The organism is Cohnella baijiui, assembly GCF_020731285.1.
Classification (GTDB): Bacteria; Bacillota; Bacilli; order Paenibacillales; family Paenibacillaceae; genus Cohnella.
Genome location: NZ_JAJFOW010000052.1, coordinates 1 through 41257 on the forward strand (window position 1 = coordinate 1; position 41257 = coordinate 41257).

General features: G+C 60.9%; 36 protein-coding genes, 1 pseudogene and 1 riboswitch. Of the genes and pseudogenes, 8 read left to right on the plus strand and 29 right to left on the minus strand.

Features of this window, described 5'->3' with window-relative positions; all coding sequences use genetic code 11:
• Positions 1-245: pseudogene (locus tag LKX83_RS28690) on the plus strand (hypothetical protein); the annotation flags it as partial.
• A gap of 220 nt (positions 246-465) precedes the next feature.
• Positions 466-921 carry a hypothetical protein gene (locus tag LKX83_RS28695; protein ID WP_227886273.1) on the plus strand — a complete coding sequence of 152 codons (456 nt, stop codon included), beginning with the start codon at positions 466-468 and terminating at the stop codon, positions 919-921.
• Between the two features lie 286 nt (positions 922-1207).
• On the opposite strand, the gene glnA is transcribed toward LKX83_RS28695, so the two are convergent.
• The 12 genes from glnA to liaF all read right to left on the minus strand — a co-directional run bounded on the left by glnA (position 1208) and on the right by liaF (position 14348).
• Positions 1208-2632, minus strand: coding sequence for a type I glutamate--ammonia ligase (gene glnA, locus LKX83_RS28700; RefSeq protein ID WP_227886274.1), 1425 nt, complete (start codon positions 2630-2632; stop codon positions 1208-1210).
• A 317-nt stretch (positions 2633-2949) separates the two neighbouring features.
• Positions 2950-3960 carry an LLM class flavin-dependent oxidoreductase gene (locus LKX83_RS28705; protein ID WP_227886275.1) on the minus strand — a complete coding sequence of 337 codons (1011 nt, stop codon included), beginning with the start codon at positions 3958-3960 and terminating at the stop codon, positions 2950-2952.
• Positions 3961-4204: 244 nt separating this feature from the next.
• Entirely contained in the window at positions 4205-5266 is a 1062-nt protein-coding gene (aroF, locus tag LKX83_RS28710) for a 3-deoxy-7-phosphoheptulonate synthase (protein WP_227886276.1), read from the minus strand.
• Positions 5267-5435: 169 nt separating this feature from the next.
• Positions 5436-5936: a DUF2062 domain-containing protein gene (locus LKX83_RS28715; RefSeq protein WP_227886277.1), complete on the minus strand. Its 501-nt coding sequence runs from the start codon at positions 5934-5936 to the stop codon at positions 5436-5438.
• Positions 5937-5984: 48 nt separating this feature from the next.
• Positions 5985-6932 carry a 4-hydroxy-3-methylbut-2-enyl diphosphate reductase gene (locus LKX83_RS28720; protein ID WP_227886278.1) on the minus strand — a complete coding sequence of 316 codons (948 nt, stop codon included), beginning with the start codon at positions 6930-6932 and terminating at the stop codon, positions 5985-5987.
• A gap of 33 nt (positions 6933-6965) precedes the next feature.
• On the minus strand, positions 6966-8531 hold the full coding sequence (locus tag LKX83_RS28725) for a sensor histidine kinase (RefSeq protein ID WP_227886279.1): 1566 nt from the start codon (positions 8529-8531) through the stop codon (positions 6966-6968).
• Between the two features lie 3 nt (positions 8532-8534).
• Positions 8535-9221, minus strand: coding sequence for a response regulator transcription factor (locus LKX83_RS28730; RefSeq protein ID WP_227886280.1), 687 nt, complete (start codon positions 9219-9221; stop codon positions 8535-8537).
• 86 nt (positions 9222-9307) lie between these two features.
• Positions 9308-10927, minus strand: a complete 1620-nt coding sequence (locus LKX83_RS28735) for a S1C family serine protease (protein WP_227886281.1) — start codon at positions 10925-10927, stop codon at positions 9308-9310.
• Between the two features lie 169 nt (positions 10928-11096).
• Entirely contained in the window at positions 11097-11510 is a 414-nt protein-coding gene (locus LKX83_RS28740; protein WP_227886282.1) for a YugN family protein, read from the minus strand.
• A 45-nt stretch (positions 11511-11555) separates the two neighbouring features.
• Positions 11556-12233 carry a response regulator gene (locus LKX83_RS28745; protein WP_227886283.1) on the minus strand — a complete coding sequence of 226 codons (678 nt, stop codon included), beginning with the start codon at positions 12231-12233 and terminating at the stop codon, positions 11556-11558.
• A complete protein-coding gene (locus LKX83_RS28750; RefSeq protein WP_370639146.1) occupies positions 12234-13316 on the minus strand; it encodes a sensor histidine kinase in 1083 nt (360 codons plus the stop codon).
• A gap of 6 nt (positions 13317-13322) precedes the next feature.
• On the minus strand, positions 13323-14348 hold the full coding sequence (liaF, locus tag LKX83_RS28755; RefSeq protein WP_227886284.1) for a cell wall-active antibiotics response protein LiaF: 1026 nt from the start codon (positions 14346-14348) through the stop codon (positions 13323-13325).
• A gap of 256 nt (positions 14349-14604) precedes the next feature.
• Between liaF and LKX83_RS28760 the strand changes: the two genes are divergently transcribed.
• Positions 14605-15882 carry an ammonium transporter gene (locus tag LKX83_RS28760; protein ID WP_227886285.1) on the plus strand — a complete coding sequence of 426 codons (1278 nt, stop codon included), beginning with the start codon at positions 14605-14607 and terminating at the stop codon, positions 15880-15882.
• An 826-nt stretch (positions 15883-16708) separates the two neighbouring features.
• On the opposite strand, the gene LKX83_RS28765 is transcribed toward LKX83_RS28760, so the two are convergent.
• From LKX83_RS28765 to LKX83_RS28790, 6 genes are all read right to left on the minus strand, one after another.
• Positions 16709-17062 carry a hypothetical protein gene (locus LKX83_RS28765; protein ID WP_227886286.1) on the minus strand — a complete coding sequence of 118 codons (354 nt, stop codon included), beginning with the start codon at positions 17060-17062 and terminating at the stop codon, positions 16709-16711.
• An 88-nt stretch (positions 17063-17150) separates the two neighbouring features.
• Positions 17151-18518: a methyl-accepting chemotaxis protein gene (locus LKX83_RS28770; protein WP_227886287.1), complete on the minus strand. Its 1368-nt coding sequence runs from the start codon at positions 18516-18518 to the stop codon at positions 17151-17153.
• Between the two features lie 363 nt (positions 18519-18881).
• The gene (locus LKX83_RS28775) at positions 18882-19406 is read right to left on the minus strand and encodes an RNA polymerase sigma factor (RefSeq protein WP_227886288.1); all 525 of its coding nucleotides are present in this window, start codon (positions 19404-19406) and stop codon (positions 18882-18884) included.
• Between the two features lie 129 nt (positions 19407-19535).
• Complete coding sequence (locus LKX83_RS28780; RefSeq protein ID WP_304518357.1) at positions 19536-20060, minus strand: 3D domain-containing protein; 525 nt, start codon at positions 20058-20060, stop codon at positions 19536-19538.
• A 48-nt stretch (positions 20061-20108) separates the two neighbouring features.
• Complete coding sequence (thrS, locus tag LKX83_RS28785) at positions 20109-22049, minus strand: threonine--tRNA ligase (RefSeq protein ID WP_227886289.1); 1941 nt, start codon at positions 22047-22049, stop codon at positions 20109-20111.
• 436 nt (positions 22050-22485) lie between these two features.
• Positions 22486-23373: a putative sporulation protein YtxC gene (locus LKX83_RS28790; RefSeq protein WP_227886290.1), complete on the minus strand. Its 888-nt coding sequence runs from the start codon at positions 23371-23373 to the stop codon at positions 22486-22488.
• Between the two features lie 160 nt (positions 23374-23533).
• Here LKX83_RS28790 and LKX83_RS28795 point away from each other — a divergent pair, with 160 nt between their 5' ends.
• Entirely contained in the window at positions 23534-24646 is a 1113-nt protein-coding gene (locus tag LKX83_RS28795) for a GGDEF domain-containing protein (protein ID WP_227886291.1), read from the plus strand.
• Between the two features lie 25 nt (positions 24647-24671).
• Here the strand turns inward: LKX83_RS28795 and mqnC are convergent, their stop codons facing one another.
• From mqnC to metA, 5 genes are all read right to left on the minus strand, one after another.
• Complete coding sequence (gene mqnC / locus LKX83_RS28800; protein ID WP_227886292.1) at positions 24672-25808, minus strand: cyclic dehypoxanthinyl futalosine synthase; 1137 nt, start codon at positions 25806-25808, stop codon at positions 24672-24674.
• A gap of 130 nt (positions 25809-25938) precedes the next feature.
• Positions 25939-27315 carry an EAL domain-containing protein gene (locus LKX83_RS28805; RefSeq protein ID WP_227886293.1) on the minus strand — a complete coding sequence of 459 codons (1377 nt, stop codon included), beginning with the start codon at positions 27313-27315 and terminating at the stop codon, positions 25939-25941.
• A 90-nt stretch (positions 27316-27405) separates the two neighbouring features.
• Positions 27406-28578 (minus strand): aminotransferase class I/II-fold pyridoxal phosphate-dependent enzyme, encoded by a 1173-nt coding sequence (locus LKX83_RS28810; RefSeq protein WP_227886294.1) that lies wholly within the window; start codon positions 28576-28578, stop codon positions 27406-27408.
• 3 nt (positions 28579-28581) lie between these two features.
• Positions 28582-29745, minus strand: a complete 1164-nt coding sequence (locus tag LKX83_RS28815) for an aminotransferase class I/II-fold pyridoxal phosphate-dependent enzyme (RefSeq protein WP_227886295.1) — start codon at positions 29743-29745, stop codon at positions 28582-28584.
• Positions 29746-29802: 57 nt separating this feature from the next.
• Entirely contained in the window at positions 29803-30720 is a 918-nt protein-coding gene (metA, locus tag LKX83_RS28820; protein ID WP_227886296.1) for a homoserine O-acetyltransferase MetA, read from the minus strand.
• 89 nt (positions 30721-30809) lie between these two features.
• Positions 30810-30927: riboswitch (SAM riboswitch) on the minus strand.
• Between the two features lie 418 nt (positions 30928-31345).
• On the opposite strand from metA, the gene corA reads away from it, so the two are divergent.
• Entirely contained in the window at positions 31346-32281 is a 936-nt protein-coding gene (corA, locus tag LKX83_RS28825) for a magnesium/cobalt transporter CorA (RefSeq protein ID WP_227886297.1), read from the plus strand.
• Positions 32282-32385: 104 nt separating this feature from the next.
• Here the strand turns inward: corA and LKX83_RS28830 are convergent, their stop codons facing one another.
• The gene (locus tag LKX83_RS28830; RefSeq protein ID WP_227886298.1) at positions 32386-33390 is read right to left on the minus strand and encodes an HRDC domain-containing protein; all 1005 of its coding nucleotides are present in this window, start codon (positions 33388-33390) and stop codon (positions 32386-32388) included.
• A 335-nt stretch (positions 33391-33725) separates the two neighbouring features.
• Here LKX83_RS28830 and LKX83_RS28835 point away from each other — a divergent pair, with 335 nt between their 5' ends.
• From LKX83_RS28835 to LKX83_RS28845, 3 genes are all read left to right on the plus strand, one after another.
• The gene (locus LKX83_RS28835) at positions 33726-34841 is read left to right on the plus strand and encodes a nitric oxide synthase oxygenase (RefSeq protein WP_255654963.1); all 1116 of its coding nucleotides are present in this window, start codon (positions 33726-33728) and stop codon (positions 34839-34841) included.
• Positions 34842-34884: 43 nt separating this feature from the next.
• Positions 34885-35181, plus strand: coding sequence for a DUF3055 domain-containing protein (locus LKX83_RS28840; RefSeq protein WP_227886299.1), 297 nt, complete (start codon positions 34885-34887; stop codon positions 35179-35181).
• Positions 35182-35265: 84 nt separating this feature from the next.
• On the plus strand, positions 35266-35538 hold the full coding sequence (locus tag LKX83_RS28845; protein WP_227886300.1) for a hypothetical protein: 273 nt from the start codon (positions 35266-35268) through the stop codon (positions 35536-35538).
• 78 nt (positions 35539-35616) lie between these two features.
• On the opposite strand, the gene LKX83_RS28850 is transcribed toward LKX83_RS28845, so the two are convergent.
• The 5 genes from LKX83_RS28850 to LKX83_RS28870 all read right to left on the minus strand — a co-directional run bounded on the left by LKX83_RS28850 (position 35617) and on the right by LKX83_RS28870 (position 41058).
• The gene (locus tag LKX83_RS28850; RefSeq protein ID WP_227886301.1) at positions 35617-37074 is read right to left on the minus strand and encodes a phosphodiester glycosidase family protein; all 1458 of its coding nucleotides are present in this window, start codon (positions 37072-37074) and stop codon (positions 35617-35619) included.
• Positions 37075-37232: 158 nt separating this feature from the next.
• Positions 37233-38114, minus strand: coding sequence for a 5'-3' exonuclease (locus tag LKX83_RS28855; RefSeq protein WP_227886302.1), 882 nt, complete (start codon positions 38112-38114; stop codon positions 37233-37235).
• A gap of 30 nt (positions 38115-38144) precedes the next feature.
• On the minus strand, positions 38145-39353 hold the full coding sequence (locus LKX83_RS28860; RefSeq protein ID WP_227886303.1) for an aminotransferase class I/II-fold pyridoxal phosphate-dependent enzyme: 1209 nt from the start codon (positions 39351-39353) through the stop codon (positions 38145-38147).
• 42 nt (positions 39354-39395) lie between these two features.
• On the minus strand, positions 39396-40631 hold the full coding sequence (locus LKX83_RS28865; protein WP_227886304.1) for a site-2 protease family protein: 1236 nt from the start codon (positions 40629-40631) through the stop codon (positions 39396-39398).
• Between the two features lie 58 nt (positions 40632-40689).
• Entirely contained in the window at positions 40690-41058 is a 369-nt protein-coding gene (locus LKX83_RS28870; protein ID WP_227886305.1) for an arsenate reductase family protein, read from the minus strand.
• Positions 41059-41257: the final 199 nt, after the last annotated feature.

The following is a 41257-nucleotide window of genomic DNA, read 5'->3' on the forward strand; positions in this document are numbered from 1 at the left end:
CCGCCGGCGCGGACCCGGCGGCGGTGGCGGCCGCCTGGCGAGCGGCGGACGCCGCGGGAGGCGCGACGAGTGCTGCGGCGGAGGGCGCCGCGGCGGAAGGCGTTAAGCCGGCTGGGAGCGCGGATAGCGCCACGCGTGCTGCGATGGCGTGGACCGCAGATGCGGTCACGCTGTTTCGCTCGCATTTAGGCCGGCGGCCAAGCTATGAGCGCATCGCCGCGTTTCCGCTCGGCGCCCGCTCCTAACCGAGCGCTTCACGACGGCAAGCAGCCGGCGCGGCAGCATGCGCGCCGAGACCGCGCAGCAGCAGTTGTGCGCGGCGGCTGCCGCATTTTGCGGCTAGCTGCCGCTTTCTTATGGTTTGCTAACCCGCCATCCCTCGCATTGGATCTCTGCAACATCCGACCGTTCCTATGCGTCCGATTGCTTAACAGACCATCCAATCCGCCTCGGGAGATGTTAACCATGCCGATTCGGCGTACCGCCATTCTACTTTTGTTCGTCTTTCTAGCTTCTCTTCTATTGCTGGCTGCCTGCAGCAAAGTGACTGAAAACGTCTCGCCCTCTCCGAAGCCGCAGCCCGCCAAGTTCGCCGAGCTATATCCCGGCGACATGACCAGAATCACGAAGATCCACATGATGAACGGCAGCAACGGCGAGCGCCGAGCGATCGAAGATCCGCAGCTCATCCGCGAGTGGACCGCGCGCGTCCGCGATCTCGTCCTGACGCCGGACCCCGACCAAGGCGGCCGGACCGGCTATTTGTATGCGCTGAAGTGTTGGGAACGGGACGAGGAACGTCTCCTCTTCCTCCCGAACGAGATCAACCGGGTGTGGTACCTGCCGAACGACGACATGTTCGATGCGGCAAAATGGCTCTATGCGAAAGGCCGGACGCTCGGCGAAGAAGTGCCTTTTTAATGGGTCTCCCCCTACGTTCCAGCGCATCGGCCACTCCTCACCACCTTGTAACGTTACTTCCCATCATGACTGCACGCCAAGCCGCTCGTATCCTCCCTGCAACGATACTTTCGTTACAGCCAGCCCAACCGCTCCTCCCCGCCGCCCTGTCACGATACTTTCCATCATTACAGCCGGCCCAGACGCTCCCGCGTTCCCCAGCTGCATTTTCATTACGCCCAACCTTCCCGCCTCCCGCACAAAAAAAGAAAAGCTCCCATGGCGGGAGCTTTTCGTAGCATGCGGATTAGCAATCGAAATAGAGGCCGTATTCGTAAGGATGAACGCGGATGGAGACCGCTTTGGCTTCTTGGCGTTTGAAGGTCACGTAGTTGTCGATGAACTCCTTCGTGAAGACGCCGCCTTCGGTCAGGAATTCGAAGTCCGCTTCCAGCGCGTCCAGCGCTTCGTCCAGGGTGCCCGGAACGCTGCGGATTTCTTTCTTCTCTTCGTCGGACAGCTCGTAGATGTTCGTGTCGAACGGTCCGTAGCCGAGCGCGCTCGGGTCGATCTTGCGCTTGATGCCGTCCAGGCCGGCCATCAGCATCGCCGCGAAAGCGAGGTACGGGTTCGCCGTGGAGTCCGGCGTGCGGAACTCGATGCGGCAGCCCTTCGGCGTAACCGCTGCGACCGGGATCCGGACGGCAGCGGAACGGTTGCCCTTGGAATATACCAGGTTAACCGGCGCTTCGTAGCCCGGCACGAGACGCTTGAACGAGTTCGTGGACGGGTTCGTGATCGCGATCAGAGCCGGCGCATGGTGCAGAATCCCGCCGATGTAGTGCAGCGCCATTTGGCTCAGGTTCGCGTAACCGCCTTTCTCGTAGAACAGCGGCTCGCCTTCGTTGAAGATCGATTGGTGAACGTGCATCCCGGAGCCGTTGTCGCCGAAGAGCGGCTTCGGCATGAACGTAGCGACTTTGCCGTATTGGCGAGCGACGTTGTGCACGATGTATTTGTACTTCAGCAGGTTGTCTGCCGTCGTCGTCAGCGTGTCGAAGCGGAAGTTGATTTCCGCTTGGCCGGCCGTCGCGACTTCATGGTGATGACGCTCGACGCGCAGGCCCGCTTCTTGCATCAGGCGAACCATTTCGCTGCGGATGTCTTGTTGGGAGTCCACCGGAGCGACCGGCACGTAGCCACCTTTGACGCCGACTTTGAAGCCGAGGTTGCCGCCTTCTTCTTTGCGGTTCGTGTTCCAAGCCGCTTCTTCCGAGTCGACGAAGAAGGAGGAAGAATTCATCGTGCTTTCGTAACGAACGTCGTCGAAGATGAAGAATTCCGATTCCGGAGCGAAAAAGGCAGCCGTACCCACGCCGGATTTTTGCAGATATTCTTCAGCCTTGTGTGCGATCGAACGCGGGTCGCGCTCGTAACGTTCGCCGTCCGGCGTGTGGATGTTGCTCATCACGATCAGGGTAGCGTGAGCTGTGAACGGATCGACATAGACCGTTTCGGTGTCAGGCATCATGACCATGTCGGATTCTTCGATGCCGCGGAAGCCCGGGATCGAGGAACCGTCGAACGCGACGCCGTTAACGAACGTATCGGCTTCCACTTCGGTTGCCGGCAGGGTGATGTGGTGCGCGCGACCGGACAGGTCGACAAAGCGGAAATCTACGAATTCAATGTTTTTTTCCTTAATCAGATCCAGGACTTGTTGTGCAGACATTTCGAGTTTCCTCCCCTATTTCCGAACATTAGGTCTTAAACTGAGTGCGATCGTTCAACTTTTCACCTTTACTCTGTCGTTATTATAAATTTACGCTCTGGCGAGCGTCAATACTTATGTAAGGTATTTTTTGTGGAAGTGTGAGGTATGTTGACACTTTCATAAATCCTTCACATTTGCCCCCGCACAAAAGAAAAAACGCGCCGCGAGGACGCATTTCCGCCTGTCGGATCGCCCATCCGGACGGAAAACGTCCGGATGATGTTCGGGATCCTCTCCGTTTTGTTGGGGTATTCCGCCAAAAAAGGCGTGAGCCATTACCGCAAGAAAAGCGCCGCGAGGCGCTCGTACGATTGCAATCGGCTGTCCGCGCGCGACATCATCCCGGTGACGATCACCTCGTCGGTGCCGTAGCTGCTCGCGAGCGCCGGCAGCAGCCTCGCCACCTTGGCAGGACCGCCTACGACCATGCGGCTCCGGTTGTCCGCGATGCGCGCACGGTCCCATGCCGAATACGGATAATCGGAAGCCTCCTCAGCCGTCGGCACCGCCCGATGGAACTGGCCTTGCTCCAGGTAGAGAAGACGCAGATCGAGCGACCGGGCCTCCCGTTCGGCCTCCTCGTCGTCCGCCCCGCACAGCACGAAGACGCATACCGCCGTCCCGGGCCGGCTCCCCAGCGGCCCCACCCGGTAATGGCGCAGATAGTCTCGCATGGCGTCCTGTCCGCCATAGCCGTTGATGAAATGGGCGAAGGCGAACTTCGCCCCGAGCTTGGCGGCGACGGTGGCGCTGTAACCGCTCGAGCCCAGCATCCAGACGTCCGGTGCCGTCCGTACGTCGGGCGTGGCGCTAAGGCCGGCAAGGGGGTGCGCGCCTTCCAGCGGATGCCCCGTGCCGACGAACGCGCCGAGCTCCGTCAGGGCGCGCTCGAACGCCTCCTCCCGGTCCGTGCCCGCCAATCGGCCCAGCGCCTGCGACACGATCGGCATCCCGCCCGGAGCGCGGCCGACCCCGAGATCGACGCGTCCCGGATACAAGCCTTCGAGCAGGCGGAAATTTTCCGCGACTTTGTACGGACTGTAGTGCGGCAGCAGCACGCCGCCGGAGCCGATCCGGATCCGCGACGTATGGGCGCCGACAGCCGCCAGCAGCACCTCCGGCGACGAGCCCGCCAGCCCTTTGGCATTGTGGTGCTCCGACACCCAGAACCGCGAGTAGCCGAGCCGATCGGCCAGACGCGCCAGCGCCAGCGTATGGCGCAGCGCCTCCTCGGCCCCCTCGCCCGCGAGCACCGGCGATTGATCCAGCACGCCCAATCTCAGCATCTGCCCACCTCCTCCCTCTATCATACGCGATTCGGCAAGGGCGGAATGCAAGTAAAAACGGCTTCGCCGTCTTCCCGGACGGCGACACGTTTTTATCGGAGGTCATACAGAAATGGATACGGGTAAATCTTATACATTCTGTATGACCAACGAAAAACGGGGCAGGGTCGTTCGTGGCAAAAAACCTGCCGCGGCAAGTCTCTCGCTTGCCGAAACAGGTTTTGAAAAGACGCTCTCGAATCGATTATTTCACCCAAGTCGCGAAAGCTTCAGCGGGTTCCTTGGCGGTGTCGAAACGCTTGCCGAGCAGTGAGGACAGCAGCTCCAGCTCCTTCAGCAGCTTGGCGAACTGGTCCGGGAACAGCGATTGGACGCCGTCGCCCGTCGCCGAATTGTCGGGATCGGTATGCATCTCGATGATGAGGCCGTTCGCGCCGGCGGCGACGGACGCCTTCGTCATCGTCTCGACCAGCTCGCGCCGTCCGGTCGCGTGGCTCGGGTCGGCGATGACCGGCAGGTGGGAGAGCTGCTGGATGACGGGGATGGCCGTCAGGTCGAACGTATTGCGCGTATACGTCTCGAACGTGCGGATGCCGCGCTCGCAGAGCATGACGTTCGGATTGCCGCCCGCCAGAATGTACTCGGCCGCGTTCAGCCATTCGTCATAAGTGGCGCTAAAGCCGCGCTTCAGCAGCACGGGGTTCTGGATCGTCCCCAGCTTGCGCAGCAAGTCGAAGTTCTGCATGTTGCGCGTGCCGACCTGCATGATGTCGGCGTACTCCGCGCAAACGTCGACGAACTCGGGAGCCATGACCTCGGTAATCGTGATAAGGCCGTACTTTTCGCCCGCTTCCTTCATCCACTTCAGTCCCTCGATGCCGATCCCCTGGAAGCTGTACGGACCGGTACGCGGCTTGAACGCTCCGCCTCGCAGCACCTGTCCGCCTGCAGCCTTAACGAGACGAGCAATCTCGTCGATCTGTTCGGGCGTCTCGACGGCGCAGGGGCCGCCCATGACGACCAGGTTGTCGCCGCCGATCTTCACGCCCTTCACTTCGATGATCGTGTCGTCGGGATGAAAGTCGCGGCTGGCGAGCTTGTAGGATTTCGAAATCTTGATGACGTTCTCCACGCCTTGCATGGACCGCAGATGCTCCGCCAGATGGGGATCGGCCTTGCCGATGATGCCGATAACGGTGCGGTCGGTGCCGCGCGAGACGTGCGCCTGCACCCCGCTCTTCTCGATGTGGCCGACGATCTCGGCAATACGCTCATCTGCGATGTGCGGGGATGTGATGACGATCATAATGGCACGCTCCTAATAAGAATGCGTCTGATCGAATCGCGTTCGGAATGCGGGCCGGGACAAACACCCACTCACATCAACGCTTATACGCTTCGACGCTTATACGCTTTTAAGCACTAAAGCAAATATAAAGGAAAAAACGCCGGATGTCAATCGCCTTTCCGGGCGATTATTCCAGCGCGGTCTCCGCTTTGAGCTCCTTGCGAATCCTCCGCTTCTCCCTGCGCTTGCGCTTGAACGTCTCCACGCTGTACCAGATCGGGAAGAAGAACAAAAGTCCGAGCGCCAGCCCGTCGATCATCCCGCCGACGATCATCTTCAAGTTGAATAACAAGAAGTGATTGATATTTTCCGGGAGAAACGGGATCTCGATCGTAAAGTTCTTCGGCAATACCGCACCGCCGACGATCTTGTTGGGGATCGACATCGGAATGTAGATCAGTTTGCCGAAGACGAAGCCGATCAGTGCGGCGGCCAGGCTTCCTCGCAGCAAAAAGATCAAAGGAAAGATCAGAACGAACGACGTGCCGTAGGTCGGCAAATTGAACATTTCGACGAACAAGCCGATGGCGAAGCCCATCGCGATCGAATAGGCGCCGCCTTTGGCGCGCAGTAGCTTCACGTACTGGAATTTGAGGTAACGCGGAAACCTGCGGATGCGTTGTACCATGGCGCGCTCCTTTCATGCAGTCGACGGCGCCATCTAGACTGCTCTGACTTAGACCGATTTCTCCCGAACCGTCGGGAGAAGCTTGTTCATGTTGACCGTCCGGCGAATCTCCCACGTTTCCGGGTCGGCAGGGTCGTACTGCTCCAGATACTGGATGACCTCCTTCGTAATTGGCGTCGGCGTCGACGCTCCCGAAGTGACGGCGACTCGTTCGATGCCTTCGAGCCATTCGCGGCGGAGCTCCGTAACGTCCGCCACGCGGTAGGCCGGCACGCCGGAGATCTCCTCCGACACCTGCGCGAGGCGATTGGAATTGTTGCTCCGGGGATCTCCGACCACGATGCAGAGCTGCGCCGCGCCGGCCTGCTCCGCGACCGCCTCTTGACGCACCTGGGTGGCCAGGCAGATTTCGTTGTGGATTTCCGCGGTTGGAAAGGCTTTGAGCAGCTCAGCCATCAGATGCTTGATGTCCCACTGCGACATCGTCGTCTGATTCGTTATGATGATACGGTCCGTGTCCGGCGACAGTTTCAAAATATCCGCGTCGGTCTCCACCAGATGCACCCGGTCCGGCGCGATGCCGACGGCGCCTTCCGGCTCGGGATGGCCCTTCTTGCCGATATAGATGACCTCGTAGCCCTCCGTCGTCTTTTCCCGGATGAGGTCGTGCGTCTTCGTCACGTCCGGACAGGTAGCGTCCACCATCGTGAGTCCCTTCTCCCGCGCGCGCTTGCGAACCTCGGGCGAAACCCCGTGCGCCGTGAAGATTACGGTGCCGGATTCGATCTGCTCGAGAATTTCCAGGCGGTCCGCGCCGTCGAGGGTAATGATCCCTTCCTTTTTGAACGATTCCGTAACATGGCTGTTGTGGACGATCATGCCCAAAATATAAATAGGACGCGGCAGATCCAGGTTGCGCGCCGTTTGAAGCGCCAGCACCATGGCATCCACCACGCCGTAGCAATACCCGCGAGGGGAAATTTTTACAACTTCCATCTTGTAGCGCCTGCTTTCCCGCCCGAATGTACGTTACGCTGGGTTACGTCCCTGAGTCGTCGGGCGTGCCGACGTCTCTATTATATCGTAATCCCCGCTCGGAGAAAAGTCGACAGGCAGCCATAGCGTAAAGCGGCTTCCGCCTTCGGGCTGCGATTGCACCTCAAGCTGGGCGCGATGCATATCGGCGATCCACTTGGCGATGGAAAGGCCGAGCCCAGTCCCCGACGTCTGGCCGCGGGAAACGTCCGCCCGGTAGAAGCGGTCGAAAATGTGCGGAATCTCTTCTTCGGCGAGCCCGATGCCGGTATCGACCACCGACAGGCCCACCCGGTCGTCCCGCCGGATCGCCTCGAGCCGCACTTCGCCCGCCGGCGTATACTTGAAGCCGTTCTCGATGAGGATGAACAGCAGCTGGAGCAAATAATCGCGGTTGCCGACGACCCACACGCCGCGCAGCGGCTCCAGCGAGCCGACGACCCACGCGGCATGCCGCGGGAGGAAGACGGCGCGCCGCGCCGCTTCTTCCGCGAGCGGAAGCAGCGGGAGCCGCTCCTTGTCCATGACGTACCCGGCGTCCGCCCGCGCGAGCGAGAGCAGATCGTTGACGAGACGGCTCATTCTGCGCGCTTCGTCCGCGATGTCGTGAATGGCCTCCCGGGACATCTCCTCGCGTTCAAGCGGACTTAGCCTGGATCTCGGCAGCGTCGCGTCGCCTTCGATCGTGCCGTCCGTGAGCGCGGCCGGAGGCTCCGCCCAAATTTTCGCGAGCAGGTCCACGTTGCCCCGGATCGTCGTAAGCGGCGTCCGCAGCTCGTGCGAGGCGTCGGAGACGAACCGGCGCTGCGCCGTGTTGGACTCCTCGAGATCGTTGTAAGCCCGCTCGACCCGCCCCAGCATGTGATTGAGGGTGCGCGTCAGCCGTCCGATCTCGTCCTGGCTTTCCCCCGGGATCCGCAGCTTGAGGTCGGAGCCGATCTGGATTTTCTCGGCCGCTTCCGTCACCCGTTCGATGGGGCGCAGCGCCTTGCGGGCAAGGAACAGGCCGAGGGCGAACGCAAGCACGAGGCCCGCGAGGCCCGCCGTCCACAGGATGGTGCGCATCTGCCCGAAATACTCCTGCTCCTTGCCGATATAGGTGGCGACCTGCAGCAGCCCGACCAGCTGCCCCGTCCCTTCGAGCCCTAACGGAGTTTCGTAGACCAGGAAGGTTAGACCCTGGACCTCCTCCGTCTTAAATTTGGTCGCCACTCTGCTCGCTTCCGGATAATGAAAGGTGATTTCCTGGCTGTCCACGTTTCCGCGCAAAATCGGACTTTTATAATAGACGACGCCTTTGACGTTCTGGGAATAGCTCACGACCTGGACGCCAATGATCGCATCCAACGTGTACGACCTCCCCAGATTCAACTCGCCGGAGATGGGGTTGGCCGTCAGCACCTGTGACTTGATGATCTTGTTTGCCTCGAACGACAGACGATCCTTCAACTGGCCCATCGTATTGCGGAAAACGACGGTGTACAGGATGAGGCCGAACGCTACCAGCGTCGCGGCGAGCAGGCCGGAATACCACAGCGTCAGGCGAAGCCGAATCGACATGGCCTAGCTATCTCCTTTCAGGACGTACCCCGCGCCGCGGACGGTCTGGATCAACCGTTTGCCGCCTTGCTCCTCCAGCTTCTGACGCAGCATCGCCACGTACACCTCGAGCACGTTGGACTCCCCGCTGTAGTCGTATCCCCAGATGCGCTCCATGATCTGGTCGCGGGAAAGCACCCGCTTCGGATTCTGCATGAACAAGTGCAGCAGATCGAATTCCTTGGCCGTCAGTTCGATACGCTTGTCCTGGCGGATCGCTTCTCGGCCGTCCACGTCGAGCACGAGATCCTCGAACCGCAGCCGATTCGTCTCCTCCGCCTGTTCCGGCCGTCGCCGCAGCAATGCCCGCACCCGCGCCATCAGCTCTTCGAGCGCGAACGGCTTGACGAGATAGTCGTCGGCTCCGATGTCGAGCCCCTTGACCCGGTCCTGCACGTCGTCCTTGGCCGTCAACATGAGCACCGGCGCGTTGACGCCGGCCGCCCGGAGCCGTCGGCATACCTCCCAGCCGTCGAGCTGCGGCATCATGACGTCCAGAATGACGAGGTCCGCGTGCCGCCCCGCCAGAATGCGCAATCCTTCCATTCCGTTCGGCGCGGTCGTCACTTCGTAGCCTTCGAAAGCCAGGCTGCGCCGCAGCAGCGATGTAATTTTGTCGTCGTCGTCGATTACGATAATATGCGGTCTCATGCCGATCTCCCCTTATTCAGCACAAGGGGGCAGCCATGGCGACTGCCCCCCGTTGATCTGGTGCGGTGCGGAACGCTCTCGTTCCGTTATTGCTGCTGTTGCGATTGCTGCGGCTGCTCGTAATCGTTTTTGTTGCCGATTTTGACGGTCAGCTCGAGCGTTTTGCCGTCCCGGTACACGTCCAGCTTCACTTCGTCCCCGACGTTTTTCTTCTGGATGGCGGCGATCAATTCTTCCTTCGTGTTGTACTTGGTGCCGTCCATGCCGAGGATGACGTCGTATTGGCGAATGTCCGCTTTGTAAGCCGGGGAGCCGTAGAGAATGCTATTGACGAGCGAACCGTTCGTATCCTTCAAGCCGAGCTGCTTGGCGGCGCCGGAGGTCACGTCGGCCAGCGTCGCGCCGATGAACGGAGACGGCTTCGTCGGAATTTTCGTGTTGTTCTTCAGGTTGTCGAGCACTTCCGTGATCGTACTCGTCGGGATGGCGAAACCGATCCCCTGCGCCTGGGAGCTGACGGCCGTGTTGATGCCGATGACTTCGCCGTTCAAGTTAATGAGCGGACCGCCGGAGTTGCCGGGGTTGATCGAAGCGTCCGTCTGCAGCAGATGCTGGTAGTTGCGGGTACCGTCGCTGTCTTGGATGCTGATTTCGCGTTCGTTCGAGCTGAGGACGCCGACCGTGACCGTATGGTCGAAGCCGTACGGGTTGCCGATCGCCACGACCCAGTCGCCCATGTTCGCGCTGGTCGAGTCTCCGAGCTTCAGCGTCGGAAAGTCGCTGCCTTCGATCTTCAACACGGCGAGGTCGAGATCGTAGCTGGAGCCGAGCAGCTTGGCCGTATATTTCTCCTGATGGCCCGTCACCGTCACCTTGATCTCGTCGGCGCCGTTAATGACGTGCTGGTTGGTCAGGATGTAGCCGGTGGAATCGAAGATGAAGCCGGAGCCCATGCCTTCTTCCTGCAGCGCGCCGTCTTGGCCGTTGCCTTGGTTCCCTTGGTTGCCTTGGCCGCCTTGGCCGCCCAAGTCGTCGCCGAAGAACTGCCGGAAGAACGGGTTGTCGTCCCACGGGCTGCTGCCGCGCGAGGACGCCTTCACGTACGTCTCGATCTTGACGACCGCCGGGCTTGCCTGCTCGAAGATCTTCGCGATGTTGTTCGGCCGGACCACGTCCGACGTATTGCTGACCGGCTTCACGCCGCTGTCCTGGGTGGTCGAGGCTGCCGGAACGGCCGAGCCGAGCTTCTCCGAGGTGAACCAGTTGTTCCGGTCCGCCGCGAACATCAGCCCGCCGACCGCGACGACGCCGACCATGAACGCCGCGAACATCGAGCGGAAGGACGTGCGCTTCGGCGGCTTCGGCGCCTCCCAATTGCGGCCGCTGCCGGATACGGTGAAGGGCCGGTACTCCCGCGTCTGCGCGGTGACGACCTCGGTCGGGTTGCCTGTCCCGGGATCCTCGCTATTGAAGTTGTTCGCCGAACGCTCGTTGCGTTGCGGACCGAATGTATAGGGCTCCGTCTCGCTGCGGCTCGTTTCGTACGGATCGTGCCGAGGCGCTTCGTAGCGGGAGTCGCCTTCCTGCGCGGCATACCGGCTGGTATTTGACTCTTCTTCTGAAGCCTCGTATTTCTTCGGCTCGTTGTCTTCCCCATATCGGAAACCGAAGAAATCCTCTTCCGGCCGTTTGTTTTGATCGTCCATCGTCTGTTCCTCCTCGGACCGCCTTGACTGCGGCGGATCATCTTTCTTGCTTCCATCTTCCTCTAGCAACCTTAAAACAATCTTAAACCGAAATGAAGCCGAAGTAAAAGATGGGCAAAAGCAAAGGCGGCGCCCTCCGGCCGATGGGAGGGCGCTGCTGCTGCTAGAGTCAAGCCGGATAGATGCTTTCGATCTCGCTGAGCCGTTTGCGCGCGTCTTCCAGCCAATGGCGCTCGATCTCCGCATCCGGATCGGACGGCGCGGCGAACTGGTCGAACATGCCCCCGAACGTTCGGGGCTGCGCATCTTGATCCAATCCTTCCTCGTATACGTGCTTTAAAACATAGGGTTCGCCGAACTTGATCTTGGCGTCCGTCTCCTCGGCTTCGCCGTCCAGGTTGCCGCCCGTTACAGTGAAGGGCAGGCGCAGCCAAACTTGACGCGCGTCGTCCAGCGCGCAGTCGAACGAACCGCGGTCGTATTCCCAATTGCCCCCGAGCGAAAAGCCGTGATCGGCCAGCCGGAGCCGGGTCTGCGTGAATTGGCCTTCCTGAGAAGTTAGGCTGGAGCTTAGGGAGAGCATGCGAATCCACCTTTTTATTTCTAGGTTACCCAGGCTTCCCCCGCTTTAACCTTGACGGACCCATCCTTTCCGGTGCGCGAAAATGGCCAGCTGCGTCCGGTCGTCCACTTCGCATTTCATCAGCAAATTGCTGACATGGGTTTTGACCGTCTTGATGCTGATGTGAAGCTCGTCGCCGATCTCCTTGTTCGACTTGCCTTCCGCGATCAGGAGCAGCACCTCCCGCTCCCGCTCGGTCAAGCCCTCGTCCTCGCTTTGCGCCGATCGGCGGCGCAAGCCGCGCGTGAGCGCCTGCGAGACGTCGCCGCTCATGACGGGCATACTGCGCAGCGCGCCCTGCATCGCGTAAACCAGCTCGTCTGCCGACACCGTCTTCAGCACGTAGCTGACCGCGCCGGCCTCAATCGCTTCCACGACCTTTTCGTCTTCGAGAAAGCTCGTCAGTATAATGATGCGCAGATCCGGGTAACGCTCCAGCAGCGCGCGCGTCGTCTCGACGCCGTCCATTTCCGGCATCATGAGATCCATGAGCACGAGTTGGGGCATCCGTCCGCCGAGTCCGCCCGCGCCCAGTAGGGCGATCGCCTCGCGGCCGCTCGACGCCTCCCCGATCACTTCAAACCGCGGATCCAATAACAAATAAGTTCGTATGCCGGCACGCACCATTTCGTGGTCGTCCACGATGAGGACCGGGCAGGGGTTTGCCGCTTCGTTTCCGTTCATTCAGCTCGTCGGCTCCTTTGTTGGAAGGTGATCGGTTTCAGGTTCGACTTCGGCCTCTCTGGCGGCGGGCGCGAACTTCGGGAACGTCACCCGCACGCGCGTCCCCGAGCCCGGCTTGGTCAGAAATTCCGCTTCGCCGCCGAGCTTTTGCGCGCGTTCGCGCATGGTGGACAGACCGTAGCTTCCGGCTTTCGTCTGTTCCGCGCGGAAGCCGGTTCCGTCGTCGTCGAGCGCCATCGTTACCTGGCGATCGGTCTCGCCCAGCACGAGGCGGACTTCCTTTGCCTCGGCATGCTTGACGACGTTCGCCATCGCCTCCTGGATAATGAGGAACAGCTGGTGCTCGATCGCCTCGGCGAGCCTTCCCGATACCTGCAGATCAAGCGTGCCCTGGAGCCCGTTTTGACGGCAGTAGTCCGGGAACCAGCGATCCAGCGCTTCGGTCAGCGTGCGTCCTTGAAGCTCCATCGGGCGCAGCTGCGCGATCAATCCCCGCATTTGCTTTTGCGCGGAAGAGGACATGTCGATCAGCTGTTTCATAACTTTGTCCGCTTCGGTCGCATTCCGCTGCAAGAGCAGGGGCAGCGCCGAAGCGGACATATGGATGGCGAACAGCTGCTGGCTGACCGTATCGTGCAGGTCCCGCGCCAGGCGCCGCCGTTCTTCAAGCACCGCCGCCTCTTGGGTCGGCGCTTCTTCGTTGATATCCTTTTCCCCCAACTGCTGGAGGAGCTTCAGACGGCCTTCCAAGCCGTCCATCAATCTGTTGAAATCCCGATAGGCCTGAGCAAAGCCGTCTCCGGACCCTAACTTCGGGAGGCGCATGCTCCAGTTGCCGGCCGCGGCTTGTTTCATCGCCTCTTGAAGCTGGTCGATGCGAAGCTGGACGCGCCTCCCGATGACATAGGCGAGGATGACGTCTCCGACCAGGAAGGCGCCTCCCCACGTATACCACCATTCGGCATCGGGCACCTTGCCCATAACCGAAAACCATCCCGCATAGACCAGGACAAGCAGGATCATCGTCGACAGGGTCGCGAAGATGACCCATTCCCACTTGCTGTTGCGCACGAGCCTCATCATGATCGTTTACCCTACCTTCGTCACGCGTACGTCTCCGATAAACGTATTGACGACCAAGACGACTTGTCTGTCCGAATCCGCGAACGTCGGCGTCTCGACGGCCATCTGGTTAAAGAGCCCCCCGCGCTTCTGCTCGAGTACTTTGACGTCGCCGATCAAGCAGCTCGAGACGACGCGGATGCCGACGGAAAAGTCGTTCGGCACGAATACCTTGACGTCGCCGATAAAGGAAGAGACGTAGATGCGCGTCTCGCCGCCCGGGATCTGGGCGCGGGTCAGGTCGATCGTCGTATCGCCGATGAAATGCGATAGACTCATCGGCTTCAGCTCCCAGTAGTCGTGGCCGATATGGATATCGCCGATGAAGCGGCTGTAGTCCTCCCGATGGCCACCCCATTTATGGCCCGGCACGCGATGGTAGTCCCTCCACATGCGCTCGGCCTCTTGCCTTTCCTTCGGTCGGTAGCCCCGCGGCTCCTTCGGAGGGTATCCCTGCGGCTCCTCCGGCTCGCCTTGGCCGTTCCCCTGCGGGGGCGGAGGCGTTTCATCGAACGCGTTCGGGTGGTCGTACGGCGTGGGCGGCGGAGGCGGCGGGTAGTCCGGCGCTGGCGGAGGGGTGAAAGGCGGCGGCGTCACCGGGTTCCAGCTATTCGACTCTCCGTTTCTGTCCCTGTTCCTGTCCCTGCGCGATTTGGTACGCGCCCCCCGAGTCACGAGGCCGATGCCGAACACGATGAGTATGAAAGGAACGGCGAGACGAATCAGCTCTCCGAGCCCGATATCGAACCATCCCAAATTGCGCCCCAAGAAGTAGACCCCGACCAGCACCACGATCGGATTCCACCAATAGCCGCCCTGGCGCTGCAGAATGAGGCCCTGGATGCCGACGAGAATGAGGATGATGGGCCAAAAGAGACGGAACAGCTCGCCGATATCGATCGTGATCGTCCCGGATTGATTGAGCAAATAGACGACGCCGATACCGATCAGCACGACGCCCCAGAAAATGCGGTGCAAAACAGATTGGTTCATGAAGATTCCCCCGTTGTTTCCGAGTTGTTGCAGCCTCATTATAACGGAAATCCAGCATTCCCCATAGCGGCGCCGGAATGAATTTGCCTCGGTCTCGAGACCGAGCCCAAACATGTCATGTTATGTAACATATTTCGTTGACATAGGTAACTTATCACTATATAATGATTGCGGATTTCGTTTTGTATGTCAGGTTTTCACAAAAAAACCATCCGATTTATGCAGAAATATCGGTTTGTCCCTAGGAGGAAATCATATGACGTTAGCAGATCTGTCAAGCGGGATCGATACGGTCTGGGTCGTACTGACCGCCGCGATGATCCTGCTCATGGAGGGCGGATTCGCCCTGCTGGAGGCAGGGTTCGTCCGGCAGAAAAACGCGGTCAGCATCATTATGAAGGTGTTCGTCGACATTTCGTTCGGCGCTTTGCTTTTTTACCTGGTCGGCTTCGCCTTCATGCACGGCAAAGACGTTGGCGGCCTTATCGGCTGGTCCGGCTTTACGCTAGGCGGGGATTTGTCCCATCTGTCGCTGAACATTTCGCACGATACGTTCTGGCTGTTCCAATGCGCATTCGTCATCGCGGTCATCTCGATCGTGTCCGGGGCGGTCGCCGAGCGGATTCACTTCCGCGCTTATATCGTATACACCGTCCTTATGACCGGCCTGATCTACCCGATCTCCGGGCATTGGATCTGGTCCTCCGAGGGCTGGCTCGCCAAGCTGGGCATGATCGACTTCGCCGGATCCGCCGCCATCCATGCGCTTGGCGGATTCGCCGCCTTGGCTGCCGCACTCTTCCTCGGCCCCCGCCTCGGGCGCTTCGGCGAAGACGGCAAGACGAACATCGTGCCGCCGTCCAACCTGCCGCTCGCTTCCGTTGGCGCCTTTATCCTCTGGTTCGGCTGGTTCGGCTTTAACGCGGGCAGCACGCTCAGCGCGACCAACCCGAGCATCGGCCACATCGCCGTTACAACGCTGCTCGCCTCCGCGGCGGGATGCGCCGCCTGCATCCTGTTCACGATGCTCCGCTATCGCAAAGCCGATCCCCCGATGGTCATCAACGGCGCGCTGGCCGGCCTCGTCGGCATTACCGCCGGCTGCGCCTACGTCTCCGACGCCGCCGCCATCCTCATCGGCGCCGTCTCCGGCATCACGATGGTGTTCGCGAGCGAATGGCTCGAAGGCCGCCGCGTCGACGATCCGGTCGGCGCCTTCGCGGTGCACGGCGTCAGCGGCAGCATCGGAACGCTCGCCGTCGGCCTGTTCGCAATGCCCGGCACCGCCGCCTACAGCGGTTTGCTCTACGGCGGCGGTTGGCGCCTGCTCGGCGTTCAAGCGCTCGGTCTCGTCGTCGTCGCCGTTTGGGGATTTGCGCTAACCTGGCTCGCCTTCCGCCTCATCAACGCCTGGCGCCCCGTCCGCGTCTCCAGGGACGAAGAGCTTGTCGGCCTCGACGTCGGCATCCACGGCGTCCCGGCCTACAGCCAGGAGCACGACTTCCTCGACGTCGAGCAGCTGCGCGGTCGTTGATTCAGGGCGACGGCAGCTCGTGCATCGCGCTCCCCGTCGGGAGCGCTTTTTTCTATTGCCGCGATATCCACTTCGCTCAGGAACATGTCGCTTCGACCGCCTTTACGGCGATATCCACTTCGCTCAGGAACATGCCGCTTTGGCTCCTTTACGACGATATCCCCTTCGTTCAGGAACATGTCGCTTCGGCCGCTTTTACGGCGATATCCCCTTCGCTCAGGAACATGCCGCTTTGGCTCCTTTACGACGATATCCCCTTCCCTCAGGAACATGTCGCTTTGACCGCCTTTGCGGCGTTATCCCCTTCGCTCAGGAGCTTGACTATTTGCGTCCTTTTATCGCAATCTCGCTCGCTTAGGAAATCCCCTTCTATTATGAATGTCCCTCATCAAGGCTCCTCCCCTTCCTTCTGAGCGATAGAGATATCGTCAGAAAAGCCGCTACGACTCTTCCTGAGCGAAAGGGATATCGTATAAACGCCGCTACGACACTTCCTGAGCGAGAGGGATATCGCCAAAACGCCTCTACGACACTTCCTGAGCGAAAGTGATATCGTCAAAACGACGCTTCGACACTTCCTGAGCTAAAGGGATATCGTCTAAACGCCGCTACGACACATCCCGAGCGTAAGGGATATCGTCGATACGCCATTACGACACTCCTTGCGGAAAAGGGATATCGCCAAAACGCCGCTACGACTCTTCCTGAGCGAAAGGGATATCGACGAAAAGGAGGCGGCAACGAAAAAGAGACCTGCTCCGTCGAAAACAAAAGTCTTCTGACGGTAGGTCTCTTGGCAATATGTCCGGCTGGACGCAAGGCGAACTTATATTAGCTCGGGCAGATCGGCGGGGACCGATCCGTCGCACATCGCTTCGTACCGGGCGATCTCCGCTCGCAGTTTGCGCACCTTCTCCATCGGCTTCTTTACGTAATGAATATATTCGACGGCCAGATGATGATCGGGCTTTTTGCCGTTCAACATCCGACGAAACGTCGACATCGAACGGTAAGCCTGCTCTTCCATGCGCGCCCGGCGCTCATACCGTTCCACCAGCTCTTCGATCTCGGCGATTTCTTGTTCCCGCTTGGCGATGAGGGCCGCGAGCAGGGAATGTACTTCCGCGCTGCGCCGGGGAGCGGGAGCGGCGGAAGGATTGGAAGGAATCGGTTCGTTCATGGGATATCACCTATCTATTCTTGTGAACTATTATCACACATGAACATATTGTACCGGAAATCCGATCGTGTGAGAACACTTATGTCAGCTATTTATGTGGAGATATGCCAATATCGATCCCCACCACGCCGATCGGCGCCCCGTCCTCGCCTCGAATCGGCATCGCAACGGTAAGACACGGCTTTTTCGTAATTGCGGACAGATACACTTCGGAAACGAAGTTCTCGCCCGCCATCGCCCGCCGCCACCATTCTCGCCCCCGCGCGTTCAGCAGCCCAGCTTCGGGCTCCGAAAAGAGGAACGAGCCGTCTCCGCGATTGGACCAAACAGCCTCCATGCCCTCCGTCTTGCCGAGCCAGCTCCCAAGCACCTGCCGGTGGGCCGTCTCGTCCAGCGTGCGCAGCGCCGGGTCCGCCGCCAGCGTTGCCAGTTGTTCGATCCAGCGCCCCGTCTCCGCCTGGCCGGCAACGGCCCATATCCGGCCGCCGGCTTGCTGCACCGCCCCGATCAGCTCGTCGGCTGCATCCCGCAGCTCCGCGGACACACGGCCCAACTTGGTCGTCTCCGCGCGCTGCTGCCGGTTCTGCGCGAGCGTCTCGTCGACGCTGCCGAACGTCAGTCCGACTGTCTCGACCACTCCCTTCAGCAGCTCATTGGCCGCCCCGGTCCGGGTCGCCTGCTCGACGGACGCATTCAGCGTAGTAGACACCTGAAGGTCCACCTTTTCGATATGCCCATAGATCGAATCCATACGCTCCCGGCTTCGCCGCATTTCCTCCAGACCGCGAGCAACGGAGAGCTTCTCCCGATCGACTGACGCGACCACCTCGCGGATCCCCGCTTCGATCTCTTGCGCGATCGCGGTGGACCGTTTGACCGCCTCTCCGCTCTGCTCCGCAAGCTTGCGGATTTCCTGCGCCACGACGGAAAACCCGCGTCCGTACTCGCCGGCGTGTGCGGACTCGATGGCGGCGTTGAGCGAAAGCAACGACGTCTGCGAGACAATCTCCTGGATGAGAGCATTCATCTCGGAAATTCGCGACGTTTGGACGATGAGTCCGCGCACGCGCTCCTCCACCGCGCCGTGCTGCTGCGACATTTCGTTCATGACCTCGTCGGTATGCAGCAGCGAGCGATTCACTTCGAGCACGACCTCCTTGGCCTCGCGGCTTTGATCGCTCATCCGCTCCGACGTGCCGCGAATCTCCTCGGAGGCCGCCGCCACCTCCTGCAAAGCGGAGAACGCCTCCTCAAGCTGCGCCACTGCCGTTCGGCTGTGGTGCCGCAGCCGCTCTTCCTGAACGGCGGAGCGGTCCGCGATCGTCTCCAGCTGCCCCATGCTGGCATCCACTTCCGACACCGCCGCCCGCAGCCTGTCGGAGATGACGACCGCTTCCCCGATCATGCGATGCAGCTTGTCCGACCTGTCGACGGCATCCTCTGGCGCGATCGCCACACCGTTTCTTCTCCCGCCTTCCCCGGTCGCAAATACGCCTGCGGTGGACGAACCGGCCTTCTCCCTTTCACCAAGCTTGCTTTTCTCTTTTGTCCAACGCTGCCAAAAGGCCATCCGCAGCCCCCCATTCGTCGACGAAAACAGCTCTTTCTCGACATTATGTAAGAATTTCTCACATTATAACCCCGTCATAGGCAAAAAGAAAGAGGAACCTCTCGGTTCCTCGGTTTGAACTCGTCATGCGTTTCTCCCATCCGGCCTATCTGCTAATAGACGGGAAAGACATCGCTCACGATTGAAGGATCAAGTTGAAGGGCTGCGTAACTCAACCGCGCGGCCTGAAAGGACCTTCTAGATCAAAGCCTATGTACGTGAAGAATCCTCTTGGGATTGAGCTTTGATGCGCGCTTTGCCCCGGTGGATGCGGGCCTTGACCGTACCGACGGGTACGTCGAGCGCCGCCGCAATCTCGTTGTCCTTGAAGCCATAATAGAACTTGTAGAGCAGCAGCGTACGGGTCTGAGGATCCAGCCGGCCCAAGACGTCGGACAGCTCGGCGAAAATCTCCGGCTCGGGCATCGTATACAGCCCGCTCGCATACTCGTCGCAGCTCTCGCATACCGTCTCTGCCCGGCGCGCCCGGTTGGCGTTGGAGGCCAGGTTAGCCGCGATCGTCTTGGCCCAAGGGATGATCTTGTTGCTCTCCCGCAGCGTATCCATCTTCTCCAGTATGCGTACCCACGCTTCCTGAACGATATCGACGGCATCGTTCTTCTGGTGCAGACGGTGGCGCGCGACCCGCAGCATCTGACGGTACATCTCCGTCAACAGTTCCTCTTCGATCGCGGGATAGCCCGGATTTTCAGAGTCTCGAAGGGAGTTCGTCATCCAAACGTTCACTCCTTGAGAGAATGCGTCTCGATACGCATCCATTGTAGCATAGGAAAATAGGAAAAGATACGACCCTGCCAATAATTAGAAATTATTCGCTAATATTATCTATTTTATTTCATTATACTACGAATCAAAAATCTTGGTAGAAAAATCTTGCTGAGCGGCGACAACTTCATTCATCGCATCCAGCATCGCTTCGGTGACTTTGCCTGCGCCCCAACGAACGACCTGAACGCTGACCGTCTTTTTACCCCATTCCCGAAACACCTGCCGCGTGGAAGGGAAATACAGATCGATTTTATTCCCTTTGATGCGAGACCCCGTATCCGCGACGCAGCCGTATCCGTAGCCCGGAATGAACAGCACCGTACCTAGTGGGAAAACGCGGGGATCGGCGGCAATGGTGGACACTTTGCTCCTGCGCACTTTGACGCCGGACTTGGTGATGCCGTACTGCGGGTGGCCGGGGCGTTTGCCCGTCGATTCCACGCCGGCGGTATACCCGGTCGCCACGACACTGACGACTTCGGAACTTCGTTTGCCGTCCGCTTCCGGAGGCTTCGCGTCTGCGCGCCCAAGCGGGAGCGCGCTGAGCAGCAGCACCCCGAAGACGGCCAAACGGATACACACAAAAAAACTTGCTGGCATGGACCCATTCCTCCTACACGTGAGGGTGTCCAATGCCAGCAAGCTTTATTAGTCGATGCGCTTGGATGCGATCTCGCCCGTTACGCGTGCCGCGAAATCCGCGACCGGAACCGCGCCGATATCGCCTTCGCCGCGCCGGCGAACGGATACCGTGCCTCCGGCCGCCTCGTTCTCCCCGACGACGAGCATGTACGGCACTTTCTCCAGCTGCGCTTCGCGGATTTTGTAGCCGAGCTTCTCGTTTCGCAGGTCGGCTTCGACGCGGACGCCGGCTTCCTGCAGCTTGTCGGCCACTTCGCGCGCGTAGGCTTCGTACGCCACGCTCACCGGCAGAACCTTCGCTTGCACCGGCGACAGCCAGACCGGCAGCGCGCCCGCGAAGTTCTCGAGCAAGAACGCCGTCATGCGCTCCATCGTGCTGATGATGCCGCGGTGAATGACGACCGGGCGATGCTTTTTACCGTCGTCGCCTACATATTCGAGTTCAAAGCGCTCAGGCAGCAGCACGTCGATCTGCGCGGTGGAGAGCGTCTCCTCCTTGCCGAGCGCCGTCTTCACCTGAACGTCCAGCTTCGGTCCGTAGAACGCGGCTTCGCCCTCGGCTTCGAAGTACGGGAGACCCAGCTCTTCGACGACCTCGCGGAGCATCCGCTGCGACGTCTCCCACATGTGGTCGTCCGGCCAGTACTTCTCCTTGTCCTGCGGGTCGCGGTAGGACAGGCGGAACCGGTACTCCTTGATCCCGAAGTCTTCGTACACGCGTTGGATTAGCTGCACGACGCGGGTGAATTCATCCTTGATCTGATCCAGACGGCAGAAGATGTGCGAGTCGTTCAGCGTCATGGCGCGAACGCGATGAAGACCGGTCAGCGCCCCGGACATTTCGTAACGGTGCATCATGCCGAGCTCGGCGATGCGGATCGGCAGGTCGCGGTAGCTGCGCATCTCGCTCTTGTACACCATCATGTGGTGCGGGCAGTTCATCGGACGCAGGACGAGCTCTTCGTCGTCGAACGCCATCGGCGGGAACATATCCTCCTGGTAGTGCTCCCAGTGACCGGACGTCTTGTACAGCTCGACGTTCGCCAGCACCGGCGTGTATACGTGCTGGTAGCCCAGCTTTTCCTCGAGATCGACGATGTAACGTTCCAGCGTGCGGCGGACTTTGGCGCCGTTCGGCAGCCAAATCGGCAGGCCTTGCCCGACTTCGCGGGAGAAGGTGAACATGCCGAGCTCCTTGCCGAGCTTGCGGTGGTCGCGCTTCTTCGCTTCTTCGAGGAAATGCAGATGCTCGTCGAGCTGCGACTTCTTCGCGAACGCGGTGCCGTAAATGCGCTGCAGCATCTTGTTTTTGCTGTCGCCGCGCCAGTAGGCGCCGGCCACGCTCAGCAGCTTGAAGGACTTGATTCGGCCGGTGGACGGCAAGTGCGGGCCGCGGCACAGGTCGAAAAATTCGCCTTGGTCGTAAATGGTAATTTCGGCGTCCTCGGGCAGCGATTGAATGAGATCCAGCTTCAGCGGGTCGCCCAGCTCTTCGTAGATGCGGATCGCTTCTTCACGGCTGACGACGCGGCGGACGATCGGCAGATCTTCCTTGACGATCTTCTCCATCTCGCGTTCGATGACGGCCAGATCGTCCGGGGTGACGGACTGCTCCATGTCGATGTCGTAATAAAAACCGTCCTCGATCACCGGTCCGATGCCGAGCTTGACGGCCGTATTGCCGTAAATGCGCTTGATCGCCTGGGCCATCAAGTGAGCGGTGCTGTGCCGCATCACCTCGAGACCGTCGGGCGAGTCGAGCGTGACGATCTCGACCGCGGCTTGATCCTGCAGCGGCGCGTTGAGATCGACGACTTTGCCGTTGATCTTGCCGGCTACGGCGTTTTTCTTCAGCCCCGAGCTGATGGAGCCCGCGACGTCTTCGACGGTTGCGCCCGCCTCGTATTCGCGGGCGGCGCCGTCGGGCAGCTTGATTTGAACGGACATGGTTGATTCTCCTCCTCTGGGATGGGATCGGATTCGGGGACAAAGGCATGCAAAAAAGCGCCCGTCCCCGGAAAGGGACGAGCGCTTGTCATGGTTAGCGTCGTGGTTCCACCCTTGTTCAACCGTCTTGCCGCATGCGGGCGAAGAGCGGTCCTTTAGGCATGAGTAACGGTCATGACCCGGCAGTGCATAATGACGCCATCCGCCGTCGGATCGCGCGTTCCGCCCTGCGGCTCGAAAGGGGTCAACGCCAAGCGGTACCGGAAGGAACTTGCAGCCTAGGTTCCTCTCTCTGGGCCGTCCGATCTCAGCATCGTTGTCTTTCTCGTCGCCGATATCGGAATTATACGCGCTCTCAAGCACCCAAGTCAAGACATCGTTCAGACATCGCAGTCTTTTGTCGTTCAGGCTTTGTGTCGTTCAGGCTTTGTGTCGTTCAGGCTTTGGGCATCACCGTGCAGACCGCCCGTTCGCCGAAGATGCCCATCAACGTGCGGATTACCTGCGAGTCGGGCTCCGGCGTATGAATGTACAGATGCCGCGGTGAGACGGCCAACAGCCGACTGACAAGCAGGCTCTCCTCCTCCTGGTCGTCCGGCGTTTCACCCGCGTCCGTTTTCCGTCCACCGGCCGAATCGGATTCGCGATCAAGCGGCCGCATCTTTTCGTCCAGCAGCTGAAACGCATGGCCGCCGCCATGGAGTACGTGAACCTCCTGAACGCGCACTTCCTGCCATTCCACCATCGACTGGAGCAAAGACATGAACTCCTGGTACTGCCGCTCCATCAGCCGTTCCTCGACCGCCGTCTCGGCAGCTTCGCAGATTTCGGCTTCGTATTCCCGCAGCCGGAAACGGATGTATCCTTCGATATTCAGCCGGTCATGGGCAGCGAGGAAGGCGCCGAAGCGCTGCCCCAGCTTTTTAACCCGTTTTTCCCGACCGCGTCCGACCGCGTAGGCCGCCCCTTCCGGCCAAACGGTCGGCTCGCCGTCGAGCAGCGAGATCGCCTCCGAGACGAGCACGTCCGCCTCGACCGCGTCGCGGATGCCGAATTTCCGCTGAATGTATTTTCGGAGCAGAAGCGGCTCCTTCTCCGACACGAGAAACTCCGCTACAACGGCGCCCGTCTTGTCGCAAAATTCCTTGCGCCCCCGCTCGATCGTCAACCGGCAGCGAATGCCGGGCTGTCCGCCAAGCGGCGACCACGGCCCTTTGCCGTCCAAGCCCATCAGCCCGGGGAACGCTTGATTCAACATGGCCGTCAGCCGTTCGCGCGAGGAAGTGTCGCCTTGCGTTTCGATGATCCACTCGTCCGCCTGCATCGGCTCACCCCCGTAGTCCCTGTTGTTCTAATCTATATGGTGGCCGAAATGGGGATATACGATTGCCGAAGCGCTATGGTATATTTTATTAAAAAGCCCGGACGTCCGCTCCATTTTGCCCCAGTACCGTTTAGGCCTTTCAAAACGAGAGGATATCAAGATGCTATTCCCTTCCCTGGATTTGAATCAGCAACGGTGGAACCGCTTGCTGCTGAATTTTTTCTGGATCGTCCTGGCTATGAGTGTGGTCATCGAAGCGCTGTATCTCACGGTCACCTCCGGCCGCACCTCCACGTTTATCTGGCTGTACATGGCTCGACCCGGCTTGCTGCTCGCACTCATCATCGGGCTGGCTGAAGCCGGCGTCCGGCATCTGCCCCGATTTCACGATTATTTGCTCATTACGGCCTCGACCTTGATCGCTGTGACGATAACCGGCGTTCACGCCACGTTATCCTATATTCCGTTTTCCTTGTTTTTTCCGATTTTGGTGAGCACGTTTTATTTTCAATTCAAAAAACTGCTGTTCGCCCTCGCTTGCGCGCTGACCGGAATGGTCCTGCTCTACGGCCTCGTGAAGACGCTGCAGCATTCGCTGTCCGCCATCGACCTTGTGACAATGGCGATCTTCATGACCGCCTACAGCGGCATCGCGATGGGCGTCCTGATGCGCGGACGAGAGCTGCACAGGCATCTGCGCTCATCTTACGAACAGCATCGGGAGCTGCTCGTCCATACCGTCGTGATGGACAAGCTGGCGAAGACCGACGCCCTGACCGATACATACAATCATATGGCTTTTCACGAATATTTGGCTCGCCTGACCGAGCAGGCGGCGTACGGTCTGCCTCTGCAATTGGCCATCATGGATATCGACAACTTCAAAGCGGTCAACGATACGTTCGGCCACCGCGCCGGCGACGAGGTGCTCCGGAGCGTCGCGGGCGTCGTACGGGGCCATGCGAGCGAGTTCGACATCGTCGCCCGCTACGGCGGAGAAGAGATTGCGGTGCTGTTCACGGATCGGACGCTGGCCAGCGCCTACGAATCCGTGGAGGAGATCCGAACGGCCGTCTCCGCAGCCAAACATGAGGCGCTCGGCGGACGCTCGGTGACGATCAGCGTCGGTCTGGCCGCCTACGTGGAAGAGATGGACAAGGAGACGCTCTTCCGCAGCGCCGACGCCGCGCTGTATCAGGCGAAGCACGGAGGCAAAAACCGGACGGTCGTCGCCCCCCTAACCGCCTCTACGACAAAAAGCAGCCCCGCTTAGGGCTGCTTTTCCATTTTGCCGTCTATTAGTTCTGCATGACGAAGTCCCGCGCGACATGCTCGTTGTCGTGGTACACCTTCAAAATTTCGTATTTTGTATTGCGCTGCGCCGGTATTTTGCCCGCTTCGCGGATGAGCTTCAGGATGAGCTCGATATTCACCTTGTGCGTTGTTCCCGCCGCGGAGACTACGTTCTCCTCCATCATCGTGCTTCCGAAGTCGTTGCAGCCGTAGCTCAGCGACAGCTTGCCGATCTCCGGCCCCATCGTGACCCAGGAGGATTGGAAGTTGTCGATATTGTCAAGCGCGATGCGGCTGATCGCCAGCGTTTTCAAGTACTCCTCCGGCGTCGCCTTTTCCCGCTTCATGTTCGTATTGTCCGGTTGGAACGTCCATGGAATGAAAGCCAGAAAGCCCTTCGAGGAATAGCCGTTCTGAATGCACTCGTCCTGTGCGTCCCGCACCCGTAGAAGATGCAGCGCGCGCTCCTCCATCGATTCGCCGAAGCCGATGACCATCGTCGCCGTCGTGTTCATGCCGATCCGGTGCGCAGTCTTCATGACGTCCATCCAGTCGGTCCAGGACCCTTTCAGGCGGCTGATCTTGCGCCGGGTCCGGTCGTCCAGAATTTCCGCGCCCCCGCCCGGCAGCGAGTCGAGACCGGCCTCGTGGATTTGGCGGATGACCTCTTCGAGCGACAGGCCGTCGGATACTTCCTTCATCTTGTGGATCTCGGCCGGAGAGAAGGAATGCATCGTGATATTCGGGAACCGCGCCTTGATCTTGCGCAGCAGGTCCAAATAATAACTGAATTTGAGATTCGGATTCGTCCCGCCCTGCATCAGAATCTCGGTGCCGCCCACGTCCGCCGTTTCCTGGATTTTCTGCAGGATCGTCTCGTCCGGCAGCACGTAGCCTTGATCGGAACCCGGTGCGCGATAAAAGGCGCAAAACCGGCAGTAAACGTCGCAAATATTCGTATAGTTCACGTTGCGTCCGACCACGAACGTCGTAATCGGCTCGGGGTGGCGCCGCAGCATCAGCTGATTCGCCGCTGCCCCCATCTTCTCGATCTCTTCCGACTCAAACAGGGTGACCACATCTTCCAGCGCCAGCCGTTCGCCTTTAAGCGACCGGTCCAGAATGGCGTCCACTGCGCTCATCTCGCCAGCCTCCTTTTCTTGCTTCCTCTATAGGGATCATTGTAGCCCAGTTCGCGCCCCTTGTCATCCAAAGGCGGCTTGACAGTTTTGTGAAAAAATTCACGACAAAGCCGAAACAAAAGCCGCGGGCTCAGGAAGCGACCTGGCCGCGGCGATGCTGGATTCTGCGCTTCGTTTCTTGAAAGATGTCCCGCTCGTGTTCGTGCAGCAGCACGTTCGGCCGGGCGAAGTAATAACCTTGCCCCATGCCGACGTTCAGCTTGAACAGGACGTCCGCTTCCTCCTCGCGCTCGACGCCTTCGGCGACAACCTCGCAGCTCATCTCGCTGGCCGCGTTCACGATCGCGCGCAGCAGGCTAAGCTTGACGGCATAGCGGTCGACGAATTGAATGACGGAACGGTCGATCTTGATCACCTCGGGCGCGAGCTCGCCGATCCATTGGAGGCTCGAATAGCCCGACCCGGCGTCATCCACGGCGAAGCGGAAGCCGTGCGCACGGAAGGTGTCGAGGATATCGGCCATCCCTTTGAGATCCTGCACCTCGTGGCGCTCTGTGATCTCCAGCACGATTTGTCCCGGCGACAAGCCGGGGTGGCGCTCCAGGCACTGGAGCATATGATTCAGGAACATCGGATGCGACAAGGTGACCGGCGTGATGTTCAGGAAGATCGGCTCCCGGATGCCACGGGTGGCAATCTCCTCGAGCGCGTGCCGGACGACGAGAAATTCGAGCTTGCTCAGCAGCTTGCTCTGGCTGGCGAAGCGGAACAGCTCGTCCGGCAGGTGAAAGATGCTGGCCGCGGGTCCGCGGGTCAGAATCTCCCAGCCGAATACATCTCCGCTGCGCAGGTTCATGATCGGCTGCGCCAGCACCGAAATGCTGCCGTCCTGCAAAATCTGGTCGAGCTGGCGGCGGGCGGCGAGCACCTGCGGCGTCACTTGCCGCGTCGCAAGGGCGAGCGCGAAATGGTACGCCTCATGAAGCCGTTCCGAGGCGGTCGCGTCCTGCTGGTGCAGCGGCAGGGAGACGGGGACGTACGTCCCGGTCAAATGGAGACGGACGCGCTCGCCCGGCATACTCCCTTCGACGCTCACCTCGAGCGCGTGCTTCAGCATCTCCAGCTTGCGGAAGAGCGCGGGCGGCACGAACGACTCTCCGCGCTCCGCCGCTTCGCGAATGATGACGACGTATTCGTGCGGACCGAACTGATCCAGACCGACCAGCTCGCGGGGAAGCAACTGCTCGGAGGTCAGCTCCTTGAGCAGGGTGCGCGTCAGGGCCTGCAGCCGCAGCGTGGATGCGGGACAGAGCGGCTCGTGCGCGGCCGGTACCTCCCAGCGGAAGAGCGCCAAATAACAGGCGTCTCCGCGGCGAATCCGCTTGTCCAGAAGCGAGACGAGCGGGCGCCTCAGCGTAAAGTCCGGCGGGAACGCCTTTAGCATGCGGCTGGGCAGCATGAGCTTGGAGACCAGGCGAAGCTTTTCAACCAAACCTTGAACGCTCACGATGATCAGCCTGCCTTGTCGGGACGATTTTTTTATCATTTTATCACGTATAGACAGGCCTGAATAGCAGATGTTACCAGACTTATTCGGTTATTCCGCCAATGCCTGCGCCAGATCCGCGATCAAATCGTCGATCGCTTCAAGACCGACCGAGTAACGGACCAAGCCGTCCGTGATCCCCCGCTCGAGCCGCACGTGCGGCGGCATCGCGGCGTGGGACATCATCGCCGGATAGGAGAGAATGCTCTCGACCGCCCCGAGGCTGACGGCGACGAGCGGGATCCGGACCCGGCCGAGCAGGCGCTTCGCCCGCTCCCCGCTGCCCGCGTCGAACGAAACGACCGCGCCGTAGCCGCGCGACTGGCGCTCGTGGATGTCGCGGCCGGGATGATCCTCGAGCCCCGGATAGTACACGCGCTCGACCGCCGGATGCGCCTGCAGCCAGGCGGCCAGCTTGGCGGCGCTTCGCTCGCTTTCCGCCATGCGGACCTGCAGCGTCTTCATCCCGCGGATCAGCAGCCAGCTCTCCTGCGTGCCGAGGACGGTGCCCAGTCCGTTTTGCAGCTGCTTTACGCGGCGCCCGAGCGCCTCGTCCGCCGTCACGATCAGGCCCGCCAGCACATCGCTGTGCCCGCCCAGGAACTTGGTCGCGCTGTGGACGACAAGGTCGATGCCGAGCTCGATCGGGCGCTGATGGTACGGCGTCATAAACGTGTTGTCGAGCATCGTGATCAGCTCGTGCTCCTTCGCCCACGCGGCGACGCGGGCGATGTCCGTGATCTTGAGCGTCGGGTTCGACGGCGTCTCCAGAAACACGGCCTTGGTGTTCGGCCGGCGGGCCGCCACGATCCGATCGAAGTCGGTCATGTCGACGAAGGTCGACTCGATCTGAAGACGGTTCAGCACGGTCGTAAGCAAACGGTAGGTCCCGCCGTACACATCCTCGGTCACGATGACGTGATCGCCAGCCGACAAAAGCAAAAACGCCGTCGAAATGGCGGCCATGCCGGAGGCGAACGCGAAGCCGTTCGTTCCGCCTTCCAACACCGCGATGTACTGCTCGAGCGCTTCGCGCGTCGGGTTGCCGGAGCGGCTGTAATCATGGACCGGCGGACGCTCGAGGTCGAAGTGGTGGAACGTCGACGCCTGATAAATCGGCACGCTGGAAGCGCCGGTGGCGGCGTCGATCTCCTTGCCGAAGTGAATCAGCTTCGTGCCGAAGTCTTGGGCTTCGCGGTTGTCGTTCGAATGCGATGGCGTCATGCGTCAGGCCTCCTCGATTTCCCGCAGCGCGGCGTCGATGGCCTGGCCCAGGTCGGCGATCAGGTCATCGATGTGCTCGATCCCTACAGAGAAGCGCAAGAGCCGGTCGTCCACGCCGACGCGGCGGCGAATTTCCTCGGGAATGTCCGCGTGCGTCTGCACCGCCGGATACGTCAGGAGCGACTCGACCCCGCCTAGGCTCTCCGCGAAAGCGATCAGCCGAAGATGGCGCAGGATCGGCTCGACGGTGCGGGCATCCTTCATACGGAAGGAAAAGATGCCCGTGTTGCCGGATGCTTGCCGACGCTGGATCTCATATCCGGGATGGTGCGGCAGCGCCGGGTGGTACACCTCTTCGATGGCCGGGTGGGATTTGAGCCATTCCGCCAGCTTCACCGAATTGAACTCGTGGCGCTCCATGCGCAGGGCGAGCGTCTTCATGCCTCTCATGAGCAGCCAGGAATCCTGGGGTCCGAGAACGGCACCGATCGAGTTGTGGAGAATCGCCATCTCGTCGGACAAGGCCTGTCCTTTCGTTACGATTAGTCCCGCCAGCACGTCGTTATGTCCGCCGAGATATTTGGTCGCGCTGTGGATGACGATATCGGCGCCGAGCTCGATCGGTCGCTGCAAAAACGGGGTCAGCAGCGTATTGTCGACGATCGTCAAGAGGCCTTTGCGCTTGGCCCAGGCCGCCGCCTTTTCGAGGTCCGTGACCATCATGAGCGGATTGGTCGGCGTCTCGATCAGGATCGCCTTCGTGCTCCCCTCCCGGTAGCTCGCCTCCAGCGCGTCCAGATCGTTCGTGTCCACGTACGTCGCCGAGACGCCGAATCGCGACATGATCCGCTCCAGCAGCCGGTAGGTCCCGCCGTACAGATCGAGCGAAACGATCAGATGGTCGCCCTGGGAGAACAGCGCAAAAATCGTTTGCAGCGCCGCCATGCCGGAACTGCAGGCAAAGCCGCGGTCGCCGCTCTCCAGCTCGGCGGCGGCCGCCTCCAGGATCGTGCGCGTCGGGCTCTTGGTGCGGGAGTAGTCGAAGCCCGTGCTCTGCCCGAGACGGGGGTGGCGGAACGCGGTCGCGTGGTAGATCGGATAGCTTACGGCGCCCGTCGCCGGATCTTCCTGCGACCCGATTTGGGCCAAACGGCTTTCGATGTTCATTGAGAGGAAACCTCCTGCGTTCAGGTAAAGTAGGGATGACTCAAGCCTCGGCGAGCGTCAGATGCCCGCTCCGAGATCGAACGGGGTTTCTTGGTACACGTAATAATTCAACCAGTTGGAGTAGAGCAGATTGGCGTGCGCCCGCCAGGTCGACAGCGGGAACCTGGACGGATCATTGTTCGGGAAGTAGTTTTTCGGCACGTCGATCCGAAGCCCCTTCGCCTTGTCCCGGTCGTACTCCCACTTCAGCGAGCCCGGGTCGTACTCGGAGTGCCCGGTCACGAAGATCTGCCGCCCGCTGCGGGTCGCCACGATGTAAACGCCGGCCTCCTCGGAAGCCGACCAGATTTCGAGCTCCGGCACCTTGTCGATATCTTCCTTGCGCACTTCGGTATGACGGGACTGTGGGACGAAAAACATTTCGTCGAAGCCCCGCAGCAGCTTGACGTTGCGCTGCTCGACCGTATGCGGAAACACGCCGAACAGCTTTTGGTCCAGATCGTGCTTCGGAACGCCGAAGTGATGGTACAGTCCGGCCTGCGCGGCCCAACAAATATGGAAAGTGGAGGTGACGTTCCGCTGGCTCCAGTCCATGATGTCCTTCAGCTCTTCCCAATAATTCACGTCCTCGAACGCCATCTGCTCAACGGGCGCGCCCGTGATGATCATTCCGTCGTAGCGCTGATGGGCGATCTCGTCGAACGTCTTGTAGAAGCTCTCCAGATGCTCGGCGGATGTGTTTTTGGACGTGTGCGTCTTCGGATGGAGCAGCACGACCTCCACTTGCAGCGGCGTATTGCCGATGAGGCGCAGCAGCTGCGTCTCCGTCGTTTCTTTCGTCGGCATCAAATTCAAGATCGCAATGCGCAGCGGCCGAATATCCTGATGGTACGCGGTGCTCTCATCCATGACGAAAATGTTTTCGCCGGCGAGGATCTCTTTGGCCGGCAGGTTGTCTGGTACTTTGATCGGCATGCCAAACCCTCCCTTTTGTCGCATGTTGCATAACGTAAAAAAGACCCACTCTGAGAAAGGGGTCGTCGTCGGAACCGTCGCGATCGCCTCTCTCATCTCCCGAAACGTTCATCCGAACGTTCTCGCAAGAATTAGCACCGTACGTCATACGCGACGCCGGTTGCCGGGCTTCATCGGGCTAGTCCCTCCGCCTGCTCTTGATAAGATGGCAAAACCTATTCAGTTGTCGGCCGAAACTACAACTAATTTACCCGAAAACGGTCCGTCCGTCAAGAGTCTGCGTCCGTCGGAATTTGTCCTTGAAAGGCTTGTGGAGGAGGATTATACTTATCACGGATCGCCCGCCGCGCGCGGCCTGGCGACGATGATTCGCGCAAATCGCGAAGGGACGAAAGGGGGGAGCCGACATGGAAGGAGATACACCCGGGCCAAGTTGTACCCACACGAACGAATCCGCAGGTCCGACGTCCTTAAGCGAAGATCCCGACATGCCCGGCTCCGCCGAGTAGCCGCCCCTTCGATTAGGGAATGCCGCCCTGCATCCACGTGCGGCTGCGTCCGCGCCCGACCTTCGTCGGGGCGCGGGGCAGTCCGCGGCGCATGCATGCAAAAGGAGCGAATTCCCATGAAAATCAGACACGTCCACAACGGCGTCTTCACGCCGATCGACGACATTAACCTGACGCTGACTCCGCCTGCCGACGGCTTTTACTGGATCGACGCGGATGTCGACGACCTCGTCGTCCTTCAGCCGCATTTCGGCCTCCACGATCTGGCCGTTGAAGACTGCCAGAACGAGGAAGAGCAGCGTCCCAAGCTCGAAGTCTACGATAGCCATTATTTTTTGGTCATCAACAGCATCCGATTCGACAACGAAGAGATTTTTCTCCGGGCGCTGAACATTTTCCTCGGCCGCCACTACCTGGTCACCGTCACCCGCCAAAAGATCAACGAGCTGCGCGCCATCAAGCCCGTACTTTGGGAGCAGGAGGTCAACACGGCCGACCGTTTCATGTACCATTTGGTCGACCTGGTGGTCGACAATTACTTTGTCGTCGGGGACCGGATCGAAGCACGCATCGAACAGCTCGAGGAAGACATCCTCATGCACACCAAAAAGTCGCACCTGAACGAAATCATCAGCCTGCGAAGCGAAATTTTGTGGCTGAAGAAGGTACTTGGCCCGCAGCGCGACGTCATCGCCGTGCTGAACAAGAAAGACCTGCGCCTGATCGACGATCAGCTGCAAAAGTACTTCGTGGACATTCACGAGAACGCGATCAAAATCTATGAAACGTTCGAAACTTACCGCGATCTGATGGCGAACTTGCGAGAAGCGTACCAGTCCAGCGTCGCCAACCGCGCGAACGAAATCATGCGGGTATTTACCGCACTGACCACGATCTTCATGCCCTTGACCTTCATCACCGGCGTGTACGGGATGAACTTCGACTATATTCCCGGCATGCACGACAGCTACGGCTCGATCATTCTGCTTGGGATCATGATCGGACTCGGCTTCGGCATGTTTTACTTCTTCCGCAAGAAAGACTGGCTGTGAGGTGTGCCATGGGCATACGAATACGCGAAGGACCTCCGAAACGCCGCGAAGGGCGACAGGGAGGTCCTTCTTGCTTATGGAGGAACGCGCCGCCGTGCGTCCGGTCAGACGGCGACTTTCCGGTCGCGGCGGAACCGGATGCGGACGAGGCGGAGCTTCTCGTATTGGCGCTCGACCTCGGCTTCGCTCCCTTCGGCGGGCGGACCATAGACACGCTTCTGCAGCGGCTTCAGATAGCGGTCGCCCAACTCGCTCATCGCCAGAATCGCGCCGTCCCGCTCCGCCTCGGGAATGTCCCGCAGCTCCAGCTCCACGAGCGGCAGCACGTCGTAGCCGTCGTCGTCCAGCCGCTCGATCCGCTCCAGCAGCTCGCGTCGGGAGAGCTTCAGCTCCTCGGCCAACTCGGCGAGCGAGCGGCCCTGCCGGATGCCGGCAAGCAGCTTGCGCTTGTCCTGGACAAGCGCCAGGCTCTTGCCGTAGCGTTCCTCCTTCTGACGGAACGTCCAGTCCGCGAACGCCTCGGCGGACACCGCCTCGGCCACCCAGTCGAGCGGATAGCCGTGTCCGCGCTCGCAGTCCGCGAGCAGCGCTACGAGATCGGCGCCGTAGCGCTCGGTCTTCAGCTTGCCGAAGCCGGGAATCTGCTGCAGCTCCGCCAGCGTCTGGGGCACGTAGACGGCCAGCATCTGCAGTTCACGGTTCGTCGCGATCATGTAGGCCGCGCGCTTCTCCTCGGCTGCCTTCGCCCGCCGCCAAAGCCGGAGCGGGACGAGCAGCTCTTCCGCGCCCTCCTTGCCCTCCGCGTAGCATTGGAGCAGCGCCTGCAGCTGCGGTCTGCGCTCCCAGAACGGCGTCTCCTCGAGCATGCCGTCCAGCAGCGGGCGGAATCCCTCTCGCATCCGGCGAGCGACGCCGTGGCGAAAGGCGGAGAGCAGCTCCTCCCAGCTCGTCCCCTCGTACCACAGCTCCTGCGGCTGCTCGCTCTGCTCCGGCAGCGCATGCCAGCCGGCCGACCAGTTGCCCTGCTCTTCCCCGATGAACACCTGGCCCCGCGCGTCTCCCGCGAAATCCCCTTCCCGCTCGAAGCGGTTCAAAAACACGATCTGCATGCTGCTTCCTCTCCTCGTCTCGTGGTATCGCGGCCGAATGCCGGGCATGGACGGACCGCGTCTTGTTCGGCGTGCCACGAACGACGGCCGGGCGGCTGACGGCGAAGTTGAACGCCAAAAAGCACCCCTCCGCGCATGGCGGCGAGGTGCTTCCTCATCCGTTCGACCTGAACAACTTTAGATTACCAAAAGATCTCATTTCTGACAAGCGTCTCTGCGGCTTTTTTGTCACATGATCGTCTTTTGCGCCCTTTCCGGGTGATATGATAAGGTTAGTTCAACATCGAGTCCGGCGCGGCGCGCTGCCGAGCCGGCGGAAGGAAGAAACAACGGGAATGAAAGCCACGGAAACGATGGATATCGCGGAGAAGGAAACGCTGCTCGCGGAGGCGGAAAACTTTATACGCACCTACGGACGGGAATGGGGCGAGCCGCAGGCCGACACGGAACGGCGGTGGGTCGAGGTGCAGCGGGAAATCGAGGCCACAGGCACCTACACGCACACCTGCGCCGAACTGGAACACGGTGCGCGCATGGCTTGGCGCCATGCCAATCGCTGCATCGGAAGGCTGTTCTGGAAAGGGCTGCACGTCTTCGACGCGCGCGGGGCGGATTCCGAAGCGGACGTCTTCGCGGCGCTCGAGCGGCATATCGAATACGCCACGAACGGCGGTGAAATTCGCACGGCCATCACGATCTTCAAGCCGGCTCGGGACGGAAAGGCGCAAGTCCGCATCTGGAACCACCAACTGCTGAGGTATGCCGGCTATGCGTCGGAGGAGGGCGTCGTAGGGGACCCCGCCTCGGCGGCTTTCACGCAAGTATGCCAGCGGCTGGGATGGCGGGGCGAGGGCACGCCCTTCGATCTGCTGCCTCTCGTCGTCCAGGTTCGGGAAGGTGAGCCGCGCCTGTCCCCGCTGCCCGAAGGACTCGCTCGCGAAGTCCCGTTGGCCCACCCGACCTGCGATCTGTTCCACGGCTTTCCCGTCAAATGGTACGCCGTCCCGATCATCTCGGACATGGGCCTCGAGATCGGCGGCATCCTGTACACCGCGGCGCCCTTCAACGGCTGGTACATGGGGACGGAGATCGGCGCCCGCAACCTGGCCGACGACGCCCGGTACGGCCTGCTCCCGCTCGTCGCGCGGAATCTCGGCCTGGATACCGGCACCAACGCCTCTCTCTGGAAGGACCGCGCGCTGGTCGAGCTTAACGTCGCCGTGCTGCATTCGTTCCGGCGGGACGGCGTCAGCATCGTCGACCATCATACGGCGGCGCAGCAATTCTCGACGTTCCGGCGCAACGAGGAACGCGAAGGACGGGAGACGACGGGGCGGTGGTCCTGGCTCATTCCGCCCCTGTCGCCGGCGACGACGGACATTTTCCACAGCCGGTTCGAGGACCGCGAGCTGTCGCCTAAATACGTCTACCAGCAAGCACCTTACCTTTGACGGCGGGCTTGCGACCGATCCGGTTTCCGAAGGGGGTGATGGGATGGAATTGAAGGACTTCGACTTCCTGTCGGACAGCACCGAACAAACGACCACCCGCTACGTGACCTTCATCACGCCGGGACTCGCGCGCTTCGACCTCGCGATCTTGACGACGAACCGGTTTTACGGCAAGAAGCTCGTCATCGACATGCAATCCGGCCGCAGCGGCGTGCTGGCGTACGACGATCTCGAGGAAGAAGGCGTGCTCGAATCCGTCTTTAAGCTGAAGGCGGAGGACGCGGCGGAGCTGGCGCAATTTCTGGCGATGGTGCTCGGAGAGGTTCATTTTACGGATTAATACGAGGCCGGATGCGGGATCCCGGCATGGTTCGCCGTTCCGTCGGGGATACTAGGATTTAATCTGTCCGAAGGAGATCTGCCTATGCCCCGCTATCTCTCCGAGCGCCGCCGTCCGACGAACGACCTGTCCACCGTCGAGTCCCAGCGCAACGATCTGACGGCCGAGGAATTTCCCGAAGGGCCGTACGGTGCGTCCATCGATAGCCCGTCGCTCGGCAAAAGCGAGCCCTGGCGAGCCGACCAGCACGCTCAGGTCGCATTCGACTACGAGAACAAAGAGCTTCACGAAGGCATGTCGCGAGGGTATCCCGGCGACGACCCGCTGCCGGATGACAGCGCCGGCACGACGGATTGACAACGAAAGAAGCCCCTCTGCATGAGGGGCTTCTTTCGTTGGGCTGTTCGGAAGTCATGGAGAAAACGGGATTGGCGGCTAGGGCCGAAACGCGAGCGATTGGCCGAATACGAGCGTATTGCTGAGCGTCCGCCCCGGCGTCGTTTTTAACCCGCCCATAGTGTACAATCCCGACGAGGCGCCGCCGTCCAGGTTCATGCCCTGGACCGCGCCGAGCTGAAGGAGGATGCTTCCAAGCTGCGCGATCGTCGCGGTCGTCGTCGCGACGACGATGCTGCCGTCCTTGCGGATGCCGATCCCGCTGCGGGCGGCCGCGGCGGTCAAAATTTTCGCCTCGGTGAAGCCCTCGGCCTTGGCGTCGATCCGGAGCTTGCCGTCCTGGACGAGGCGCGGTCCCGCACCGACGGCGGTCACGACGCCGCTCCAGTCGATCGGTTTGCCGGCGGCGTTCGTATACGAGACATCGTACCGGACTCGGCTGCCGACGGCGAAGCGCGTCGCCTGGGACTGCTCATTCCCCGTGTAGACGAGGACGTACCCGTCCTTCGGGATGACCGCGTTCTCCTCTTTGACGATCTTTTCGACGATACCTCCGCGGACGACGACGGCCGTTCCTCTGGCGAAGCCGATCCGGCTGCCGCGCTTCGGCGTGTAGAGGATCGCCGCGTTCGCGCCTTCCGCCGGCGTCCGGTTAACGAAATAAGCGTACCACCCTGCCGTCTTGCCCGACGCCGGATGCGACGTCGTTCCGCCGATACGGACCCGAAGCGTGTCCATCTTGGCGGTGCCGTCGGCGGCGAAGCCGATCGCGGTGCCCGTGTTTCCGACGTGGGCGATTTCGCCGTCGGCGATCAGCGTCCCCCACGGCTCCGGGATGCCTCCGTAAGCTTCGAAGAACGTCCCGTTTACCGCGACGTCCGCATGGCGACGCTGGGCGATCGAAGCCAGCGCCTCCGTGCCGCCGACGCGGTCCTGCCCAAGCCCGACATCGACTGGAACCCCCTTCGGAATGTAAACCGCGCGAACGGCGAACGACTTGCCGCCGACTTTGACGGTCCGGCTCTCGGCGCGCGGCGCGAGCGCGGGATTCGGCTTGGCGGCGGCCTCGACGCGCACCGTCACCCGGCACGCCGCCGGGGTTTCGCTCCCGTCCGTTTCGTCCGCCGGCATCGCCTTCCGAACCTCCAACGTGGCGGAACCAGGCACGAGCGGGACCGTCATCCCGGCCAACGTAACGCGCGCCGCCTGCCCTTCCGCGATCCGGAACAAATATCCCCCCTCCACCGCCGGAAGCCCCAGCTTCGTCTTTGCATCCGCCCGCTCGCCCAACGCGAGACGCAGCGGTCCGCTCGGACAGGCCGTCGCGGAGACGGCTCCCGGGGCGGGCGCGCCCGCTTCTTCGGCAGCTGCGGAACCGAGCGGGACGATGCAGGCGCTCGTCAGCGCCGCGGCCAGCAGCAGCTTGATCCCTGATCCGGGTATCCGTTTGTACTTCTTGCGATCCATCCGGCTTGTCTTGTTGTCTTTCAAATCCATTCGCACAGCTCCTTGCCTTGCGTTAATCGGTCATTTCTTTTTTGTCGGCGAATTGGATCCGATTGTTTAGCGGCGCCTGCCGGAAGGACGAGAGGCTTGTCCGAAGATGGCAATCCCCGGACAAGCCTCTAAGAAAAATCGAATAATCGCTTTTACGTTTAGCCGATCCACTTCAATTGATCCCGCAGCTCCAGCTCCTCGCATTTGGCGAGCGCGATCGCGCGGTCCACGTTCCACAAGCATTCGGAGAAATCCATCGCGACCGGCGCTTCGCAGCTGATTGTCGCGAGCTGCCTCGACAGGTGCAGCATCTCAAGATCCGTCTCGATCTTGGTCCGCAGCGAGGCGGGCAGCAGATGCAGATTTTCCAAGATGCCGTCGATCGACGCATATTCGCGAATGAGCTTCAGCGCCGTCTTTTCCCCGATGCCGCGAACGCCCGGATAATTGTCGCTCGTGTCGCCCATGAGCCCTTTGAGGTCGATCACCTGGGCCGGCGTCAGTTGCCGTTCCTCCATCAAAAACGCGGGGGTGTAGACGGCGTAGTTGCCCTGCCCCTTCTTCATGATCGCCACGCGGATCCGATCGTCCACCAACTGAAGCAGATCGTGGTCGCCCGTCAGAATGGTGACGTCCGCATGCTCGGAGAACTGCCTGGCCAGCGTGCCGATGCAGTCGTCGGCCTCAAAGCCGGGCGCGCTGATGTTCGGGATGCCGAAGCAGGCTGTCACTTCCTTGATCAGCTCAAACTGGGGGATCAGGTCGTCGGGCGCTTCCGGGCGGTTGCCCTTATATCCCGCGAATTGCTCTCCGCGGAACGTCCCGCCGCCCAAGTCCCAGCAGCAGGCGACGTGGGTCGGACCGAAGCGTTGGAACGCGTCGGCGAAATATCGAAGAAATCCTTGAATGGCGTTGACGGGCAGTCCCGCCCTGGTCCGTTTCACGTAGCCGCTGTACGCCGTCGCGTAGTACGCGCGGAACAATACGGCCATCCCGTCGACCAGCAATAAGGAATGAGAGCGATCTTGAGTCGCAGACATCGAAAAGACAACCTCGCTTTCCTCGCAAACTTAGTAGTCGGAATGCCCGTCCGATACGGGCTCGTGCTCGCGCAAAAACCGCCCGATCCGCTGCGCCGCTTCCCGCAGTCGCTCTTCTTCTTCGACCAAAGCAAAACGCACATAGCCTTCGCCTCGCTCGCCGAACGCGCGTCCGGGGATGACGGCAACGCCCGCATGCGCCAACATTGCCCGGGAAATTTGTCGGGAAGACCATCCCGCGGGCACTGGCGCCCAGGCGAACATCGTCCCTCGGGGAGGCGGAAAGTCCCACCCTTCCTCCCGCATCGCCCGGACAAACGCGTTTCTGCGCGCCTCGTATATCGACGCTACGGGATGCGGATCGCGCATATCGAGCTCCAGCGCGGCGACCGCCGCCTCCTGCACCGCGAGAAAGACGCCGAAGTCGATATTGTTTTTCAAGTCGCGGAGCGCGTCCAGCACCTGCGCGTTGCCGACGGCAAAACCGATGCGGCCGCCGGCCAAGTGGAACGACTTGGACATGGAGTGGAACTCGATGGCGATCTCCGAAGCTCCGGGCACCTGCAGCACGCTGGGCGGCCGGAAGCCGTCGTACGCCATTTCGCTGTACGCGTTGTCGTGTACGAGCAGTACGCCCCGGCGTTTGGCGACGGCGACAGCCCGTTCGAAAAAGGCGAGATCGGCCACCGTCGTCACCGGGTTGCTCGGATAGCTCAGCAGCATGAATTTGGTTTTGTCCCAATGCGCGTCCGGAATCGCGTCGAAGTCCGGGAGGTATCCGTTGTCCGCCAGCAGCGGCAGCGGGATCGTCTCGACGCCGGCGACGGCGAGTCCCGCCTGGTAGACGGGGTAGCCCGGGTCCGGCAGCATGACGCTGTCGCCCGGATTGGTCGCGGCCAGCGCGAGATGCGCCAGCCCGTCCTGCGTGCCCATGAGCGAGAGGATTTCCTTGGATGGATCGAGCGCGACGCCGAACCGATGGGCGAACCACTCGGCCGCCTTCGCCCGGAACCGGGCGCTTCCTTCCGTGCCGGGATACCGGTACATGTCCGGCTTCAGGCTCGCCTCGGCGAGCGCTTCGCGAATCGGGGCGAGCGGGGGCCGGTCCGGGCTACCGATATCGAGCGAGATGACGTCGACCCCTTGCGCGCGGGCCTCCGCCTTCCATGCCGATACTTCTGCGAAAATGGCGGAACCGAGACGGTCCAGGCGCTGCGAACGCCATTTGTGATTCGTCATGAGCTGATCTTCCTTCCCTGAATGGCGGCTTGGCCGGACGGCTTAGCGGGGAATTTCGGTCCAGCCGGCCTGCTGGATGATCCACATCATCGCCAGGAGACCGACCGCCAGTCCGCCATACAGCAAGCCGATCCGCCATTTCGTCCGTTTCGGCACCTCGTAATAGTTGTCGGGTTCGAACAGCACGCCTTCGGCTCTTACCTTGAACGTCAATTTCTCATTCGCATCGGGACCTTCGATCTGATAAACGTACACGCGTTTGACGATAATCGCTTGGTCGATCGGCAGCTCGCCTTTGAACGACATCGCTTCCCATTGGAATTCCACGACATGCTGGCCGTCCATCCGGCAGTATGCCGTATACGGAAGATCTCTCAAATGCTGCGAGCCTTTATAGTACCAGTCCGGCAGCGTCGGATCGACCGTCGTCTGATAGACGCCTTCCGCGATATGGGACGGTCCTTCCCCTTTTTGCTTGAACTTGCGATACGTCTGCACGAGGAACCATCCCCAGATCAAAAGAAACAGGAAGCTCTTCGTGTACCAAATCGCGAACGGGCCGAGGACGGCTCCGACTACCCACATCCAGCGGCTGAGCGCCCTCGAGATCCGCCCTCCGTCGAGCGGATGGACCGGCAGCAAATTCAGCAGATTGAGGAAAAACCCCACGTAGGCGAGCACATGCCAAATCCTGCTCCCCGTCCATTCTCCGATCCCGTAGCAAACGAGCGCTCCCAGCGAACCGAGCAGCGGCCCGCCCAGCGCGATGTCGGCTTCGGTGGCGGCGTCCTTCGGATTGCGCTTCATGAAGATCATCGCGCCCAGGAAAGGAATAAAATATGGGGCCGATACCGGCAGCTTTTTGCGTCGGGCGGCCAAGATGTGGCCGAGCTCATGGACGAAAATCAGCGCGACGAAGCCCAATGCGAACGTCCACGGATAAATAAGCGCATAAGCCCCCACCGTCACCGCCATGGAGATCAGCGGCTTGCCGAATTTGAGCAGCGCGAGCAGCGCCACTTTGCCTTTGGACAAGAGGAACAGCAGGACGGCGCCGAATGCCCAGGACGACTTGCGGCCGCCCGGAGGCTTGCGGTCGGGCCGGCCATCGTCCGGCGGCGGCTGAGCTCCGGATAGCTGCTGCTGCGGCCGCTGAGCGTCCGGGCCGAGCGGCGGCTGCGGAGCGAGATGCTGCTGCGTTGGGTGCGGGGCAGGGAAAGCCTGATTTTCAGAGGACTTCCCCGAATCGGGCTGGCGCTCGCGCTCGCTGCCGCGCATGTCCCGCGAACCTGGCTCGTGTGGACCCGGCGGCAAAGGGCCGCGAGATTGCCCGTTGTCAGCGCCCGCCATAGGTACGCTCCAGTTCGTCCTCCCGATATCCGACGGTGACCTTGCGGCCGGCCGCTACGACCGGCCGTTTGATCAGCATGCCGTTCGAGGCGAGCAGCGCCATCTTCTCCTCGTCGGTCAACCGCGCCATTTGATCCTTCAGCCCCAGCGATCGGTACGCGTCGCCGGACGTATTAAACCATTTGTTGATCGGCAGCCCGCTGGCCGGAATCAAGTCGCGCAGTTCCTCGACCGTTGGCGGCTGCTCCTTGATGTGCCGCAGATTCAGCTCGTGGCCCTGCGTCTGGAGCTGCTTGACCGCGGCCCGGCAAGTTCCGCAGGTCGGATATTGGTATACGGTTAATTTGCGTGCCATACGCGAGTTGCCTCCTTGTAGCAGGACCTTGCCCGTTCATGAAATCGGTAAGTACAGTATCACTTTCGAGCGTCTTCGCCGTTTAGGTTGCCGCAGTCCTATTGCGTTCCATGTATGGCGTGGCGAAGACCCGATGTACCGACGATCTCGCGCCAAAGTGCCATCCTCGAGATCGAGTTAATCGGTTTTTCCGATTATC

What these genes read in the sequence shown, in the direction of transcription:
- mqnC (WP_227886292.1), bottom strand. Translation starts at nt 25,808, where the DNA reads ATGAGCGCAGTGGACGCCATTCTGGACCGGTCGCTTAAAGGCGAACGG.
- LKX83_RS28720 (WP_227886278.1), bottom strand. Translation starts at nt 6,932, where the DNA reads ATGGAAGTTGTAAAAATTTCCCCTCGCGGGTATTGCTACGGCGTGGTG.
- LKX83_RS28815 (WP_227886295.1), bottom strand. Translation starts at nt 29,745, where the DNA reads ATGAACATCGAAAGCCGTTTGGCCCAAATCGGGTCGCAGGAAGATCCG.
- LKX83_RS28850 (WP_227886301.1), bottom strand. Translation starts at nt 37,074, where the DNA reads ATGGATTTGAAAGACAACAAGACAAGCCGGATGGATCGCAAGAAGTAC.
- corA (WP_227886297.1), top strand. Translation starts at nt 31,346, where the DNA reads ATGAAAATCAGACACGTCCACAACGGCGTCTTCACGCCGATCGACGAC.
- LKX83_RS28695 (WP_227886273.1), top strand. Translation starts at nt 466, where the DNA reads ATGCCGATTCGGCGTACCGCCATTCTACTTTTGTTCGTCTTTCTAGCT.
- LKX83_RS28870 (WP_227886305.1), bottom strand. Translation starts at nt 41,058, where the DNA reads ATGGCACGCAAATTAACCGTATACCAATATCCGACCTGCGGAACTTGC.
- LKX83_RS28790 (WP_227886290.1), bottom strand. Translation starts at nt 23,373, where the DNA reads ATGCAGGCGGACGAGTGGATCATCGAAACGCAAGGCGACACTTCCTCG.
- LKX83_RS28855 (WP_227886302.1), bottom strand. Translation starts at nt 38,114, where the DNA reads ATGTCTGCGACTCAAGATCGCTCTCATTCCTTATTGCTGGTCGACGGG.
- LKX83_RS28715 (WP_227886277.1), bottom strand. Translation starts at nt 5,936, where the DNA reads ATGGTACAACGCATCCGCAGGTTTCCGCGTTACCTCAAATTCCAGTAC.
- LKX83_RS28735 (WP_227886281.1), bottom strand. Translation starts at nt 10,927, where the DNA reads ATGGACGATCAAAACAAACGGCCGGAAGAGGATTTCTTCGGTTTCCGA.
- LKX83_RS28845 (WP_227886300.1), top strand. Translation starts at nt 35,266, where the DNA reads ATGCCCCGCTATCTCTCCGAGCGCCGCCGTCCGACGAACGACCTGTCC.
- LKX83_RS28725 (WP_227886279.1), bottom strand. Translation starts at nt 8,531, where the DNA reads ATGTCGATTCGGCTTCGCCTGACGCTGTGGTATTCCGGCCTGCTCGCC.
- LKX83_RS28760 (WP_227886285.1), top strand. Translation starts at nt 14,605, where the DNA reads ATGACGTTAGCAGATCTGTCAAGCGGGATCGATACGGTCTGGGTCGTA.
- LKX83_RS28795 (WP_227886291.1), top strand. Translation starts at nt 23,534, where the DNA reads ATGCTATTCCCTTCCCTGGATTTGAATCAGCAACGGTGGAACCGCTTG.
- LKX83_RS28830 (WP_227886298.1), bottom strand. Translation starts at nt 33,390, where the DNA reads ATGCAGATCGTGTTTTTGAACCGCTTCGAGCGGGAAGGGGATTTCGCG.
- LKX83_RS28860 (WP_227886303.1), bottom strand. Translation starts at nt 39,353, where the DNA reads ATGACGAATCACAAATGGCGTTCGCAGCGCCTGGACCGTCTCGGTTCC.
- aroF (WP_227886276.1), bottom strand. Translation starts at nt 5,266, where the DNA reads ATGATCGTCATCACATCCCCGCACATCGCAGATGAGCGTATTGCCGAG.
- LKX83_RS28750 (WP_370639146.1), bottom strand. Translation starts at nt 13,316, where the DNA reads ATGATGAGGCTCGTGCGCAACAGCAAGTGGGAATGGGTCATCTTCGCG.
- LKX83_RS28840 (WP_227886299.1), top strand. Translation starts at nt 34,885, where the DNA reads ATGGAATTGAAGGACTTCGACTTCCTGTCGGACAGCACCGAACAAACG.
- LKX83_RS28775 (WP_227886288.1), bottom strand. Translation starts at nt 19,406, where the DNA reads ATGACGAACTCCCTTCGAGACTCTGAAAATCCGGGCTATCCCGCGATC.
- LKX83_RS28780 (WP_304518357.1), bottom strand. Translation starts at nt 20,060, where the DNA reads ATGCCAGCAAGTTTTTTTGTGTGTATCCGTTTGGCCGTCTTCGGGGTG.
- glnA (WP_227886274.1), bottom strand. Translation starts at nt 2,632, where the DNA reads ATGTCTGCACAACAAGTCCTGGATCTGATTAAGGAAAAAAACATTGAA.
- LKX83_RS28835 (WP_255654963.1), top strand. Translation starts at nt 33,726, where the DNA reads ATGAAAGCCACGGAAACGATGGATATCGCGGAGAAGGAAACGCTGCTC.
- LKX83_RS28745 (WP_227886283.1), bottom strand. Translation starts at nt 12,233, where the DNA reads ATGAACGGAAACGAAGCGGCAAACCCCTGCCCGGTCCTCATCGTGGAC.
- LKX83_RS28765 (WP_227886286.1), bottom strand. Translation starts at nt 17,062, where the DNA reads ATGAACGAACCGATTCCTTCCAATCCTTCCGCCGCTCCCGCTCCCCGG.
- LKX83_RS28740 (WP_227886282.1), bottom strand. Translation starts at nt 11,510, where the DNA reads ATGCTCTCCCTAAGCTCCAGCCTAACTTCTCAGGAAGGCCAATTCACG.
- LKX83_RS28705 (WP_227886275.1), bottom strand. Translation starts at nt 3,960, where the DNA reads ATGCTGAGATTGGGCGTGCTGGATCAATCGCCGGTGCTCGCGGGCGAG.
- LKX83_RS28730 (WP_227886280.1), bottom strand. Translation starts at nt 9,221, where the DNA reads ATGAGACCGCATATTATCGTAATCGACGACGACGACAAAATTACATCG.
- liaF (WP_227886284.1), bottom strand. Translation starts at nt 14,348, where the DNA reads ATGAACCAATCTGTTTTGCACCGCATTTTCTGGGGCGTCGTGCTGATC.
- LKX83_RS28865 (WP_227886304.1), bottom strand. Translation starts at nt 40,631, where the DNA reads ATGCGCGGCAGCGAGCGCGAGCGCCAGCCCGATTCGGGGAAGTCCTCT.
- thrS (WP_227886289.1), bottom strand. Translation starts at nt 22,049, where the DNA reads ATGTCCGTTCAAATCAAGCTGCCCGACGGCGCCGCCCGCGAATACGAG.
- LKX83_RS28810 (WP_227886294.1), bottom strand. Translation starts at nt 28,578, where the DNA reads ATGACGCCATCGCATTCGAACGACAACCGCGAAGCCCAAGACTTCGGC.
- metA (WP_227886296.1), bottom strand. Translation starts at nt 30,720, where the DNA reads ATGCCGATCAAAGTACCAGACAACCTGCCGGCCAAAGAGATCCTCGCC.